This window comes from Paenibacillus sp. 2KB_22 (genome assembly GCF_052115745.1).
Taxonomy (GTDB): domain Bacteria; phylum Bacillota; class Bacilli; order Paenibacillales; family Paenibacillaceae; genus Paenibacillus.
In genome coordinates this window covers 57,672-115,342 of the sequence record NZ_JBFRHG010000002.1, presented here as the reverse complement: position 1 = coordinate 115,342, position 57,671 = coordinate 57,672, and the positions used below count along the sequence as shown (strand labels likewise).

General features: G+C 45.3%; 46 protein-coding genes and 4 pseudogenes (2 of these 50 cut by a window edge). 17 read left to right on the top strand and 33 right to left on the bottom strand.

Features of this window, described 5'->3' with window-relative positions:
- The 6 genes and pseudogenes from AB4111_RS11465 to AB4111_RS11440 form a co-directional block, all read right to left on the bottom strand.
- Positions 1-264: the beginning of a sensor histidine kinase gene (locus AB4111_RS11465; RefSeq protein WP_442031706.1), read on the bottom strand. The gene continues 1,527 nt to the left of window position 1, outside the view; 264 of the gene's 1,791 nt are visible here — the first part of the coding sequence; its start codon is at positions 262-264; the stop codon falls past the left edge of the window.
- A 321-nt stretch (positions 265-585) separates the two neighbouring features.
- A pseudogene (locus tag AB4111_RS11460) lies at positions 586-1,758 on the bottom strand (IS110 family transposase).
- Positions 1,759-2,545: 787 nt separating this feature from the next.
- On the bottom strand, positions 2,546-3,058 hold the full coding sequence (locus tag AB4111_RS11455) for a GNAT family N-acetyltransferase (RefSeq protein ID WP_442031705.1): 513 nt from the start codon (positions 3,056-3,058) through the stop codon (positions 2,546-2,548).
- Between the two features lie 15 nt (positions 3,059-3,073).
- Complete coding sequence (locus AB4111_RS11450) at positions 3,074-3,607, bottom strand: DUF1572 family protein (protein WP_442031704.1); 534 nt, start codon at positions 3,605-3,607, stop codon at positions 3,074-3,076.
- Between the two features lie 236 nt (positions 3,608-3,843).
- A pseudogene (locus AB4111_RS11445) lies at positions 3,844-3,963 on the bottom strand (DMT family transporter); the annotation flags it as partial.
- A 701-nt stretch (positions 3,964-4,664) separates the two neighbouring features.
- Positions 4,665-5,519, bottom strand: a complete 855-nt coding sequence (locus tag AB4111_RS11440; protein WP_442031703.1) for an SDR family oxidoreductase — start codon at positions 5,517-5,519, stop codon at positions 4,665-4,667.
- Positions 5,520-5,784: 265 nt separating this feature from the next.
- Here AB4111_RS11440 and AB4111_RS11435 point away from each other — a divergent pair, with 265 nt between their 5' ends.
- The gene (locus tag AB4111_RS11435) at positions 5,785-6,336 is read left to right on the top strand and encodes a TetR/AcrR family transcriptional regulator (protein WP_442031702.1); all 552 of its coding nucleotides are present in this window, start codon (positions 5,785-5,787) and stop codon (positions 6,334-6,336) included.
- Between the two features lie 365 nt (positions 6,337-6,701).
- Here AB4111_RS11435 and AB4111_RS11430 read toward each other — a convergent pair whose 3' ends face one another.
- Positions 6,702-7,583: a TetR/AcrR family transcriptional regulator gene (locus AB4111_RS11430; protein WP_442031701.1), complete on the bottom strand. Its 882-nt coding sequence runs from the start codon at positions 7,581-7,583 to the stop codon at positions 6,702-6,704.
- Between the two features lie 130 nt (positions 7,584-7,713).
- Between AB4111_RS11430 and AB4111_RS11425 the strand changes: the two genes are divergently transcribed.
- A complete protein-coding gene (locus AB4111_RS11425; RefSeq protein ID WP_442031700.1) occupies positions 7,714-8,292 on the top strand; it encodes an isochorismatase family protein in 579 nt (192 codons plus the stop codon).
- A gap of 344 nt (positions 8,293-8,636) precedes the next feature.
- Here the strand turns inward: AB4111_RS11425 and AB4111_RS11420 are convergent, their stop codons facing one another.
- Together AB4111_RS11420 and AB4111_RS11415 are read right to left on the bottom strand one after the other, a co-directional pair.
- Positions 8,637-8,771 carry a Spo0E family sporulation regulatory protein-aspartic acid phosphatase gene (locus AB4111_RS11420; protein ID WP_442032753.1) on the bottom strand — a complete coding sequence of 45 codons (135 nt, stop codon included), beginning with the start codon at positions 8,769-8,771 and terminating at the stop codon, positions 8,637-8,639.
- A gap of 141 nt (positions 8,772-8,912) precedes the next feature.
- On the bottom strand, positions 8,913-9,707 hold the full coding sequence (locus AB4111_RS11415; RefSeq protein ID WP_442032752.1) for an SDR family oxidoreductase: 795 nt from the start codon (positions 9,705-9,707) through the stop codon (positions 8,913-8,915).
- Between the two features lie 158 nt (positions 9,708-9,865).
- Here AB4111_RS11415 and AB4111_RS11410 point away from each other — a divergent pair, with 158 nt between their 5' ends.
- Positions 9,866-10,762 (top strand): LysR family transcriptional regulator, encoded by an 897-nt coding sequence (locus tag AB4111_RS11410; protein WP_442031699.1) that lies wholly within the window; start codon positions 9,866-9,868, stop codon positions 10,760-10,762.
- 106 nt (positions 10,763-10,868) lie between these two features.
- On the opposite strand, the pseudogene AB4111_RS11405 reads toward AB4111_RS11410, so the two are convergent.
- Both AB4111_RS11405 and AB4111_RS11400 read right to left on the bottom strand, forming a co-directional pair.
- Positions 10,869-11,344: pseudogene (locus AB4111_RS11405) on the bottom strand (ATP-binding cassette domain-containing protein); the annotation flags it as partial.
- A gap of 1,816 nt (positions 11,345-13,160) precedes the next feature.
- Entirely contained in the window at positions 13,161-14,057 is an 897-nt protein-coding gene (locus tag AB4111_RS11400; protein WP_442031698.1) for a helix-turn-helix transcriptional regulator, read from the bottom strand.
- Positions 14,058-14,199: 142 nt separating this feature from the next.
- On the opposite strand from AB4111_RS11400, the gene AB4111_RS11395 reads away from it, so the two are divergent.
- Complete coding sequence (locus AB4111_RS11395; RefSeq protein ID WP_442031697.1) at positions 14,200-14,928, top strand: SDR family oxidoreductase; 729 nt, start codon at positions 14,200-14,202, stop codon at positions 14,926-14,928.
- Between the two features lie 470 nt (positions 14,929-15,398).
- Here the strand turns inward: AB4111_RS11395 and AB4111_RS11390 are convergent, their stop codons facing one another.
- Both AB4111_RS11390 and AB4111_RS11385 read right to left on the bottom strand, forming a co-directional pair.
- Positions 15,399-17,348 carry a beta-glucoside-specific PTS transporter subunit IIABC gene (locus AB4111_RS11390; RefSeq protein ID WP_442031696.1) on the bottom strand — a complete coding sequence of 650 codons (1,950 nt, stop codon included), beginning with the start codon at positions 17,346-17,348 and terminating at the stop codon, positions 15,399-15,401.
- Between the two features lie 93 nt (positions 17,349-17,441).
- Positions 17,442-20,138 carry a glycosyl hydrolase gene (locus tag AB4111_RS11385; protein WP_442031695.1) on the bottom strand — a complete coding sequence of 899 codons (2,697 nt, stop codon included), beginning with the start codon at positions 20,136-20,138 and terminating at the stop codon, positions 17,442-17,444.
- Between the two features lie 282 nt (positions 20,139-20,420).
- On the opposite strand from AB4111_RS11385, the gene AB4111_RS11380 reads away from it, so the two are divergent.
- Positions 20,421-20,801, top strand: coding sequence for a cupin domain-containing protein (locus AB4111_RS11380; RefSeq protein ID WP_442031694.1), 381 nt, complete (start codon positions 20,421-20,423; stop codon positions 20,799-20,801).
- A complete protein-coding gene (locus AB4111_RS11375) occupies positions 20,729-21,418 on the top strand; it encodes a helix-turn-helix transcriptional regulator (RefSeq protein WP_442031693.1) in 690 nt (229 codons plus the stop codon). The genes AB4111_RS11380 and AB4111_RS11375 overlap by 73 nt, the downstream gene beginning before the upstream one ends.
- Positions 21,419-21,760: 342 nt before the next feature.
- On the opposite strand, the gene AB4111_RS11370 is transcribed toward AB4111_RS11375, so the two are convergent.
- Positions 21,761-22,648 (bottom strand): LysR family transcriptional regulator, encoded by an 888-nt coding sequence (locus AB4111_RS11370; protein ID WP_442031692.1) that lies wholly within the window; start codon positions 22,646-22,648, stop codon positions 21,761-21,763.
- A gap of 166 nt (positions 22,649-22,814) precedes the next feature.
- On the opposite strand from AB4111_RS11370, the gene AB4111_RS11365 reads away from it, so the two are divergent.
- From AB4111_RS11365 to AB4111_RS11340, 6 genes are all read left to right on the top strand, one after another.
- Entirely contained in the window at positions 22,815-23,423 is a 609-nt protein-coding gene (locus tag AB4111_RS11365) for a sugar O-acetyltransferase (RefSeq protein WP_442031691.1), read from the top strand.
- A gap of 4 nt (positions 23,424-23,427) precedes the next feature.
- Positions 23,428-23,739 (top strand): S-layer homology domain-containing protein, encoded by a 312-nt coding sequence (locus AB4111_RS11360; RefSeq protein WP_442031690.1) that lies wholly within the window; start codon positions 23,428-23,430, stop codon positions 23,737-23,739.
- A 23-nt stretch (positions 23,740-23,762) separates the two neighbouring features.
- A complete protein-coding gene (locus tag AB4111_RS11355; protein WP_442031689.1) occupies positions 23,763-24,521 on the top strand; it encodes a cyclophilin-like fold protein in 759 nt (252 codons plus the stop codon).
- Between the two features lie 108 nt (positions 24,522-24,629).
- The gene (locus tag AB4111_RS11350) at positions 24,630-25,193 is read left to right on the top strand and encodes a cyclophilin-like fold protein (protein WP_442031688.1); all 564 of its coding nucleotides are present in this window, start codon (positions 24,630-24,632) and stop codon (positions 25,191-25,193) included.
- Positions 25,194-25,296: 103 nt separating this feature from the next.
- Positions 25,297-25,944 carry a hypothetical protein gene (locus AB4111_RS11345; protein ID WP_442031687.1) on the top strand — a complete coding sequence of 216 codons (648 nt, stop codon included), beginning with the start codon at positions 25,297-25,299 and terminating at the stop codon, positions 25,942-25,944.
- A 3-nt stretch (positions 25,945-25,947) separates the two neighbouring features.
- Positions 25,948-26,442 (top strand): hypothetical protein, encoded by a 495-nt coding sequence (locus AB4111_RS11340; RefSeq protein WP_442031686.1) that lies wholly within the window; start codon positions 25,948-25,950, stop codon positions 26,440-26,442.
- Positions 26,443-26,734: 292 nt separating this feature from the next.
- Here the strand turns inward: AB4111_RS11340 and AB4111_RS11335 are convergent, their stop codons facing one another.
- Positions 26,735-27,292 (bottom strand): TetR/AcrR family transcriptional regulator, encoded by a 558-nt coding sequence (locus AB4111_RS11335; RefSeq protein WP_442031685.1) that lies wholly within the window; start codon positions 27,290-27,292, stop codon positions 26,735-26,737.
- Between the two features lie 255 nt (positions 27,293-27,547).
- Between AB4111_RS11335 and AB4111_RS11330 the strand changes: the two genes are divergently transcribed.
- Positions 27,548-28,339, top strand: a complete 792-nt coding sequence (locus AB4111_RS11330) for an SDR family NAD(P)-dependent oxidoreductase (RefSeq protein ID WP_442031684.1) — start codon at positions 27,548-27,550, stop codon at positions 28,337-28,339.
- A 937-nt stretch (positions 28,340-29,276) separates the two neighbouring features.
- Positions 29,277-30,428 (top strand): glycosyltransferase family 2 protein, encoded by a 1,152-nt coding sequence (locus AB4111_RS11325; protein ID WP_442031683.1) that lies wholly within the window; start codon positions 29,277-29,279, stop codon positions 30,426-30,428.
- A 362-nt stretch (positions 30,429-30,790) separates the two neighbouring features.
- On the opposite strand, the gene AB4111_RS11320 is transcribed toward AB4111_RS11325, so the two are convergent.
- From AB4111_RS11320 to AB4111_RS11285, 8 genes are all read right to left on the bottom strand, one after another.
- Entirely contained in the window at positions 30,791-31,354 is a 564-nt protein-coding gene (locus tag AB4111_RS11320; protein WP_442031682.1) for a GNAT family N-acetyltransferase, read from the bottom strand.
- Positions 31,355-31,593: 239 nt separating this feature from the next.
- Entirely contained in the window at positions 31,594-31,974 is a 381-nt protein-coding gene (locus AB4111_RS11315; RefSeq protein WP_442031681.1) for a galactokinase family protein, read from the bottom strand.
- A 199-nt stretch (positions 31,975-32,173) separates the two neighbouring features.
- Positions 32,174-32,992, bottom strand: coding sequence for an SDR family oxidoreductase (locus AB4111_RS11310; protein WP_442031680.1), 819 nt, complete (start codon positions 32,990-32,992; stop codon positions 32,174-32,176).
- 175 nt (positions 32,993-33,167) lie between these two features.
- On the bottom strand, positions 33,168-33,659 hold the full coding sequence (locus AB4111_RS11305; RefSeq protein WP_442031679.1) for a MarR family winged helix-turn-helix transcriptional regulator: 492 nt from the start codon (positions 33,657-33,659) through the stop codon (positions 33,168-33,170).
- A gap of 212 nt (positions 33,660-33,871) precedes the next feature.
- The gene (locus AB4111_RS11300; protein ID WP_442031678.1) at positions 33,872-34,075 is read right to left on the bottom strand and encodes a hypothetical protein; all 204 of its coding nucleotides are present in this window, start codon (positions 34,073-34,075) and stop codon (positions 33,872-33,874) included.
- Between the two features lie 409 nt (positions 34,076-34,484).
- Positions 34,485-35,018, bottom strand: a complete 534-nt coding sequence (locus tag AB4111_RS11295) for a DinB family protein (protein ID WP_442031677.1) — start codon at positions 35,016-35,018, stop codon at positions 34,485-34,487.
- A 29-nt stretch (positions 35,019-35,047) separates the two neighbouring features.
- Positions 35,048-35,443: a VOC family protein gene (locus AB4111_RS11290; RefSeq protein WP_442031676.1), complete on the bottom strand. Its 396-nt coding sequence runs from the start codon at positions 35,441-35,443 to the stop codon at positions 35,048-35,050.
- 925 nt (positions 35,444-36,368) lie between these two features.
- Positions 36,369-36,938: a TetR/AcrR family transcriptional regulator gene (locus tag AB4111_RS11285; protein ID WP_197997660.1), complete on the bottom strand. Its 570-nt coding sequence runs from the start codon at positions 36,936-36,938 to the stop codon at positions 36,369-36,371.
- 155 nt (positions 36,939-37,093) lie between these two features.
- Here AB4111_RS11285 and AB4111_RS11280 point away from each other — a divergent pair, with 155 nt between their 5' ends.
- Positions 37,094-38,053, top strand: a complete 960-nt coding sequence (locus AB4111_RS11280; protein ID WP_442031675.1) for a carotenoid biosynthesis protein — start codon at positions 37,094-37,096, stop codon at positions 38,051-38,053.
- A gap of 25 nt (positions 38,054-38,078) precedes the next feature.
- Positions 38,079-38,168: pseudogene (locus tag AB4111_RS11275) on the top strand (putative holin-like toxin); the annotation flags it as partial.
- A 365-nt stretch (positions 38,169-38,533) separates the two neighbouring features.
- Here the strand turns inward: AB4111_RS11275 and AB4111_RS11270 are convergent.
- The 9 genes from AB4111_RS11270 to AB4111_RS11230 all read right to left on the bottom strand — a co-directional run bounded on the left by AB4111_RS11270 (position 38,534) and on the right by AB4111_RS11230 (position 56,432).
- Positions 38,534-40,570 (bottom strand): GxGYxYP domain-containing protein, encoded by a 2,037-nt coding sequence (locus AB4111_RS11270; protein WP_442031674.1) that lies wholly within the window; start codon positions 40,568-40,570, stop codon positions 38,534-38,536.
- A gap of 283 nt (positions 40,571-40,853) precedes the next feature.
- Positions 40,854-43,988, bottom strand: a complete 3,135-nt coding sequence (locus AB4111_RS11265; protein ID WP_442031673.1) for a glycosyl hydrolase — start codon at positions 43,986-43,988, stop codon at positions 40,854-40,856.
- Positions 43,989-44,160: 172 nt separating this feature from the next.
- Positions 44,161-46,167, bottom strand: a complete 2,007-nt coding sequence (locus AB4111_RS11260) for a glutaminase domain-containing protein (protein ID WP_442031672.1) — start codon at positions 46,165-46,167, stop codon at positions 44,161-44,163.
- A 44-nt stretch (positions 46,168-46,211) separates the two neighbouring features.
- On the bottom strand, positions 46,212-47,867 hold the full coding sequence (locus tag AB4111_RS11255) for an extracellular solute-binding protein (RefSeq protein WP_253436652.1): 1,656 nt from the start codon (positions 47,865-47,867) through the stop codon (positions 46,212-46,214).
- Positions 47,868-47,947: 80 nt separating this feature from the next.
- On the bottom strand, positions 47,948-48,844 hold the full coding sequence (locus AB4111_RS11250) for a carbohydrate ABC transporter permease (protein WP_091020055.1): 897 nt from the start codon (positions 48,842-48,844) through the stop codon (positions 47,948-47,950).
- A gap of 12 nt (positions 48,845-48,856) precedes the next feature.
- Positions 48,857-49,771 carry an ABC transporter permease gene (locus tag AB4111_RS11245; protein WP_442031671.1) on the bottom strand — a complete coding sequence of 305 codons (915 nt, stop codon included), beginning with the start codon at positions 49,769-49,771 and terminating at the stop codon, positions 48,857-48,859.
- A 25-nt stretch (positions 49,772-49,796) separates the two neighbouring features.
- Positions 49,797-52,871, bottom strand: coding sequence for an alpha-mannosidase (locus AB4111_RS11240; protein ID WP_442031670.1), 3,075 nt, complete (start codon positions 52,869-52,871; stop codon positions 49,797-49,799).
- Between the two features lie 27 nt (positions 52,872-52,898).
- Positions 52,899-55,124, bottom strand: coding sequence for a hypothetical protein (locus AB4111_RS11235; RefSeq protein ID WP_442031669.1), 2,226 nt, complete (start codon positions 55,122-55,124; stop codon positions 52,899-52,901).
- Positions 55,125-55,295: 171 nt separating this feature from the next.
- Positions 55,296-56,432 carry a GntR family transcriptional regulator gene (locus AB4111_RS11230; RefSeq protein ID WP_442031668.1) on the bottom strand — a complete coding sequence of 379 codons (1,137 nt, stop codon included), beginning with the start codon at positions 56,430-56,432 and terminating at the stop codon, positions 55,296-55,298.
- 84 nt (positions 56,433-56,516) lie between these two features.
- Here AB4111_RS11230 and AB4111_RS11225 point away from each other — a divergent pair, with 84 nt between their 5' ends.
- Positions 56,517-56,927, top strand: coding sequence for a phosphatidylglycerol lysyltransferase domain-containing protein (locus tag AB4111_RS11225; RefSeq protein WP_442032751.1), 411 nt, complete (start codon positions 56,517-56,519; stop codon positions 56,925-56,927).
- Positions 56,928-57,317: 390 nt separating this feature from the next.
- Here AB4111_RS11225 and AB4111_RS11220 read toward each other — a convergent pair whose 3' ends face one another.
- Positions 57,318-57,671, bottom strand: the 3' portion of a protein-coding gene (locus AB4111_RS11220) for a helix-turn-helix domain-containing protein (protein ID WP_442031667.1). It continues 555 nt past the right edge of the window; only the last 354 of its 909 coding nucleotides appear in the window; the start codon falls outside the window, past its right edge — the gene reads right to left on this strand; the stop codon is at positions 57,318-57,320.

Genomic DNA, 57,671 nt, shown 5'->3' with positions numbered 1-57,671 from the left:
TCGGCTGACTATAGATTTCATCCGGTTATCATTGGAGAGTTGATAGGAAATATCTATGGATACATTGATTACCTCCTCTGTTCTTTTTTGGACACGTTCTACGTTATTCGTTGCTTGCTCAAAGGCGTTCAGGATCATGACTTCCCTCAACTTGCTTGTTAGATAGATACCACTTACTAAAAGCGGGAGTACAGCCACCGTTATAAATATCAAGGACAGCTTACTTTTAAGCCTGATGTCATTTAGTCTTCGCATAAAACGCATAGCACGATCCTCTTTCCTACATTTAGTTCTCCTTTTAGCATAAAACCAAATGTACTCTTCTCTTTTTAGATAGTCAATGAACATTTTCAAGAAGAGAACTCAAATAAAGTCCGAATTGATCAGATATCATTTTAAACAGCCAGCACGTGAATTTGATGAGAATCTCATCTAATCTTGTCCTCAGCATGGGACAAGGATTGGTTCCTTAAAACAAAAAACCAGCTAATACTTGTCAAGCATTTCAGGTCTTTTTTTGTGTTATACTTTTTCCAAGTAACACGAAAAAACTCCACGGCTATGGAGTTTTTGGTTAAATATAGGTTAAACTTGGTTGGGCTGGCCTTTCTGCAAGATGGCGAAAATGTGATGCAATAGCTTGTTTGCGCAGGCGATCAAGACCACCTTGTAGGGCTTACTTTCGTTTCTTTTTCTGGTAGTACGAACAAATTCTTGAATTCGTTTTTCTCCGTATACCGCATTGTACAGCCAAGTACAGCGAACGTCGAAGTCTTTTTGAACCGCGTTTTGTTATTCGTGTGCTTGTTGCTGTAAACTTTCCTGAACTAAAAATCCTAGGGTCAGGACCTGCAAACGCCACAAGTTGTTTCGAATCGCTAAACTGCTTGACATCACCCATTTCAGCTACAATAGCTGCCGCCAATTTTATGCTAATTCCCTGGATGCTTTTCACAAGTTCGACTTCGGGTAAGCTTGCCGCCATCTCCTCCATATGCTTTTCGAGCTCGTCCAGTTGCCCAATCATCGTCAGAAATAAAGTGACCATCCCGAGTAGCGCCTGGCTTTGAGATGGACTACGCCGAGTTTCTCTCCAGTCACACAGCACTTCCTCCAGTTTTCGACTTTTTCAATTGTCCACCGCTTGGAACCAGATTGTCGTGTGCCTTCTTGAATCACTTCAATCGAATTAGTTGTACCTCCCTCTAAACAACGGGTCGGCACCGTCAATGACGTGACCGAAAACACATTCGAAACTACCTCCTCATATCTTGGAAACACTTGCTAGAGTAGCGCTCTGCTGTTCAACTTCGCCTGAACCAAAATTCCTGTAACGAATTCATGCTGCCGGGTCAAATGCTGCAACTCCATATACGTCTCGTCCCAGGTTCGGTGTGGTTTCACTTCACCACGATAGTACATTTCAGTCAGGTGCCAGGCATCCAATGCATCCGTTTTCACTATGCGTAACTTTGCTCCTTTAGCTCGTTTGGATTAACGGATTTACCATGTAGTAGGTGTATCCACTTCCATCCAAAAAAGAAACCAATGCGCGGTGGTAATGCTCTGTCGATTCCAGAACCACTACCTGAGGAATACCGTTTCAGCTTGAAGGGTTTCCAGCCATTCTGTGAATTGTTCAAATCCCCTTGTTTCATGCACAATCTCTACTGCTTTACCATATGGCTCGTTTCGAGTCAAAAACGCTTGCGCCACAATTGAACATTTAGCAACATACACCCCAACAACAGGCTCCATCCCTTCACTCCTTGTTTTAGCTTTGCCGGCTCTTTCCACGATGGTTCCAAATCCATAGCTTCGCTTGTTATACGAGGTCTAGCGCTTCTACCAGCTCAAACATGGTTTTTTGGATGTCGTGGGAGAACAGTTTTTTGTACGAGGTTCTCTCCCCTAAAGCCGCAGCGTTCTCACGGCTCCCCCCATCGTAAAACGACCATAAAAAAAGGCCAACCAGAACTGGCTAACCTGATAATACGAAAGCAGCTAAAATAGCGAATTCAATGGGTATATGTTCTTGTCCCTCGACAGTTATGTACAAATAGAGGCTTTCTGTCCTCTATAATCAACTTTCGCTCGTCTGTTCTGGTGAACATGGTGAAATTCCAGAATCGTTGAGATCGGGCCGGGTGAGGCTTACTCACCCCATCCTTTTCAATTTCTATATTATCCATTACGCATATCTTAACTAATACAAAATGCTTCTATCTTGAAAGAAAATTTTGTTGAATCCACGATCCAAAATTTAAAGTATACTTCCTAGATCCAGATATATTTCACTTTTTTAATACCTAGCTGGTTGTGTTTAACCTCTCATCGTGTCAGTTGTTCCATAACAATGTGAACATTTTCATGTGTTACGGTACTTAATCAGGTTTTAAGTGATATGCTCAATGTTTAGATACACGCCTAATCGGCAATAGGAACAAGTTCTTGTCCTTGGCTCGGGACAAGAACTTGTACCGATAAAATAAAAAAGCCGCTAAAATAGCGACTTCAATGGGAGCATGTTCTTGTCCCTCGACAATTAATTCCTTTTATACAACCGTTCTTTTTCTAAAATGCTCATTTCCCACAAGTTCCAAAATTCGTTGTCAACTTTTCGTGCTTCTCGAAGTAGTCCTTCTTTTACAAACCCAGCCTTCTCGTAACAAGCAATCGCGGGAAGATTAAAATCAAATACTCCGAGGCTGACTCTGTGTAATTTCAATTGTTCGAAAGCGATATTTAAAACCTTCTGTACCATTAGTTGCCCAATGCCATGTCCTTTCAGGTTTCTTTCCCCAACTAAAACCTTACCTAATCTCCCCGAATTGTTTATTCGATCAATCGTTAAATTGATATGCCCAATAACCTCTTCATTTTCTTCAAGTACCACCCTATAAATTAGTGTATCGTTACTGATATAATTCTCTAATTGTTGTTCTGTTAAAGGGTAGCTAAACGTTCTTCCTCCCCATTGAAGCATAAATTTCGGCGAATCAATCCAATCGATTAGTTGCTTAAAGTCGATATGTCCGAAGCGTTCAAGTTTGATCACAACAATCTACCTTCCTCAATGGTAATGACCCGTAACATGTTCATTCGTATCTTGCAGCATCTTGGCAAGCACCACGATCTGCCCCGCATGATATCCATAGTGTGCCGACACCTGTATAAGCAGACGGCCGATTACTCTTGTATCATAGGTTTCATCGGCAGGGGCATCCACTCGGTGCATTCGGTTCCAATCATCGCGGTCATAGCGAATGATGACCTCCCGAAATAAATCATCGTTCGATAAAGCAGATAACACTTCTTCCGATTCAGAACGGGTTTTCCGTATTAGACTAATCAGCTCTTCTTTTGATGTTCCCTCGTCCATCGTAAATTCGCGAGTACGCTCCCGGATGAACGGCTTGTTTCCGATAGCGCTCACAAAATTCTGATATTCGTTGCCTGCCAAATGCAAGATGAGATTCCCGATGCTGTTCATGGAATCCTTCATTCTAGTCCAAATGAGTTCATCACTTAGCTGATTCAAGCTCTTCTCGATTCGGTCAAGCTGCTTGTTCATATCTTCCATGATGTATTTAGTCAGTTCAATCAAAGGAATCCCTCCAACTTTCATGTAGTCGCAGATTAGCTTCAAACGTTACATGCGCGAATTCTCCAACGCGGATGGCGATATCCGACTCTGTCGGTGCAAAATCCCGTGTATAGAGGTCAAACCCTGGCTTTGGGTCGAACGTAAATAGGTGTGTGTTGCTAATAGAATATTTTTTCGCAACGGCGTAAAGCTGACGAAGGCGGGTGAACAAATCTTGCGGCATGCTCGTGAGATCCAACAAAAAACCGGATCCCCGCAGAGAAGAAAGGCGGCACAGACGCATCGACGCCAATTCGGAACGCCAGGAAAGTCGTGCCGAAAAACAAACAAATCAGCAAATAATTCACGTTGATCATCGTTTTTCCCCTCCCATATGCTGTATTATAATCGCAAGCGAATAGAACAGTCGGCTCGAGACAGAACAGATCGACGGGATATCCGATAAACTATTCATAAGCAAAGGGAGGGGTTCGCGGTAAATACACGATCGGTTGATTGACTTCTTCGAGGAAGTTCTCTTGTTACATAAGCCATAAAAAAATTCGCCCTACTAATGATACGGCTCACCTCGCATGACCTTAAACTAACCTTCTCGGGTACCGCCAACTGAAAGGCCAATCGGTACAAGTTCTTGTCCCTCGACACTAACTGTATCAAAATAGCGACTTTCAATGTTCCTCAACTGACATCGGTAAATCCAATTGCATCGTTTACGTTCCCCTTTTCCTACTCATTTTACCGAGGAAGCGATTGCTTTAGCTAAATCGTTGAGCGATAAACTGGGGCTTGGCATTGCTTCCTTGGAGTTGATAATGCTGCATCCCCCGAATTTCCTTTCGGCGTGTTTTCAAGGTTTTATCATCATTTATCTGTATTTTTTTGTGCATGAAAAAGCATCTACAGTGACGGTGGCTGTAGATGCGACATTGGTATTGCTATTTGATTTCAGAGCGGCTAAGCGCAGTTGCAACAGATGGACGGAGCCGCTAAGATGAATACCCCCGTTTTAATTCAAATCGTTATGGGACACTATCCTGAGTTGTCCCATGCATTCGTTTTAATGAAATGCGGTTGACAGAATAGATTCAAGGCTTCGTGCTGGACGACCAGATAATTTTTCAATATCCCCTGTAACGATATCGAAATCTCCAGTAGAGAAGTTTTGCTGACTACTCACAACTAGATTGATAATTTCTGCTGGAAGTCCCCCTTGCTGAAGCTGATCTCGTAGCGTCTCAACTGGTACTGATATAAATGAAAGTGGTTTACCGCTAGCTTTCGCGATGAGTTCTGCACGCTGTGCACCTGTTAGGCTTTCTGGTCCAGTTGCGTTATAAATTGCTCCATCGTGATGATCGCCGACTAGCAAACCAGCTGCTGCAGCGGCGAGATCATCGCGCGAAACGAATGCGACTTTGTTTTCAGTGATACCTGGAAGAACGCCATGAGTTAACGACATTTGCGCATCCATGATGAGAAACTCTGCATAGTAGTTCATGCGCAAAATACTCCATTTGCTTGCTTTACGCATCAAATGCTGTTCACTGACAAAGTAGTCATATGCAATGTTCGATTTTTCAGTGTTGCGCACGCCTGTAGATGAAATAAGGACAATGTGTGGAACGCCGGCTTCTACAGCTGCATCAATAGCTGCAATAAACTGTTCTGAACGACGACCAGGTATTACTTCGGACGACGGAATAAGCAGTAAGCGATCCAAACCTTTGTAAGCCTCGATCAGCGAAGATGGTTGATCGTAATCACCGAAACGCCCTTCAACGCCATCAATAGCAATTTTCTTTGGAGTACGAGTGATTGCTACAACGCTATGTTGTCCAGCCGCACGCTCCAATAATTCTTTTACCATTACTCCACCCAACTGTCCACTAGCACCACTTACACCAATTTTCATGATTCAATTACCTCCTATTTATAATTATCTCTTTTAAATCATTTATGGAACATAAAGAATACATACAACAAGCGAAAGAATGGTTAAGAATCTAATCATCAAATTTGACCATTCTCTTACCTCCTCGATTAACACCTTTCGCTTAGGCAACACTTGTTGTAAAATCAATATAGCAAGTTGGATATCTATAAGCAATCAACATTATTACAGATTTATCGCTTATCCAACATAGTGATAAAAATGTCTAAGAAAAGGTGAGAGTTTTATGGAAAAACAAGTCGATCCCCGTACTCTTCGCACCCGAAAGCTCATTATGGATGCATTTTTAGAGTTATCGACGAAAAAGGATTTTAAAGACTTCACAATTGGGGATATTACATCTGCTGCAACGGTTAATCGCGCAACATTTTATAATCATTTCATTGACAAATATGACTTGCTTGAAAAAGTGTTACGTGAAAGCATGATGAGAGATGTCCTTCAAGAAGTAAGTACGCATGAGGTCATTAACGAAGAGACGATTAGGGCTATTTTTAACTCGATTATTAAGTTCCAAACAATGATTAGTAACCAATGTCATCGAAGTTATGAAGCATTTACACCCCAAATAGAAAGGATCTTTAAAAATGAACTCCAAGCCTTTTTTTCAGAGTGGACACGAAAACAATGGTCTAACCCAAACCGAATAGAAGTAGAGACTTTTGCGGTGATGTTAAGCTGGTCACTTTATGGGGCTGCAATGCATTGGATGCAAGATCACACGACAAAACCAGAAGATTACGTAAAGCAAATATTGCATTTCATAAAACTAGAATAACTCGGATGAAGAAAATTTATATGCATGAAAAAAGCATCTACAGCGGCGGTGGCTGTAGATGCAATTAAGTTAATGATAATATTGTCTGGTTACAACACAAAACACTTAACAAACTTGATACAAATTACTTATTCATGAGCAGTACTGTCACATCTTATTTCGTACCATCAATATTAGGCATTCCACATGCGTCGAAGTTGCCTAAGCACCAGCCTGAAATTGAGCATTATCGTTTCGACATTCATCACAATTCTCCGCTTTACCACTACTTGTGATACGGTTCTCCGTAATTAATTTTCAACTAAACTGCCCAGTAGTTTAATGAAATGAAGGAAAAGTTTCTTACCTACACCAATATTCCTAACCTACGACAGGAGGGTTTGCTTTAACTGAATAACTGTACTTCTTAGTTCTTTCTCTTGTTCCAAGTATGCACATAGCGCTTGAATAACCGACCTCTTTGACTCAGTCTGATCAATCTCGCTATTCAACAATTGAACAATCTCTTGCAATTCCTTACGGCGCTCTGCCCCACCCTTCCATGCCTCAATGATAGAAATCACTCTGCCGAGCAACTCTTCGGTAATCCGTTCTTTTTCACCATCCCAGTCGTTTGAGCCTGAATGAATAAATGTTTCATATGCGCTTTTCTCAAGCAGTCCGTTCGAACCTGACTTGGACATGTGGTTGACTAGCGCATCTATCTTATCAACGATAAACCAAGCTGTATCCTCAACGGACAATAGATTCTCTTCGGAGATGACGCGCTGCAGATAATCTTTTAGAATTGCTCGGTAAATAAAGATCAAATCCCAGAGATACGGTTTGATTCTATGACCATAGACTTCTACAAGCCATGATCTGTGCCACTCCATCATTCGCTCACGAACGTGGTTCCTCAATTTGCGAAAAGTTTCGTATTGCGTAATCGGTAGTTCAATGAAATCCACCATAATATGACGATATTCCATGAAATACTGAAAACGAAATACGATCTGATCCACAAGTCGCTCCTGAGGGCTTCCCGTTCCGATATCTTTCAAACGTTTAGCCTGATCAAAATAGGCCAATTGGCATTGGTCGAAAACCTCACACAATAAATCCTCTTTAGAAGGGAAATATTTGTACACGGAGCCCTTTGCTATGGAACAGTCCTGGGCAATTTCCTGAATGGATGTAGCCAGATAACCTTTTTCTTTAAACATCTTAGAAGCCGAATAAATGATATCTTGCTTCGTTACGCTCATGCTCATGCATCTCCTCTTGACAACGTTAAACCCATAGTACAATATTATGAACACAGAGTCAAAAACTTTGCGTTCATATATTTGAACTAACAGTCAATGATGAACAACCTGAAACTGGAGTGTGATTAACATGAAAGAGCAGTTATATCAATTTTCTAAAACGGCCTTAATCGTAATCGACTTACAGAAATGGATCGGAAACCAATACGCCCCTCATTCGGCAGAACAGGTTGTCGAACGTGCCTCTGCCATGGTTCAAACTTTCCGTGAGGCAGGTGCTTTCGTTGGACTCGTACGCGTTTCTTCGAAAGATTTCAAAGACATGCCTCGTCCCCTGCTGGATCAAGAACCTCCAGCGATCAAACTGGTGCCTGGTTGGGATGAAATTGTGCCTGAAATTGGAGTCACTGCTAACGACCATCTAATTACTAAACGTCAGTGGGGTGCATTTTACGGGACGGATCTGGATCAACAATTGCGCCGGAGAGGCATTACTACGATCGTACTCTGCGGAATTGCTTCAGGGATCGGAGTTGATACAACGGCGCGAGAAGCATTTGCTCATGGGTACCAGGTAATTTTTGCGATCGACGCCATGACCGGATTCAGCGAGGCAGAACATGAGCACGTAAGCAAAGTCATCTTCCCACGTATCGGCCGAATCCGCACGACCGACGAGATTCTCGCTTGTGCAGCACTTCAAACATAGATGCACATCAAAGGACTTAATCGGTGAGAGGTATTTTAACAATCACGCATCTGAAATGATACAAAGTTACTTTTCTACGACACTGGTCTTTTCAAGTTAAAGCAAGCGCACGCAACAAACAAAGTGACTTTGCTTTAACTTTTCTAAACTGTTGGCTCTTAAAGCACTACCTAATCTTAGTTGGTGCACTAGTTCATGCCACTTTACCTACTGGAGTTTGACATCTGTTACATGAACAGAGCTACCCTATGTCTGCTAAAAACACTGATTATTTGAGCCATTAAATAATTTAAACGTCCATCGATAATAAAACTGCGTACTATTTATCGGATTTTGTCCATGACTTATACACTGTTATACCTTTTAAGCTTAACAAAATCATCTAATCGTTCAGATTGTTTTATGACTAAAGGGTTTGCAAGCCCATATAAGTTTACTAATTTATTTAGGGACTGTCTCTCTTGTTCCAAAGTGCTCATATCTGAATTTTTAATCATAATGATTCACCTAAATATATCCTATCGGTTTCTGCTCAAATTATTGACTTAACCATATGAACAAAAATTCAATAAAAAAACAGTCCGGCGCAGCCATAATTGGCTTGCCGGACTGTTTGTAGCTTAAACCGTAGGTACCGTTCCCCCGTCAATCACGTACTCGGCACCCGTTATAGAAGCTGCGCGGTCGGAAGCGAGGAAGGCTACCAGCTCGCCCACCTCTTCAGGAAAGCCGGGGCGTCCGATGGGGATGCCGCCCAGCGCGTCCATTACCGATTGCAACGCACTTTCCACACTGCCTGTCACCTCCGCGATACTCTTCAAGAAGTCCTCGGTTGCTTCGGTTTGAATAAACCCCGGCGCGACCCGGTTCACCCGGATGCCCTTCGGAGAGAATTCCTTAGATAGGCTCTTGCTGTAACTGCTTAACGCCGCTTTGGCGGCTGCATAAGGGATGGTCGATTCGATCAGCGGCAGCACTCTTTGAATGGAAGAGATGTGGATGATGACTCCCTTGCCCTGCTCCAGCATGAGCGGGATCAGCCCTCGGTCCAGCCGCACAGCTGCCAGCAGGTTCAGATTCAGCGCATCCATCCAGTGTTCATCGGATGCTGCGAGAAATCCCCCGGCTGGCGTTGAGCTGCCGCCAGCGTTATTCACCAGAATGTCGATCCGCCCGAACCGGGCCTTGACTGCGGCAATGACTTGCTCCACGCCTTCGGGCGTGGACAGATCGGCCTGGACGAACAAATCCGATTGGGGCCCTTCCGTCGGAAGTGTCCGGGCAGTAGTCATAACTTCAGCTCCTGCCGCTGTGAACCGTGCAGCGATTGCCTGTCCCATTCCCTTCGTACCGCCTGTTACCAGGATTCTTTTACCTTCGTATTCTGTCAGCGGACTAGCATAAGTTATAGCCATCATTACAGCCTCATTTCATTAGAGATTCCTCAGGATAGGCGAGAAGTCCAGCCGTCTAAGGTCTATATGTATATCTTAGACTTGATTAATACGTGCGTCTAATTTATTATTTTCATTAAATTGATTAATAACATTCATATATAAAGGAGTCAGCGTTAATGGAGCTTACCCAATTGGAGTACTTTCTGACTGTCGCCCGGCTTGAGCATATGACCTCCGCCTCCAAGGCACTGCGCATTACCCAGCCGGCACTGAGCCATGCGATTTCTAAGCTGGAAAGTGAGCTGGGCGTTCCCTTATTCGAGCGTAAAGGCCGCAATGTCCAGTTGAACCGCTATGGTGTTATGTTCAGTTCGCGGGTCGAAGAAGCGCTGCGTAACATCGGGAATGGGGTGCGGGAGATTGAGGAGTCGTCCAATGCGGAGACTGGGATCGTCCATATATCCTATCTCAATATTCTCGGTGTTGACCTGATTCCTTCGCTGATCCGGGACTATCAGGCAGATCACCCGAAGGTGCAGTTTGATCTGTATCAGGGGAATCACGGGGATATCGATGAAGCGCTAGATAACGGGACCTCGGATATGCTGATTACGTCCAGAGAGACTACGACGGAGAATAAGGAATGGATGGTGATTCGCAGATTACCAATATATATCGTGGTCTCCAGTTCCCACCGGTTCGCCTCGCGTTCCTCACTGAGTCTGTTCGAGCTGTCGGGTGAGCCGTTCGTAGGCCTGAAGACGAATTGCGGGCTGAAACATACCATCACCTCACTGTTCAGCAATACCAACTTCGAGCTGGCCTCCACCTATTATGCTGAGGATCTGATTACTGTGGCCGGCTTCATCAAAGCGGGACTCGGCGTCTCCGTGCTTCCGCAGACGCTGGGCCTTGCGCTTGACGACCTGGTCTGGATTCCCATCCAGGAGCCGGGCTGGGAATGGGAGGTGGGCCTGCAATGGCGCAAGGACCGTTACTTGTCCCCTGCAGCCAGAAGATTCATTGAGTATATCCGCGAGACTGCCGACGTGTTGCCGAACCCCGGCAGCTAACCCCGGGATACTATACCCAGCGATTAATGCAAACAGAGCGCCCCCGTGTTCCAAAAAAGACGCTCTGTGCGGCCTTATTGACAGCCGGAATACCGGCTGCAGTTATTTAATCCAAGCTATAACGCTTCGTTGTAATATTCGTGCAGAATTCCCGGTCATGCTCTACAAACAGGATCGTCGGCGCATACTCCAGCAGCAACTCCTCAATCTGCATCCGAGAGATAACATCAATGAAGTTGAGCGGCTCATCCCAGATGTGCAGATGCACCTGCTCGCTGAGGCTGGCGGCGATCAGCACCTTCTTCTTCAGCACGCCGCTGAGGTGGACATATCTTTCTCGAATTGCAGCCGTGAGAAATCACTCTTCCGCAGGATGGCTTTGAACAGGCTCTCCTCGATTCCCCGTTCTCTGGCATAATCGTTCAGGCTGCCCTGGAGATGCGAGGTGTCCTGGGATACATACGAGATAGCCAGCTGGCTGTCTCTTGCGAAGCGGCCGGTATAGCTAATGTCCTCGCCGCAGATCAGCTTCAGAATGTTTGATTTGCCTGAGCCGTTACTGCCGGAGAGAACAACCCGGTCGTTAGGTGAATATATTGGTATGAAGAATAGACTAAAGTCTAAGCCATTAGCAAAATTGAAAAAGGATGTCTATGAGCAACTTGATAGATATCAACCTGAGAACTCATAAAAAAGCCGCTATAATAGCGACTTTAGAATCGCCGGCATTATCTTTTCTATTTCACCGCTTCAAAAAATTTGATTTATAACATGGTCAAGACTGTTTTTTGAATATCTTGGTTATTTGGTTCAGTTCAAAGTACAATTCATCAACAAATTATCACTTCACTCTTTCGGAATTGTTTTTACTTATTTCTTCAGGATTTTCAACACCAATGATCAACTTTGATATTTTGAACATACTAACTTTCAAGCTATTCAAATCTAAATGAAGAGTTTCAAGCTCATTTTCAAAAAAGTGGAGTTGATAAGCACCATTTGATCTAAATAACCCATTTCTCTTTTCTCCTAATAAAGCACCATATAGTTTAAAAGCATTGGGTATGGGTCTACCTGTTGTTATTCCCTCGATTGAAGAGTATGGAATTTGCAATCCTTTATCTAATTTTAAAAGGGTAAGTTTCCAAAGTCGATATTTACGTAGGTTTCCATTAGTTGAATTTTACGTTCCATATTTTGATTCCCCGATTTTCTTCTCAAATAATCCATTTATTTCATAACCCGTAATTACATATAATACCACAGACACCTCTTTTATTCATGAAAGTCTAAGCACTGCCCTCCGCGCCTTGGCGGGTTACGTCCTCCTTTATATATTCCAATTCCAGTCACCTATTAAAGAACCTACGCGTGTAGCATGTAGTGCTTAAACAGGGACTTATCTTGAACCTAAACACTAAGAAAATACTATATTTTCACTGTACAATTAGTTTATTTTTCCTACACATTTGTTAAATGAAATTGCATGAAACTTAGTTAGGTGTTTATCTAATCGGTAATCGGACCATGTTCTTGTCCACTCCGGCAATCGTGTCCTTGGCTTGGGAAAAGAACTTGTACCGATAAAATAAAAAAAGCCGCTAAAATAGCGACTTCAATAGGACCATGTTCTTGTCCCTCAACAAAACAAAAACAGCAGCCTATCACAGCCGGCTGCAGTCGTGTTGTTCTGAACTAACGTCTCCCGTTAGTTTAAAGCCTATGTCGACGAAGTTCCGCAATCAAATGATACGATTCTCCGTATCATAAATAGGGCGAAATTTTTTAAGAACCTAGCATGATATAACCTATCTCCTTTTGCTATATTAAATGAGTTCTGGCTATTCTTCAGCCACTTCTGATCCAATATGTCCATAAGGATTTTTTGGACGTTGCCTGCCGCATGGCTGGGGTCTCCAAAGGAGAATTTTTTTCCTTTTGACACGAGCTTGGGAACCAGGACAATGACAGCAGTCAAGGATTGGCTTAAGCCAAGATGGCCGCCTATTGATTGTTCGGAAGTTGATTCATGCCGGCATGATGGCCAGCAATTCAATGTTCGTCTTTGCAACAAAATGAACCTGGCTGCAGGAGCTGCTTTTGGCTCCAAATTGATACATATTCCGAATATTACCCTCTTAATCAACCCCAAGGAGATGTTATAAAAGGATATATTTTTAACGTCTTAGATACGTAATTGATATTACTTTTGTACCCACTCTTTCTTTGAGCCGTAAACGAATCTTGTACTTCCAATCAAAAATGGTTCAGAATAAATTCAGAGTGTAGCACTTTTTAAGTAGTGCCACCCTACAACCATCGCTTTAGTAACCTTTTTCGTCAGACATTTCATTCACCTATAATCCCAAATTCAGCAAGTAGTGCAACATCTCATCTGCTAAATAATAAGATCCTCGAAACCACTCTCCCTTACAAAACTCTTTTTACTCCGATCCTCCATCAGCGCTTGAATCTTCCCGGCTGTGCCATCCGGAAGCGGCACTTGGACCGATATTTCAAGCTCTGGGGATTCTAAAGGTTGCAGTGTGAGATGGTCAAAGTTCAATATGCCTGCCTCTGGATGATACATGATTTTATGTGCATCGTAAGCATCCAATACTTCATAGCTCTGCCAGTACTCTTTGAATTCGGGGCTTGCCTCACTTAACAATTCAACCTGTTCAGCCCACCAAGGATCATCCACATACTTTGCATATTCTGCCCGAAATCTGGCAGTAGTACGTCTGGCGTGAGCCTCCCACTGATCCCCTTTTAATGTGCGAAAATATTCCGATGTGAACGTAATCCAAAGAAAGTTCCGCTCTCTTTCCGAATTGCCCTCCAGGTTAACAAAATCGCCCTGAAGCGCAATGAATGCATCATTCCAGGAGAGTATGTTCATTCTGACATCCATAGCCGCAGCGGGAGATGTTCCCAGACTATCAAGATGCCGCTGAATCACCGGGCTAACCTGCACATCCAAAGAACGGAGGCGTTCGGGAGGATGCTGGCGGTGAGCCAGCAGAAACATATGCTTGCGTTCCGTTTCATCCAGATGCAGTACTCTCGCCAAGCTTTCAAGCACTTCAATGGATACATGAATTTCACGCCCCTGCTCCAGATAGGTATACCATTCAAGGCTGATGCCTGCTAGCGTCGCTACCTCAGCTCTGCGAAGACCCGGCGTACGCCGCCGCCCTTCAGGCAAGCCTAGCTGCTTTGGTGATATACGCGCCCTGCGGTTTCGCAGGAATTGAGCCAATTCACTGTAGCGATTCGGTTGTAATTGCGGCATGTTCATCCCCCTCCTTATGTTCATCCAAAGTAGCTTAGTAGTGACACTACTAGAATAAATGCACCTCTGCATATCCATTCAACTTGATTATACAATGGGTTTCGAGCAGATACAGTATAAGACAATAAAGGAGCGATACTCAATGAATATACAAAATAACACCATCCTGATCACTGGCGGTGCTACTGGTATCGGATTTGCGCTTGCCTCGAGATTCCTGAAAAACGACAACAAAGTAATCATCACCGGCAGAAGAGCCGATAAGCTGCAGGAGGCAAAAGACATCCATCCTGAACTGGTTACTTATGTTAGCGATGTGTCTAAAGAGGAGGAGCGCATTGCACTTTTTGAAAAAGTGACCCGTAATTTCCCCCAATTGAACGTTGTACTCAACAATGCCGGGATCATGCACTATCTGAATTATGATGGCGTGGAGCCATGGTCGCATATTGATTTGGAAGTAAAAACCAATTTAGGGGCGCCCATTCACTTAACCCGGTTGTTCACATCTCATCTGCTTAAGCAAAAGGATGCAGCGATTTTAAATGTGACTTCCGCCCTGGCTCATGTACCGCTGGCTGCAGCCCCCGTGTACAGCGCCACGAAAGCCGCCCTACATTCCTATACACAATCGATGAGACATCAGTTCAACGGTCAAATCAGAGTCATCGAGATTTCTCCGACGCTCACGAACACCGATTTGGGCATTCCCGGGGCAAATGCTACCGGCGTCCCTGTGGACCTCTTTGCGGACGAAGTTATGGCCGGATTGGCACGAGGCGAAGAAGAAATAACTTATGACTTTTCCAAAATTTCCGCGAATGCTTCCCGCCAGGAGCGGGACGAGCTTTTCAAACAGCTGAATGCCTAAAACTATGCCTAAGAAAAGTGATTATGCTGATATTGCTTTGAACATAGTTAGATACTTATCTAATCGGTAATCGGACTATGTTCTTGTCCATTCCGGCAATCGGTACAAGTTCTTGTCCTTGGCTCGGGACCAGAACTTGTACCGATAAAATGAAAAAGCCGCTAAATTAGCGACTTCAATGGGACCATGTTCTTGTCCCTCGACACTTATCGTTATGATACCCAAAAGTTTCGTTTCGCATACATATTACCAAGTATAAACGGTAGAAACGGCTATTTAGAGGTAGTGCAGAACCATGCATGGTCTGCTCTCCCTTACCACCTTTCTAACACATTATTTGATTAAATATACATCTACAAAAAACAGCCGAGATCCGCGCATTATTTATACATAGTAGCCAACGATGCAGCTCACACACCAAGGACGACGCAGGCTGTCCTTTTGTCCGGGCTTCTGTTTACCATTCATACTCACGCTTTAATGCTCATAAGTAACGAACCTGCTACAATTTTTCTGTTCATGAGTCCATCTGCTGAAACTACATCTGAGTAATTGAAGCTATTGGTCACAATGACTGGTGTGATCAGGGGAAATCCTCGCTCACGGATTTTGTCCAAATCCACTTTCATCAACACCTTGCCAGCTTTGACTACATCGCCTTCTTGCACTTTGGGGTCAAAACCGTCCCCCTTCATTTTAACGGTATCAAGTCCCACATGGATCAAAATTTCTTCGCCTTGTTCACCAATGATCGCAATGGCATGTTTCGATTTGGTCACCGTGGTAACTACCCCGTTTACTGGAGAAACCACTGTACCGTTCGAAGGGATGATAGCGAAGCCTTTCCCCATCGCTTCACTGGAAAACGCCTCATCTTCAACTTCGGACAGTTCCACAACTTCGCCAGTCAATGGGCTGTACACCGTAATCTCAGTTGCCCGCGATTGAACCTTTGAGACTACTTTCTGCCCATTCTCCTGCAAGCTTGCCGATGACTCGGTTGCACCTGTCGCCTTATCAGAACCTGCCGAATGCGAAGAATAGTCCTTTGTTTTTCTTTTGCTTCCCCAAAGATAAGTAAGGATAAAACCAACGATAAGGCCTACCCCCATCTGCAGCACATAACCGTAAAATCCGCCGTCGATGCCGTCAGGATTAATCGCACCCGGAATGCCAAATACGCCAGATGGCACGAAAGAATATACTTTGGAAAGGAAGATTCCGCCGAAGACTCCGCCCACGCTACCGCCGATAATAGCCATGATGAGCGGTTTTTTGTTGGGGAGCAGCACCGCATATAATGCAGGTTCGCTTACGCCGAGCAGCGTAGTGCCGCCCGTCGAGAAGCCCAAGGATTTTTGCTGTTTATCCAGCGCACGAAGTCCGTAAGCAAAGGCAGCTCCTGCCATCGCAAACTGGTTGGCTGCCAGCAATCCCATGAGCGAATCAAAGCCCGTTGTCGCCATGTTATTGATGAAAATCGGGATAAATGCCCAATGCAGGCCAAACATGACGATGAGAATCCAAGGCCCGCCAAGAACAAAGCCTGCCAGAGTTGGATTGAAGTTATAAATCGCTGTGGTGATGTCCGCAAGTCCGTTACTCAAATACGTAATGATCGGACCGATGACGAACAAGGTCAGTGGCACGGTGATCAGCACAACGATAAATGGTACCAGGAAATAACGGTACCCTTGCGGAATCCGCTTTTCGATCAACCTTTGAATCAACGAAGCGAACCATACAGCAACGATAACTGGAAAGACGGATGACGTATAATTCATCATATTGATCGGCATGCTCAAAAAGGTTAACTTCTCCTCTGCCCCCGCAAACGAGACCAAGGCTGGATAAACCATTGCCCCCCCGATCGTCATCCCTAAATACTGGTTCAATCCAAAGTATTTGGCCGCCGAGCTGCCAAGGAAAATCGGGAAGAAGTAGAACAACGCGTCGCCGATGGCGTTGAGGACAATATATGTGCCATCCGTGGCCGCCAAGACGCCAAACGCCGAAAGACAGGCGAGCAATCCCTTAATGACACCACTTGCTGCAAGCGCTCCCATGATTGGCGTAAAAACACCCGAGATCATCGAGGTAAACCGGTCAAGCAGTTTCTTTTTCTCTCCGCTGCTTTCATTTTCACCTGAAGCCGTAGAGTCCGACTGTGTATTTCCTCCCATTAAAGAAGACAACTCGTTAAACACGGGCACGACTTGATTGCCGATGACAACCTGATACTGCCCACCTTGTTGGATGACGGTCAACACTCCGTTCATTTTTTTGATCTCTTCCGTGTCGGAAAGTTTGCTGTCCTTCAACTCAAACCGCAACCGCGTGACGCAATGGGTTACTTTGTTGATGTTCGCTGTACCGCCGACGCTGCGCAGCACATCCTCTGCCAATTGACGATGATCCATCTGGGTTCACTCCTCTGCAAGCCGGCCATGAAGTGAGCAGCCTTGTCTTGCTTTGACACGATCTTGTGCCGCTGCTCACTTCCACAACCAATTTTAGTATTGTAAAAACACGCTGCCCACGATGCCCGTAGGCTCCTGAATCAGATACTGGGACAGGAAATCCTGCTGCTCTTTCACCAAGGTGTTGGTCACCTCGATCACCAGACGATTGGTACCTTCTTGCAAACATCCATGAACATCGTAAGCATACGGCGGGCAAATGCGGGTGCCGAGATCATGACCGTTAAGCCAGGCCTGGGCAATTTCGTAAGGCTCACCGATGACTAATCGTGCCTGCTTGGGAACATCGTTAATGTCAAATTCAATCTCGTACCGTACTGTGCCAGAGAAAGATGGCAGCTCGCCCGGCAATGCCAGTGATTGAAGCTCCGTGCATGTTCCGTGTTCCGAAAATTTCGGGTATTGCATCGCCGTAGCGACCGACACCTTCCACTCTCCCGTAATCTCGAACACGTCGTCGGCAGGATCCCGCAATCCTTCCGTTCTTTTCACAAGCCCGCCCGATAACTCGTGCCCCTGCACGATAATTGCAGACTCATACTTATCCAGCTTCAGCGAGAAGGAATGTTTCCCCTCATCGATCGATGTATCGAGCGAATTCAACGTATTCGTGAACGCGTTATAGATGAACAAATTCTGTACTCCCTCCACAGCCGGAACGCTAACTGTCGTATCCAACGCCTTGGCCGGGTCTTCATTGAAGAACATATATACATCCCCATCAGTATGACGGTAATGATAATATCTCAGGTACGGTTGCTGCTCCGACACCGAAATCTCATTCACACCCGCATCCATCAATGCTACGGCAAGCTTATCAAGCTCTAACACGGTTACGTTGTTGTGCGATTCCAAGTGCGCAAGGACGTCAGACAGTTCCTCCCCTTCGCTTCCCCGTTTTGGCAGGCTATCCACGAAATAAAGCGGGATACCCGCTTCAGCAAAAGCATGCAAGCGATCCATCAACTGATTCGGCAACGCCTCCGCGTACGGAATGACCAAAGCCGAGAACCGTTCGCCGTTGATGGCAAACCTCCCCATTTGTACCTCGGCCGAGAGAGCCAATTCTGCAGAAATTACGTCAAAATCGATCTGATGCTGCGTCAACGCTCTCGCCGGTTTCTGGAACAGCATGTAATCGCCGGACCATTCCGCTTCGGCATGATACAGAATTGCTGCCGGAGCGATGTGCTGCCCGTCGGACAAGAGATGGCTGACCCGGTTCATGTAATGCGTCAGCACAGGTAAATACCGATACTGTGGATCGTGACCGTCCGCATACAGATGCGGCGGGCAATCCGGGTCCGGATATTTCTTCGGCGAGAACGCATGCGGCACAAAGTGGTTCACTCCACGCACGAGCATGTGGTCCGTCAGCCACTTCATCAGCTTGAGCCCTTCACCGAAACCATAAGCTCCGTACACTTCGCACATGGTGCGTCCGTGCTTTTTCGGATCCAGGTGCCCCAGAGAAGCACCCATTTTAGCCAATCCATAATGGAAAAACTCGCCGTCCCAGCCAGTAGCCGTGAATGATTTGAAAAATCCGTCGTCCATGCCAGGCATGATTTGATGCAGCACGACGTCAATACCGGACATGTCTTGCCCCCATAAGCTGCGGTAAAAATGTCCTGGTCCGTACCCTAACCTGGCATGAGCATTGTTATCCTCGATGATGTGCCCGATGTACTCAACTTCATGATCCCGGCACCAGTCGCCAAGCTGTTTGGTGAAATGCTCCGCATATAACTTGGTAATCAGGTCCATGTACCGGTAGCGCATCCGATGTCCAGCCGTTCCGGCATCGACCCAAAGCAGCGGCAAATGGCGTATAACATCGCCAAGTAGATAATTTTTTTCCAACATCCCGGGCAGATCCTCGCGCCAAGGAAGTACCATTTCCAGTCGTCCAATTGAGGCCAATGGACCTTTCACGTTACCAAATCTCGGTTCATCCGAGAAAAATCCGGCAAACGTGTCACCAAAATCTTTTCGATAACGAGCATAATGAGCCTCGTATACAGTATCGATTAACACCCGCGTCGCTTCAGGCACAAGCGGGTTGAGATAACCTTCCGTTGCCTTTTCTCCGCCCTCGCTTGTCTGTACCAACGTGAAAAAGCGCCAGCGCCCCTCAGGCATATCCCAATATACAGTTCCCTCATGCAAATGTTCGGTAAGGTCAACCAGCGTTTCAGCATCAATTTCATCAGGTCCCGTTTTAAGTGCGGCAACAATGCCGATGATTCGATCTTTCGGAACAAACGCCTTTGCAAACTCAGCCTGACCGTTCTGTCCTGCTGCTTCCACCCCAACGCTGATGCCCCGCTCGCCTGGACGCTGGAGCGCCCATTTCACCATAATTCCAGCCTGCCGCTGCGGACCGACGAAATCCTGCTGGTGCACCTTCAGAAACAATTTCTGATATTGCGGAAAGTCGGATTTGATTTTCCCAGCCGCATATCCTGTAGGAAAATGAGAATCGTCCAAAATCCATACCTTCATGCCCCGTGCGCGGGCTTCGTCCATAATGATATCAAGATCATGCCACCACTGCGGACCGACGAAATCCGGATGCGGCCTAGATTCCACACAGACGGCCCGGATGCCGCTCTCATGGATGACTTGCATATGTTCACGCAGTACTGTCTCCTCTTCGCCATGCTGCCAGAAGAACGGCAAAATATAATTGTCCTCCCGTTGCTGCAGAACCTCGTTTATCTTTTTCATCAGGCAACCTTCCTTTCGGCAATCCAACATTCATGTTGTGTGAATCTGATCCAATGTTCTCCAATAACAAAATTACATATTGAAGATTACATGTAACCAGTATCTAGTAAAACAGATATAAACTGAGTTAAAATAATCATAATCGGATGGGTTTTGACATTCACACGTTTAATATAGCGCTTTCAGACTGAACGTGAAATATCAAAACCATGGATCTTGACTATCAAAAACTCACACAATATGTGTTATCCCTTACTTTGGATCACAATCGGAGGCAGGATCATGAATCATGAGCAATTAGACAAGCAACTCCACAAACTTACCGACCGTGAACTTTTTTACAGAGATAACCCTCATACACTGTCTTCCACGTATTCGCCATTGCAAAAAGCCGTTCTGGAGAACGGCGAGCACGTTTACGTTTTTGCGGATACGATCGAAGACAAAGAAAACATCACCATATCCAAACACACCCGCTTTGCGGAAGTGCCGCTGCACATCCATACGTATCTTGAGTTGAGCTTTATCTATTCGGGACAGTGTTCTCAGATCATCAACGGCAAACAAGTCACCTTGAAACAAGGACAAATATGTATCGTGGATACCGGCGTGCCCATGCGATACTGCCAACCAGCGAAACGGATGTCATTATCAATATCTTGATCCGTAAACCCTACTTCACCTCGTCGTTTCTGAGCAAGCTCGCGAACAACGGCATTTTGTCGCACTTTCTGGCTGGAGCTATCTCGGATCGGCATAACCATAACCGTTACATCATTTTCCATAGCGAAAATAACAACAACCTGCCCATTTTGATTAAACAATTGCTTTGTGAATATTACGACAAATCGCTCGGGTCCTCCGAAATCATTGACTCCTACATGCTACTGATTTTTTATGAGTTGCTGCGTGTGTTTCAATTCGACACAAATCGTCCGGAAGCGCTGGTGAATAACAAAGTCACCATCATTGAAATTTTGAAATACATTGAAAATCACTATATGGAATGCACCCTTGCCTCCACGGCAGAACATTTCAATTTCAACCCTAACTACCTCTCCAGCCTGATCAAAAAAGCTACCGGGCACACCTTCAAGGAACTGGTTCTCAGCGAAAAACTGAGTTACGCCTCCTTCCTGCTGGCGAATACCGATCGTCCGATCTACGAAATTGCAAGTGTTACAGGAAACAGTAACCTCAGTTTTTTCTACAAGAAATTTCAGGAGAGATTTGGTCAAACACCTCAACAATTTCGCAAAAAATATATATCGGATAGGTAGGGGAGATAATTACCTAATCTGAAATGACACAATGTCTTTGTCTATTTCGGCAATGGTACAATGTTTTTGTCCTCAGCTTGGGACAAGAACTTGGTTCCTTAAATACAAAAAGGACGCTAAAATAGCGACTTTGAATGGAACAATGTTCTTGTCCCGCGACACAAACGGGCCCCCAGATTAAGAGCCTTGACCCGATCGTCAACTTCTTCCCTCGCGGTTAGCATAATGATTCCCATTTCTATGAATTTTCATAGTAGTGCAACATGGCTGCTATGAATCTGTAATGCTCCGTGTTACCGAAGAAAATGCTGTAAGCATCTTCTTCGGTTTGTTCGCCAGTTTTCACAACTTTTCTTGAATTGCTTTTAGCAACTTATCGGCTGCTGCCGATAAGACATGATGTTTTTTCCAAACGATATTCAAGCCGGATTCAAGTCGTGGCTCCAGCGGTCTGAAACACAGCTTGCTCTCATTGGACGTATTCACTATTTTATCAATGGCTATGGCGTAACCAATGCCTCCCTCAACCATAGCCCCCGCATTATAGGCTAGATTGTAGGTTGTTACGACATTTAATTTATTGAAATCCTCACCAAACCAATCAGCAAAATCATTTTTGGAAAAAGTTTGTTTGATCGCTTGTCGAGAACAGATTAATGGAGCTTGAATCAAATCCGAGGCTTGAATTGAGTCTTTGACAGCAAGGGGACTATCCTTCCTCATCACAACGCCCCACACATCCTTGGCCGGGATATTGATGTAGTTGTATTTGGATATATTAGCCGGTTGAATTAAAACCCCGAAGTCCAACAATCCTTTGTCAAGCCGTTCTGTCACATCATCTTCGTTTCCGCTGTAAAGGTGATATCGTATATTGGGATAACGTGATTGGAGGTCTCTTGCGACTCGCGCGATCTGTTTCATAGCATCTGTTTCTCCACCACCCAAATAGATATCTCCGCCTACCGTTTCCTCCATTGATTTAAACTCGTCTTCCAGTTTGTCGACCATATCTAGGATTTCTTCTGCCCTGTTCCTTAAAAGCATGCCTTCATCGGTGAGAATGATGCTGTGGCTGCTGCGAATAAACAGTTTTTTTCCCAATTCTTGTTCAAGATCCTTCAATTGTCTGGAAAGCGTGGGTTGTGTCACATGTAAAAAATCTGCGGCACCGGTTATGCTTCCTTCCCTTGCGACCGTAACGAAATAACGCAAAACTCTAATTTCCATCTGCATCCCTCCCCTTCTATTGTACCCATTTGGAAATGCTCATCAAGCATATCATGTTATAAGATATGAGTATTTGTTATGTTGAAAGAAATGGGGATAGAATAAATAACAAGATAAAGTTCGTTTATAGGTGGTTTACAGATTAGCGGAAAAGGATGTGTACACAATGAACCTCAAAGAATTTTTAGATCATGTAAATAGCGGATTGCCGCTACCTGGTGGTTCAGAAATCCACACCTATATGGTTGGACTTAGTCATGAGGCGATGCGAATTACGAGTGAGTTAAACTGCTCCTATCACGAACCGGAAGAAATCCGCGCCTTGATCACCAAGCTGATCGGCAAACCGGTAGATGACTCCTTTAGTATGTTCCCGCCTTTTTACACGGACTGCGGTAAGAACATAACCATTGGCAAAAATGTGTTCATTAATTCCGGCTGTCATTTCCAAGATCAAGGCGGTATTAGCATTGGCGATGGCACATTCATTGGACATAACGTGGTGTTGGCGACGCTCAATCACGGTCTCATGCCGGAAGATCGAGGCACGACTTATCCTGCCCCAATTATGATTGGGAAAAATGTTTGGATCGGCGCGAATGCGACCGTCCTGCAAGGAGTAACCATTGGTGACAATGCCGTTATCGCAGCCGGAGCCGTCGTGACAAAGGATGTGTTGGAAAATACGATTGTAGGCGGCGTTCCTGCCAAAGTCATAAAAAAAATCGACGTGCCTCAAGAATCAAAAAGAATGCAAACGAATTTAGAGGGATGATTTTATGAGAAAAAAGCAAACATCGCGTTTCATTAGTCTGCTACTGGGAATTGTTCTGATTTTATCCATGATCCCTACTGCTTTCGCGTCAGACTACAACGATATAACAGAGAACGCATGGCATTGTGTTGCCGTGGACTATGTGACAGAGAATAACCTCATGGCCGGTACAGGCGGAGGTAACTTTGAACCGGACACACCTATGACCCGCGCAATGCTGGTTACCATTTTGCATCGTTTGGAAGGCACTCCGCCGGTATCTGGCGATGGCGGTTTTTCCGATGTACCTGATACCAGCTATATCCCGCTGCGGTAACATGGGCGGCTGACAATCATATTGTGACGGGTATCGGCAATGCCATATTTGCGCCAAACAACATGATTACCCGTGAGCAGTTTGCCACCATCCTGCATCGTTATGCCAACTTTAAGGGATATAATACTTCTGCATTTGCGGGATTTGATGGTTATTCCGATGCAACCCAAGTCAGCTCCTTTGCAATAAATGCGATGCATTGGGCATTAGGCAGCCAGATCATGCAGGGCAGCAGCGGTAAATTGACGCCTGGTGGTTATGCCACTCGTGCCCAAGCTGCAGTTATACTCATTCGATTTATGGAAACCGTAACGGAAGAAGAAGTGCCCGAACCTACTGTTCCTGTAGAACCCACAGAGCCAGAGTCCCCTTTGCAACCGGAACAGCCTATTTCGCCGATTCCTGAATCACCCAGGACGAATGACAGGATTAACGTGGATATCATAATCGGCAATACAACTTTCACTGCAACCCTTGAGAATAACGACACAGCGAGGGCATTTACTGCCAAACTTCCATTAACAATAGATATGTACGAACTCAATGGCGATGAAAAGTTTTATAATTTATCAGACAATTTGCGTGCAGACCGGTCTGTCAATCCAGGCACAATCCGTGAAGGCGATTTGATGCTCTATGGAGATAACGTTCTGGTTTTATTCTACAAGACATTTTCTACTTCATTAAGCTACGTAAAGCTCGGACGCATAAACGACACAACGGGTCTTGCAGAAGCCGTTGGTTCAGGCAGTGTACAAATTACATTTTCCGTGAGTGACTAGCCGCAAACCTGTCTGTGTTGACAAGTGGAATAGCTTAATAATAGAACGAAATTCAAGGAGAGTTAGTTGTATGTCAATAATTAAAGATAAAGTAGCAGGAAGATATTTATGACTAGAATACTTAAAACTGTATTGTTATCCACACTAGGACTTATATTATTTGTTGCTTGCAGCCGTGCACCGACACCTGAAGCTTCAGAAGAGCCGGATAACGAGCCAGAGGTTCAGATACCAATAGAAAATGAAGAAACTGAACTAGAAGAAGAATCGAACAATGAGGAGGAAGGTATTGTGTCAGATTTCACCATTAGAGTAAATAATCACACGTTCCAAGCAACAATAGAAGATAATCAAACAGCAAGAGAGTTTATTAGCTTATTGCCAATGACAGTGACACTGAAAGATCATTTGTCAAATGAAAAATTCTTTGATTTATCGAGTGGATTAACAACCAATCCAAGTAATCCCGGACGGATCAATACAGGAGATTTAATGTTGTATGGATCAAGAACTCTCGTCTTGTTCTATGATGGTTTTAATACCTCTTATAGTTATACAAGAATTGGTAGCATTGAAGATCCCGCAGGTTTGGCACAAGCTTTAGGGTCCGGAAATGTTGAAGTTACTTTTGATATTAGTAGAACCGAGGGTCATGTCGGCAGCGGAGGGTAAAGTGCACAGAGCGAATAGGAGGAATTTATCAATGAAAAACATGATATTGCATACTCGTGGTATTCACAATTTACGACTGCCTAGCATCTTTAGGATCATTGCTGTGGTAGCCCTAGGAAGCATTCTGATTCCAGCGTCACCCACTTTGGCGCATCACGGATGGGATGGCTTTGATACAAATAACCTTGTCTATGTTGCGGGCAAAGTTTCTTCAGATGGTACTTGGGGCAATCCGCACTCGCAGTTCGATATCACCGTAGACAGTAACCTATCTGCTAGTACACCAGAGCTGGAGATTCCAGAGCAATTGCAAGACCCCGAGGACAGCACCCGAGTCAAAGCTGCCCACGCATACAACGGCTCAAACAATGAGCTAGAAGTCATTATCGCACCGCCAACTTGGTCGGGTATGTGGGGGCTAGATCGCGCACTTGAGGTCGGCGAGCGCTTCCAAGGTGTCGGCTACATCAATCGAGAGGATAATGGATTGTTCCGCCCGGTCGTGTTCTGGTATGGAAACGATAGCACTCCAGTCAACCAAGTACTAGGCAATACGCTCCCAGTACGTGCTCCGCTGCCAGGCTCGTCAACGGATTCTGGAGATACACCAATTATGGGTACAGATGTTCTTGAGCTATCTGAGAATGAAGAGTCTGGGGATTGGTTAGTATGGACAGTATTCGGCGTTATTGCTGTAACAATAGGTGTCGGAGGTTCCTTCTACTTGCGTCGCAGCATTAGGAGGAATTAACACATGTATGATTTCCTTAACTCAATACTAGTGCTACTCCAAGACTCTGCTCTCGGCGAGGCGGCACGCAGCACACCGTATCTCTACCCGGTGCTTGAAAGTCTCCATATTCTTGGAATCGTCGTCCTTGTTGGTCCAGCGTTCGCTTTTGACCTGCGGCTTCTAGGAATTGGCCGCCGCCTCATATCGGTTACAAAAGTTGCGCGCTATCTACTGCCTATCTCTCATATTGGCCTGACAATCGTCATTCTTACTGGGATTCCACTACTAAGTGCGCAGGCAGCCATAATTGCCGGCTCTGGTGCTGCACCATGGAAGCTTGGGCTACTCATCTTGGCAGCAATCAACATCGCAGTATTTCATAATGGCGTTTACCGTCGGGTTAATGCGTGGAACGATGCCGCCGTAGCCCCGATCGCTGCCTGCGTTGCAGCGGTAGTTTCACTGATTGTATGGACAGGCGTCATCTTCGCTGGTCGTTTGCTCGCCTATACCTAAAGCCGGTAGCTGCTCTAGAATCGAATTTTCGTAATTAAACCATAAGTAATCCAAGTGGACCTTCCTTCGGAACAATCAGCACGGTTATCACTAACAACGCTATTTTCCAAATCAATCCGTATAAATTCATCATGCTAAACTGCCCGTTAGTTTAATGAATCGAAGAGCAAGATACCGATTAGATATACGCCTAATCGGCAATAGGAACTTGTACCGATAAAACAAAAAAGCCGCTATAATAGCGACTTTCAAGGGGACCAAGTTCTTGTCCCTCGACCTCTATGAGCTTCACCTACACCTTAATGGCTCTCCAACACGCATCCAATGTCTGCCGAATCTGCTCCTCACCAAATGGATATTTTCCTCCCAAATATCCCCTTATCGAAGTAGCCACCATGCCTTTGATAAGATGACAGCAAAACATTGGATCCATTTCGCTGATGATGCCCTGCTTCTGCCCTTCCTCGATAATGGCAAAAATCTCAATCATCGCAGGATTCATCATATTTCTCACTTCTTCGTTGATGTAAGGAGAATCGCTGTATCCTTCCAAAAACAGGATTTCTTTGGGGAAGTTCAGCCCGTAATCCACCATGTGTCTCAGAATGCCTTTAGTTCGTTCATAGATAGTAAGCTTAGGATCATAGTCGGTCATGATCACCTCTCCCATGTGGATGAGTACACTTTTATAAAGCTCATTAACCAGCTCTTCTTTGTTATTATAATAATTATAGAAGGTGCTGGAGCCGACATTGGCTCGTTTGAAGATTTTCGGAAAAGTAACGGACTGTATGCCCTCCTCAATAATTAAATCCAACGTTGCAATCCTAATATCCTCTCGCTTACCCATGTTTACCCCTCCCTTTATGGAAAATATTTTCCGTTTGATTATAGTCGTGAGAAATACCGATGTCAATATTGGAATTTCTATTCCGTTAAATCAGTAAAAAATTGAATATTTTTATTTTTTATAAGAAAAACTAAGTGAAAAAGAATGTTTAATCTATATTATTGACAACAAACACCCTTAATACTTATAGTAAGGTTAGAAAAAATATTCTAATATTTAATTCGTAAGACATATAAAAATCAGGAGGTCAAATCAATGGTTAACTATAAAGACAAAGTCGCACTGGTTACAGGTGCCTCATCCGGCATAGGAGAAGCATACGCAAGAGAACTTGCCGCAAGAGGGAGTCATGTCATTGTGGTTGCACGCTCGAAGGATAAACTTGAGGTTCTCGCAAAGGATTTGAAAGCTACCTATGGAGTAAATACCTATGTTCTAGTCAGTGATCTTTCTATGCGGGGGGCTGCTGGAGAACTAGCCGAACAAGTTAAGGCGCTTGGGCTGAAGGTGAACATTTTGATAAACAATGCTGGATTCGGAACGGAGGGTCGGTTTGAAGAAACCTCTATGGAACGTTATCAGGAAATGGTTGATCTGAATATCACCTCACTCATGGATATGACTGCTCAGTTTTTACCCTACATGCAGCAACAGAAGGGTGGAATTATCGTTAATGTTTCTTCTTTTTTAGCTTTTTATCCATTCCCTTATATGGGGGCTTACGCCGCTACCAAAGCCTTTGTGCTATCCTTCTCAGAATCGCTCTGGGCGGAGAACCGGCACTTGGGAATTCGTGTGCTGGCGTTGTGTCCGGGAGCAACCCAAACCGGTTTTTTCGATACGGTCGATTCTACGAATTTGCCGATAAGCGTTACGGGTACTCCTCAGTCTGTTGTAAAGACTGCCTTTCGTGGACTTGAGAAGAATCGCATTTATGTGATAGACGGTATCGGCAATTACTGGATCTCCAACAGCGCCCGCTTTTTCACGCGTAAATTTATGGCTGTCCTCTCAGAGCGTCTTGGACGACCTGCATCGAAGAACTAAAAGCCTTTAATTTTGGAGAATCGTTTTTGGAATATATTATTACTGATAGTTAAACGACCATCAAAGAACAGATTAATCTAGTGCTGCATAATACTTAATGAAGCTTTAAGTGTATGTGATCAATGTTTAGAAGTACATCTAATCGGTAATCGGACTATGTTCTTGTCCTTGGCTAGGGACAAGAACTTGTACCGATAAAATAAAAAAAGCCGCTAAATTAGCGACTTTAATGGGAACATGTTCTTGTCCCCCGACATATCCTGCGCTAAATATCGTGATTCAGTCCCTTATTAATACTTTAATTGAATTGCTTGTTAAGATACGATTTTATTGATTTTGTTGGGTAGTTTCCACTACAAAGCAGAATGTCCCCATTATGTATACTACCCCGCACATCTTCATATTTGGAAACGATCATTTGAATTAACCCCTCCTTGTAAGATTAATTGTATTATCTTCACATATATACTTTTCAATACATTAAACGAAAGTTTATTCACAATCAATAAAGAGCAGTAATGCCCATCATCAGGCAGATTCCAATTGTCAGTCGTCTTCTCCATGACCGTTTCATCGCCTCACGTCACCCCAGTTAATTCGTATCATTGAAAAGCAACTTTGTCCAACTTTGTCATCGCTCCTCATAAAGTTACCGCTTGCTCGCTAAAATGGCTATCCTTCATTATTACCCTATATATCCAAAATTTGATATTCCCTTGCGCAGCACAGGATTTGCACATCCATGCAATAGATCAGGATCACTTTTCCAGATTGAACGGTAAGCAAAATAAAGAGATCGATCAAGCCCATTTCCGAAATCATAGGGTGTTTGACCAGTCGCTACTACATATATGGAATAAACTAATATCACTTCTTACTTGAACGTGTTCGATCTTTTTTATAAGGAGCGTCCAACAACGTGAAGGAGGAAACAGGAATGGCAATTCGCTACAGCGTCATTATTCCAACCTATAATCGGGCCCATCAGTTATCGCTTACACTGGCAGCCCTTGAGAGACAAACATATCCGAAGCACCTTTTCGAAGTCATCGTAGCTGATGATGGTTCCACTGATGGAACGAAAGAACAGGTCCAGGCATTCCAGTCTTCATATTCTTTGACCTACGTATCCCAAACGGAGCAACGTGGCAGGTCAGCGATTCGGAATTTGGGGCTTCGGCATGCCAAAGGTCTGTATGTTATCTTCTGTGATGCTGACTTTCTGGCATTACCCGAATTTATCCGAACAGTGCGTCAATATCATCGTAAAAATCCCAGAGCCGTCGTTTCGGGTTTTCCGCATTCTTTTGCCGATGCTTATACCCACTACTATCCAGACTTCTCTCCATCAGAAAAAGAACATTGCTGTTCGATCCTTACCCCTTCAAACTTATGGCATCCTGATTTTGATGCAGCGAATGAAATTATTCCACTGGTCACAACGGAAGATATCATTCATCAGACAGATGTATTGTCCAAAGTGATTTTCCCAACCAAAATACCGCCTGGTGTCAGCAAGCAATTTGCCAGCACCGATGTTGCTCCCTGGATGGTGCTTGTTACTCGGTGTGTATCCATCCGGCGTAACCTATTGAATCGGGTCGGTGGTTTCAATGAACGGTTTGTACTCTATGGGCTTGAAGACTGGGATCTGGGTTACAGGCTGCATCGTTTGAAAGTGCCCTTCTACTGTATGAAAGAGGTCGTAGGTTATCATCAGGAACATCCCACTCATTTCCGAGGGGAAGTGCTCAATACAGAGAATCTAAAAATCATGCTCGAAACCTATGGATTCAATGATTCCGCACTCAATTTATTCTGCGTTGTACCACCATCAGCTGATCTCGAAACCTACAAAAAAACGCTGCGAATCTTGCGCAGAGGCTTCCGGTCCAGAACAACACGTTCTTCCGCACGATTGTTAAAAAAAACATTACGGATTGCCGCCAAACACTTCGTGCTTCAAACAGATGTGGAAGCATATAAAAAATCTCTCGCAAGAATACAGAGAAAAGCAAAAGGCAGAAAAAGTCGGGTGGCTCGCGTTTTACAGGATATGGCGCAGAGGTCTGAAAAACTGGTGGAGTAGTTAGCTGTATCAATAACTTCGCCCATACTACTCCTGCTCCAATTGCATTCACTTTTTTTATACAACAAAAAGCCCCTATCTACATCTTTGTGGTAATATCCCCTTTAAATAGACTCTAAAAAAAACTTTCATGTTATCATGGGGGTTCAAGTGACACTTCAAGGGGATATTTTTATGGCAAAAAAAGAGCAAACATTTCAGACGTATACCGAAGAATTCAAATTGAATGCAGTTAAATCATATGTCGGAGGTTCTTCAAGTTACATGCATTAAGTCGGAAAATCAACCCCCCTTCGCAGATTTGATTAACGCTACGTCAGCTAATCTCTACAGAAATTTCCTGCAGGTCCCTTGAATGCGGTCTAACTCTTCCGGTAAGCAACCTTGTGAAAAGCATTGATATAACGAAACAGTGCCTCACCATCATCAGGCACATGCGTGCTTCTATCCAGTGGCAGCATCATTGCCTGATACGGCTCTGGCACCATTCTATATTGATGGACATAGGAGGTCAGGATGAACCCATTGCGTTGCCAGAACTGAATGCGTTCCCGATGAGCCTCCGTTGTCCCGGACTCCGCCTCGATAATCATACCTTTGATCCCGTGTTCCCTTAACGCCCAGGCTCTGAGCTGCTCCAGCATCCAGGTCCCTATGCCCAACCCGCGCAGCTTCTGTTCAACCGCGAGGTAATCGATGATCAGGATGAGGTCCGCAGCCTTCCCCTCCAGTCCAGTAACAGCCATCGCAACCACTTCTCCATGATGCACGCCCGTGTGTAAATAACCAATCCCCCGGTCCAGCATACTGCGCAGAATCGCTTTTGTCTTAGCGCCGCTTTGAAAAGCCTCATGATAGATCCGCTCCAACCGCGCCCACAATGCTTCATCCCACTCCTCTATAGTAGTAAACTCTAATTCCAGCATCTCATTCGCCTCCAGATTTTTATCATAACAAATCCCGCCTCTGCTATATACTTGTAAACTGTGTCAGCATCACTGTTTTGAATATTAGGTTTTAAGTGCATGTGATCGACGTTTAAATATATATCTAATCGGAAATAGGATCATGTTCTTGTCCATTTCGGCAATCGGTACAAGTTCTTGTCCTCAGCACGGGACACGAACTTGTACCGATAAAATAAAAAGCCGCTAAAATAGCGACTTCAATGGGAGCATATTCTTGTCCCTCGACAGTTTTCCGTACTCCCCGAATATCTGCAGCCATACCCCGAATCAAAGCCATAGTCGTCTCCCGCCTTCGGTGCCAAATCCGTGAGATCGATTACATATTTCTGGTCATAACCTTCCGAATAAAAGGTAATTACCGAATCTGTCGTTGGCGCAGCCACCGCAATCGTATCCAGCGTAATACTGCCCGCGAGCACCTTACCATGGTTATGATCCATATGGTTGCCCCTGATTTCGCTGCGTCCAACCGCGCTGAATAACTTGCTGCCCTCTTGTACGCCAAAATACTGTTCGAATGATTCATTGAGCTGCGTGTAACGTGCTGTCTGTTCTTCCAGTTGTTGCTGACCATACATTTGGCCAAGCAACGCTTGGCCTAAAGTGGATTGGATACGTGAATGATGAACTGTTCAGGATTACTTCATGCCCGTTTGCTTTTCCATTATCTCAGCTTCGTTTCCGAAAAGGTAGGGTAGAGTTGAAAGTTTGTAAGCGTTTTTTGAAGTTGATGTCTTGACAATCATACGGGCTTAACGTCACTCCAATGTAAATTGATTAATTCAGAAAAGGTGCAATGCTCTCCTCCAACGAAGTTATTGGTTTGCCCATCAATTGCTCAAGGTCCTTAGACGTAGATCCGGTATCAATACTGCTTAAAAAAGGATAGATCCAATGCTGTACCGACACATCCTCGATGTGCATGACAGGTTTATCCGCCAATGCTGTGAGCACCTCAGCCAGATCAGCAAAGTTCCAAGTCTTTGGCGCGGCCAACTCATATATCCTCTGCTCATGCCCTTTCTCTGCAAGCACGTTCGCAATGGCCCATGCAAGATCACTGCGTGTAACCGCATTAAAACGCCAATCTCCGGCTGAAGTTGTTAGCACGCCACTTTGTATCGCTTCCTGTAGTCCAAGGACATTCACAAAATCAATATACAGCCCATTGCGCAAAATCGTATACTTCATCCCCGAATCAAATATGACCTGCTCGGTAAGTCTATGCACGTTACTCGAACCTTTAAGACTCGTCTGTGGGAAAGCAAAACTGGTATAAAGGATATGTTCAACTCCAGAGTTCTTCGCCGTATTGATTACACTTGTATGTTGAGTTAGCCGGACTGTATCATCGGTATGTGAGCTGGAAATTAGCAGCAATTTACTCACACCGGCAAAGGCATTCTGTAGCGTTTCCGGCCTGTCATAGTCAATACAGCGAACCTCCCCACCCTGATCCTTTAAAGCTTTTAAAGTTTCGGACATCCCCCCATTACGGACACCTGCGATAATTTCTGTAGCGGGGACCCGGACTAGAAGATGTGCAATAATCAGATTGCCTAATTGTCCTGTGGCTCCTGTAATCATGATCGTCATCCTGCTTTTCCCTCCTGTAAATGAATTGCATCAAGTAGTTAAGTTATTAACTAAATGAACAGAATGATTCACTGGACTACAACACATTCCTCGCAGAACCAATCCCATCCCTTTCCAACACATGTCCTGCCTCAAAATTCACTGGTCTTAGTATCATTTTAAAGTGTATTAAGGATCAAGACCTGTTCAGCTTCTGTAACAGAACAATCAACTGATGCTGCTCCTGTTCATCCAACTTGCCCATTTGTAAAGCCACAGCTTCACGATTACCCGGCAGATGCTCCCTCAATAATGTATGTCCTGCATCGGTAATGGAAATCACCGTCTTGCGACCATCTTGGGCATGTTCAGCCCTCGCAATGTATCCATCACGCTCCAGCGGAGTCAGCAGCAAGCTAATGTTGGCCTTGGTGACACCGATTTTTTCGGCAAGCACTGAAGGCAGCATCGTTCCCCCATCTTTTGCAATCTCTACAAGTATGCGAATTCTTGCTCCATTCAGCCCTTGGGATTGCCAGTATTTCTCCGACACGGCCACCAGATTGGCAGTCGCCTCAACCATCGTAAAAAAAGCTTCATTGGGCAGTGGCAGACTAAGCAAATATTCTTGTAGCGAATCTCGTTTAGGATCAATTGGCAGTAAGTTCTCTTCTTGCAGATTATCCATGTGTTCTGTCATCTCCATTTAGTTAATAGCTTAACTATATAGGTAAAATAACTTACCCCATAGAAAATGTCAAATCATTATTTCTTTTCTATGAAAATCAAAACGCTCGCATGCTGGACTTCGTCGATTAAAGGTAGCCGTTTCCTTAAAATGACCCATAGATGCACGGCCTTTCGCTTTTTAAACATATTCATAATCAGCCATCCACCTTCTTAGGTAAAGCGTGGAATACTGTCAAAAAGAGATTGGATCCTGGCTTCATCCAGATCTGCCTGTAAACGATCCACCTCAACCTGAAGCTCAAAAATATAGAATTCGAACTGAGTATTGTCTTCAATAATTTGACTCTTGATGCCGAATATAATCCCTTTGGCCACTTTATCCGTCATGTAGATATAACCAGGAGTCGTATCCACCCCAAGAACAAAGTCTTCTGGTGTATAGATGAGATCCGCTAAGCTCTCTCTAGTGTACTAGATGCATCAAGTGTATCTGGAGTAGATGCACCACTACACAACAATAAGGCAACGCTTGTCACTACAGCAATGCCTAAAAATCCTCCTGCAGTTAAAGTTGCTCTCTCTCTTTTTGTTCATTAAAACTCCTCCTAATTCTTTGTGTCTTTAGGACTGCTACCCTAAAAACAACAGGAAATTAGTTGATTGGGACTCCGGAACATGTTCGTCCAATACGGTAATCGGTACAAGTTCTTGTCCTTGGCTTGGGACAGGAACTTGTACCGATTAAATAAAAAAGCCGCTAAAATAGCGACTTAAATCGGACCATGTTCTAGTCCCTCGACAATTTATGAGCTATCGTTTCCCGTTAATTTAGTGAATTATTACATAAGCCTGCCTCCACAAGCTTCTCGTCCAGTCTTGCCTTTTGGCGCAAATGATGCCTGCTGTGCATGCCAATCATCTCAAACCAATCACGGGCGTTAAGCCAGCCAAACCAGCCATGACGCACCTTGCAAGCCTGATTCGTTCCGCGAACGTGTTCCTCCCAGTATCTCATTTTTTTTAACACCTGCTCTAGACCTGCTATGATCTCTTCCTTACTATTGGGGTTACGGGTCCTGTTGACTGGTTCCTCAAGTTTCACACGGACATCGGGCCACACTTTTTCGATAAACGCCTTCGTTCCGACTTCAGTCTTGCCTCCATGTTTTTCTTGAGTCTCCAACGTACAAGTTTGAATATGATCGATGTACTCTTCTGCCACATCGATCACGTGAATATACATTTGTCCAATCGACCAAACGTCTTCCTGGAATTTATATCGCAACTGGTCTATCGTATATCCAGCCAGGTTTCGCTTATATTGCTCGATAATAGCCACGGAATCATTTTTTAACATAAGGTTTTCACCCCATCACATAATAGTCGTTAAAGCACCTGCGCTATCTCCCAAATATGCCCGTCAGGGTCGGCAAAACAAGCCGTCCGCCGCCCCCAAGGACGCGTTATTGGCCCATTTAACAATGTAACCCCCCGTATTTCCAACTCGTTGCATACCCGGTCAACGTCGGGCACTTGGATTGTAAACAGGAACCTTGCACCATCCTCGACACGACCAAACTGAGCCGGATCAATCAATTCTCGTGCATTTGATTGATTTAAGAGGTTTATGCATGTGTTTCCGTAATCAAATACTGCACAGTTTTCGTCTTCGTATTGGATTGATAGTTGAAACGACTCTTGGTAAAACGTCTTCGACCGCTGCAGATCTTCCACAAATAATGTGATTTCGGTAATTTTATTCACCCAGCCAGTTATCCCCATCTACATCCGCTCCTATCATTTATTAGGAAACTCTCGAATCATTCCGGTCGTTTGCTTGTTCGTTCCTTCTACTCTACATCCAGTAACTCAATTTCGCTTGGTTGAGACTTTCTGTATGCAATATGTGTTTCGACGTTCTTATTCAACTAACCTGCCCATTAGTTTAATGAATCGAGGAGCAAGATGCCGATTAGATATACGCCTAATCGGCAATCGGACTATGTTCTTGTCCATTTCGGCAATCGGTACAAGTTCTTTTCCTTGGCTCGGGACACAAACTTGTACCGATAAAATAAAAAAGCCGCTCCTCCACTGCGCCTTCTATATCCGTCCGAACCATATCATGCGCTAACAACCTTCCCGGAACAGGTCCAGAGACGGTTTGTACATCATACAGATCTTCCATGTCATCTCTGTAATAATTGCCGCTATAGTCACACCAATGAATTTCATATTTAACCCTTGCAGGAATTATATTCGCACGTCACTTTGCGACCACTCCGAGATGAACCTGACCAATCTCGGTGAACGAGATCAAATCACTCGTTTTCCATAACAAATTGCAGCCTCTACTCTCATGATCAGCACTGCCATCAGCGTTGATACGAACGGCCACTACACCAAAAGTTCGATCAGCGGCGGCGTACCTTCATTTTTCAGTGTAACAATGGTCGGATATATTAATGCACCCGCGCTCGTAAGCGCAACGTTTTATAACGATCATGTATGTTGTCGATCCACTCATAGGATACCTCATCCGCTTGCAGGTATGTTTTAATGGCACCAACATCCAGATGCAAAGAGCGATTGTTGACATTCCTTTGATATGACCTACGAATACAATACCGCACACCTTGCCGGCGTGAGTTTCAACACTCATACTGCGTAGAAGCTGCCGGGCTTTTTGGTGAGAAGCGGGGAAATCCTACAATTCTTCAGAATAAAAAGCTTTAGATACGGATTCCGTAGCTTTATCAATAAAAGCTGCAATTTTACTGGGGCTTTCCTTCAGACCACTACTCACCCACTTTTTAATAATAGCTATACTGCCATGAGCGGTGAACGTATACCAGGACTCAAATAATTGTGGATCAAAATATTTTAATTCCGTCTTCCACCGTTCAATAGTTAAATCGTGACTGATATAAAGGATTCGTTCTAATAATTCTTTATCGCCATGCTCTGAGAACAGAACCTCACATATCGTTTTATTCGCTTTTATATACTTACATAATTCATAAGATAGCGTTTGAGGATTTGAAGAACTCATCCCAACTTGCTTAATGTCTTCGTAAAGATCATTTTCCATCGTTGAAAGAAGCTCAAACTGATTAGCATAGTGTGTATAAAAGGTGTTGCGATTAATCCCTGCTTCTCTGCAAATGTCGGTCACTGTAACTTTATTGATAGACCGTTCTGTCAAAAGCTTCAACAGGCTTTCTTTGATAACCATTTTTGTATATCTCACTCTGTGATCTGTTTTTTTGTCTGCCATAATATCCTCCCAATTTAAAATAATGAACAAATCTAAGGTGGTTTGTATGATAACTAACATATCTCAATCGAACAGCCTGTTGTTTAAGTAACACAGTGAAATTATAATTTATTTGAACGTTCAATTCTATTTTTAAACTTAAATGGAGGTAAAATATGGGTGATATAACTGTAGTACCTGTATGGATAATTCAAGATATTATAGTCTTAATTGCTGCTGTTCTAATGGTTTTCTATATCCTTGATAAGGAAACACATCCCAAAACGGTTCTACTGCAGTTTATAGGTTTTGTGTTTTTTTACGCAGCCGTTTTTGAAATTACTGCTTCATCGCTTGGGGAAGGTTTTTACGCCTATGGGCGGAGTATTTTAATGTTATTTAATATACCGATTACTGTCCCTATTATTGAGTTTCTGATCATTTATTCCACTTTGCGTGTTCTAAAGTCTGTAAATATACCGTCCTGGACTAAACCATTTATTACGGGATTGAGCGCTATGGTTTTTGACTTTTCACTGGACCCGGTGGCTGTCAAACAGATATTTCAGACTACAGATGGACTTATGGCAAGATGGACTTATTATCCGCTAGCCGGTGAGCCTCAAATCTATGGGGAACCTGTGATGAATTTTACAGGATGGATTTATATAGCGGGATATTGGACCGTCTTTATTCTAATTGGAGAATGGTGGCATAAAAAGAAAGGCTACAGTAAATCAATTGGTTATATCTATCCGTTTCTGGCGGCCATTCTGTCATTAGCCTGTATGTTCTCACCTTTATCTAACTTCCTTAATTATATGGGACCGTTCTTCGAAAGAACCTCTAATATGCAATGGGTGATGTTGATTACACTTTCTGTAATTACAATCGGAATTTTAGCATTAGCTTTTATAAAGTTTTGGGACCGGAAGGTTAATTATTCAATCACTCCCAAAAAAGATTTTCCTATCATGTTTACTTTCGTGGGGTTCCCCCTAGTCAATACTATATTTTGCATTATAGGTGGTTACACGGAAGTGTTGTGGCTGGTCGTTCTGGCTCAGATCTTATTATTGCTAGGCTGGATTGGAATTTACATTATGGGTAAAAAAGCAAGTCCAATCAAGAAATAACCATAAACCCAAGCATTGAGGCAAAGACACACTTTCATTAATATTCCTTTTCGGCATTTTTATTTTGGTGCTTCTTGCTTACATGAAAAGAAATAGACCGCCCACCCTAAGGTAACAGTCTATTCCGACCACCACCTAGCGGCCGACTGCTCTTTATGTAGTTAATGTACACTGGAGTCGTGTTACAGCACGGCTCCTTACTTATTCTTACCTCTGTATAACAGATACTATAACGGTTTATAGAATTATTTCTTTTCGATTATTTTAATTGGATTCATTGTTTACATAGGGATATGATACAGATTCAGATTCTTACCATAATAAACGTATTAACAAGCTAAAGACCCGCCTGATCCGCAAGGATCCGGCAGGTCTTTTATTGGCCGAATGATATTTGAATATCTATAAATCGCTTTGCGAGATTCGAGCTTCCGATTGCTTTGTAGACGACCCAAAGGTCCTTAAGCTCACTTTGCAATCTTACTTGGACAAGCCGTACGCTTTTCGGATCAGCGAGAAATATTCGTCCGCCTTAACCACCTGGAACTCGGCTCCAAGAGATTCCGTAATCGCCAGCACATCCGATGGGGTCATGCTCCATGCATTAATCCCAACCGAAATAAACGTTGGAGATTTGCCATCCCATTCGGTCTTGGTACGATTCAAAATATCGTTACCATCCTGCACCGTTGAGATGCCTCGCAGAATGGAGACCGGAAAGCTGTCATTCATGATTTGAACATTGGCTTTGTCCTCCCCTGCGAGGAACAGGCCTGGAAGTTTATAGTTCTTCTCATACGCAGCTGCAATCGAATCACTCAGCGGAACGTCTTTTCCAAGTTCACGATTGAGTACAAAAGGGTACGACATGTTTGTTTTCTTCAGATAAGAGAAGGTTTGTTTCAGATACTCCGGGAATGTGTCTGTTGGCCAGACATTTGGATTGAAGTAACCCACTCCGGATGGGCCTGCAACTAGCTGATCATTTGGTGTCGCCGTTGAACGGTAATAGTTTAGAATGGCAGGCGCTGCATCGTAGAGTAACGGACTGGAAGTCCAGTTGATAGGCACTTTACCCCGAGCGGGATCAGCCCACAGGTTGCGCATATGATTCTGATCGTATTGCAGGTTGTCACCTTCGCCAAAGGTATAGGTTACATAGATTTTGTTCTCCAGCTTGGATTTTACCGGTTTGGGAGCAGGCTGTTGTTTTACGTTTGTTCCTGAAAATACGGTCATGTTATGGAACCAGTCGGAAGGAACAACATAGACACCATGGCGAGATGTGAGTTCTATGCCAGCAACTTCGCCTTCAAAATCATTGTCGAACCAACCCAGATAAGGTGTCCCTGGTTTTACATCGGACAGAATCTTCTCAAATAGCGCCTTTTCCTCTGGCACACTGGTAGACAACCAGAACACCATGGCTTTGTTCGCTACAGCATAATCGCGGAGATATCCATAAGGTTCCTTTTCTTCAGACGAGAGTGGTTGAACATTGCTCGCAGATACCTTGTATTGGTTCCACATCTCGATCGATACGGTTAGTTGCTTTGTGTCCGCTGCAGGCTTAAATTCGTATACAAAGTAGTTTCCATTATCTGCGAAGCGGTGATCGCTTCCAGGCAAAAATTTGGAATTATGTCGGTCATAGAGAAACGCTTCTTCCTCAGAAGAACCCGTTTTGAAATCCGCAATAATCTGTCCATCTGCTTTCACCGTCACTTGATGAACGGCAGGCCCCCAGCCATCCTGAGGAAAGGCATCATTAAAGCGGAGGTAGACCGCTTCTTTTCCCAAATAGGATGACAAGTCATAGTCATAGGTCTTCCTGTTGCTTGCATCACGAATCTGTTCCTTCTCGACTCCAACCGTTTGGAATGAATCAAAATTTCCGGACGGAATCGGGATGGAGGTGTCTGGACTCAATCCGACCAACATTCGTTGAGTGGTCTGGCTCCAGAGATGCTCATACTGCCAGTTGTATGCATCAATACGATTCTTGAACTTGCCCTGCAAGTCTTCGATTACCGACAGATGATACGGTGCAGCAGTCAATTGTTGAGCCAGTTCAGGACTGGCAACAACAGCATTTTTGAGTCCGGCAAGTGTCGTTGCCACATTAATGGAGTCCGGCAGCTGCGGATCATATACGATAATGCCTTTGATCTCTTTCGCATATTTCTTGAGAACATCCATTACGTTGTCATGCTGCTTGTAAGGGACGTTCAAGTCCTGCAGCCAAGGGTCTACTTTATTCTGTTGAATGTAGATTCGCGGCTTTTCTCGATTGATTACCCCTTCAAGCGTCGTCAAAAGCAATTTGATATCGCCAGATTCCTCATATACATTCGCCACATCCAAACGTTCTACTTTGTTGAAAGTTGGAAGCGCTTGATTTTGCGGCCACTTCAAAGAGTTGGTATGCTTCAACTCATCTGTGGCAGCAATTGCACTAGCCGATAACACGGTTGTACAGACCAGGGCAACACACAAAACGGTTAATTTACGAATCATAAAGTTCATATCTCCTTTTAAGAGGTTGTTCAAAAAGTCAAATTTTGATCACGAGGTAACTCGAGAAGCGGATTCGACATCGAATCTTGAATTCAGCCGGGCCTTCCGTTGCTCACGTAGGTTCTCAAGCACATGCTTTCGAAGCCGTTTTCTCCAAAAACGTGTAGCTCCGCTACTCCGTCCCTAGCTTCATCCAACTCCAGCGTTTTGAAAAAACGCACTTCGGAAGCATAAGCTTCGGTGCTGAAAAACTGACTTTTTGAACACGCATTTTTAATGTTTTTTATGATTTGTTGTGATGTTGCGTCTGTGATGTTCTTCGCGTTCGTCGGATCAACCTCACCTGTCCATTAATTCCTGAGGTCAGCGCTGACTTTCCATACAAATTCTCCAGTGTATTTGCGGCATGTAAGTTCATTTCATTCAATCCTTCTTGAATATATAGCGTTATGTTCCATTGATAAGGCGGCCATAAACGAATACCTGCTTCAATATCATTCACATATAGGCTTGCTGTCTCCCTTATATCTTCGGCTACCAGCCATAGCTCCTCATTTGCAGCTAAGTTTACGTTAGACAGATCAACCTGCTGCGAGTAGACACCCGTACCTGAATAATAAGGATAGCCAGCAGTATTCCAACTTCCACCCCATTGTTTCACATCGGTATTTAACGTCGTATCGTTTTCTATCGCGAACGGACCAATCAGAAATGCTGGGAATGAAATAGCAGGCATCGGCTCCAATAACGAAACCGTCAGAATTTCCAGCTCATTCTCACCAGCCAACAAATGTGGAGTGATATCTACACTGTCATAATCACCATCCTGCCACGAAGAGCGTCTTAACGCTTCCTGACGTACCCCATTGACGAATATTTCCAGATTACGCCTACGCTGCAAAAATCCGATATGGGATGGAATGTTCTGATCTACATCATCCAGAAGCAATTCCATCCTGCCCCATGATTCTTCTCCCGCCTTACCAGAACGATCCAAACCACACCGGGATTGAAGCCGTTCAATCAATTTTGGCGTCATGCCAAACGTCGTGCGATACGTATTTACTTGCCCGGGCATGGTCGCGTTCATCCTGGAATGTCGGTCATTCAACGTGACATGCCATTGATCTAGCAGAAGAACGTTGGGGCCTGCGGTCCTGAACTCCCACTGCTCATCCAGAATGACCTCTACCACATTCATGGAAAAAGATTTATCTCCCAGGCACGCTTGCTCTGTATACTCCGCATGATCCGTACGTTCTTGCGGAAAAGAGGAGCTCTCTTGGGGGCTTACCGACAGCACACGCAGCTCTCCGGGTACGAATGAAAGGAACGATTCAGCGTCAATGCTGCATACGCTTCCACTCTCCAACTCCCACTCTTCCAAGCCACCTTTCTTTTCATCGCAAATGAGCTTAATGGTCACGGAGTGCTCCGACCAATTCATCAGCCATACATACACCAGATTTCCAATTCTGCGTTCGACGCTAATCAAATCGTCAGACTGACCTTCAATCCAATCCCATCGTATTACCGGTGGTTCTCTGATCAACTCCCCTAATTGAATACAAAACGCTTCGAGTTGATCCAGACGCTGACTCTGACCGCCTTGATGAACAGCGTCATCCATGGAATAAAAGAGGCTGTGACCCTTGCCAACAGCACGTAATTTTCCGTGCGGCGGATCGGAACCAAACAGCTGCTGGATATCCTTCAACAACACCGGATCATGCCGCAAAGATTCACTATGCTGCGGAATCGTACCTATCGCAATTAACGTGCCGCCCTGGTTAACAAAGGATACAAGCCTAGCTGCAACATCCCTTGACATCACCTCTATCTCCGGCATAACGAGGATCGAATATCCATGGCCATCAAATTGCAAACCCTCTCCTTCAACAAGGAGCGCTTCGCGAAGCTGGCATTCATCCACATAGTCGTAGTCGATAGATGATCGCAGCAAGCGATCTGACAAAAGCGAGAACAGCACATCTGATGAAGGCTGCATGTTTGCTTCGCCTGATGTGAACATGGTTTCATATACCGTATGGATAGGCGATAACAGCAGAACTTCCGGCGTTCGTTTTCCTTTTGCTCCAAGCAGACTCAATCGCCCTATATAATCGGCAAAAGCACGATAATGCAGCCAATGGGGTGCATGTTTGAATTCAGTCGGTGGAAAGTCGGTCTTCCGATACCCGGCAAACGAATAATAGAATGCATGCGGAATAAACAGATTAACTCCCAAGAAAGCCATAAAATTGGCATCAAGTCGCCGCTGGCGCATGGAATAACCATGACCACTTGCACCAAAGGCTTCACAGATCACCCGTTCCTTCCTGTTCAGCTGCGCGACAGAAGCCGCCGTCTTGACGGACACAATGCGATGCGGATTCGCCTTTGACCCGATGCCGGGAGTGAGATAATCCACGCCTGAATAGTGGAATTGCTGCAATACCCGGGTCTGATTGCCTTGAGATCGAGCCTGCCCCCAGACAGGCTCCTCCAGCGTATGACCGATGTAGAGCAGACCGGATTGTTCACACCATGTACGAATCGCTGCATGATATCCATCCACGTACCAGCGGGTGATCGTATCATAATATTGCTGTCTTGCGGATCGGCTGCCGTCTGCCATGGGATACAACAATGCCCCCAACCGCGGGATTAGATCATACCCGTTCTCTTGCTGATATCGTTCAGCCATTCCCTCGGTCCAAGCGAAGACGAGCCCAGGCAACGTAGCATCCACATCATGAACGGCGGTTCGGATGGCCTCCACCCCGACGAAGCCATCGTGAATCATAAGACCCGGCTCGTCAGTAAACACCCCTTGAATGGTTGATCCGTAATAGGGCTTTAATGCCAGAAACGGTTCATAAGACATCCGAATGAAAGACTGAACCGCTTCCGGATTCAATGTATCCAGATAATACCCTTTAGCGAAGGTGATTCCCTCAGCAATCTCACATGACCAGCAAGCGAGAACAATATAAGAATCATGGGCGTGACCCGGACTCCACTCCTCTCCCCAACAATGCGTGATATTTTCCGGTTCATCATGAAGCAACCACTCTCCATTGCGGTTAACCGCGCGATAGGCCAGGATGGCAATCAGCTCATTGTGATCATGGGAGGCAAAATCCAGCTTCAAGCTTTCCTGCGGCGCATCTCGCACATATCGCTTTTCCTCTATTCTCAAATAACGCATGCGATATTCCGGTTGTTCCCGTGTCAGTCTGCCGCCCAAGGTTCCGCTCGGCCAATTCTCCTCATCGTACAGCCAGACGACCATATTCCGTTTCTTGCATTCTGCTGTGCAAAACTCCAGCACATCCATAAATTCCGGCGAGAGATATGGGATTAGCATTCCGTGCCGGGCATGCAGAACCACACCGCCGACACCCGCTTCATACATGGATTGAATCTGACTCTCCAGTTCGGTCTTCTCCAGCGCATGATTCAGAAACCAGAAAGGCTGCGGACGATACGTTGCATCCGGATTCGCAAATTGCTGCTTGAGCTGCTGTAAATGATCACAGACTTCCTATGCGCCTGCCTTCATATTCACCACCTGCCTTCACACCCATTTAGTCTGTAGGCTGTTGCATGAGTAATTGGATAAAGAAGCCGCCGACCACAGAACGATTCTGAAAATTCATCTGTTTAGCGGTGATCGTGTCATACCAATCCGTTACGGGAACACGAGACGAAGTTTCATTCATGAAATCCCACAGCGGTGAAATGAAAGACTCAAACTGCGCTTTCGTTGAACTCATGGAGGCACACCATACCATCCAATCGGATTTGGTATACGTTTCACGGCTATCCAGCGGCAGGCCATAGCGGTTTTGTTTGTTCATGTAATATTCAAGTTCCTTGGCGGCGATCTCTTTCGGGAACAGGTGCAGGTCGAGCAGATGATCCCACACCAGATTGTACTTCATGCTCCATGACTCGGTTGGACTGTCAAACGTCAGCTTATAATGGTCCCCGGCATCTGCCATGGACACCCACTCCTGAGCCATGTTCCGAGCTTCCTCCAGGTACTTCGCCCCTTCCTGCAAACCGAGCTTTTCACACAGGTAGGAATACGCAGCAATACCCAATATGGCCTTGATCGATAAATTGGTATTGTGCGCCAGATGCCCGGCGAAGTCATCCGTGCACAGCTGGTTTACAGGATCGAGTCCATTGTGCAGCAAATAATCTGCCCATCGCGTAAGAGGTTCCCAATGCTGCCGAGCAAATTCGATATCTCCCTCATATTTGCTGACCGCCGCAGCCATCAGTAGCATATTGCCGCATTCCTCAATCGGCATCTGGTATTCCAGCTTATTCTCTCCATACACCTGACCGTTGGCCCTAGGGTAGGTTCCTACATCATGAGGAGCAAAATCAAACGTCCAATCCGGGCTCATCGCATACTTGTAAATTGGACGCATCATGCCCTTGATCAGTTCAGGGTTGTATCTCAGGAATAATGGGATCGAAGGGTAGCTGACATCCACCGTAGCGATACATCCATTGCTGAAATTCTCTTTGGAGAAAAATAGAACATTCCCCTCCTCATCGGCAACCAGCTTATGCGCTGCAATCGCCTGTCTGTAGGTTAGCGCCACAATATCCCGGTATTTCTCACCGCCTGCGGCCTGACTCTCTGCCATGAGTTCAAGATTAAAGCTGTCACAGCGCTGCTGAATCTCTTCGTATTGTTGAGCTGCCAGTAATAGCATTTCATGAAACGTTAATCCATTTCTTTTCCAATAGGCATGTAAAGGCTGTTGAAAATATTCAATCGCACGGATATCGTCATACGCAAGCATGAGAAATTCGGATATCGGTTCGTCCCGGACAGCCCCCAGATCGATCTCGGCGGCCATAACCGGCATGTTGTCCGATACAGCTCGCGGCTGAGGATGATCATCTTCGATCGGCAATTGTCCAGTGCGTGCATACTGCTCACGGCCTGTTACTGAATGAATCGCCGTCTGGATATCGGAAGATTGGGGAACAGCCAGAACCATATATCCCCAATCGATTCGTGTATCATCACCGGCAAGCTGTAATACGGGCTGATCCACAGTTCCCATGGACATGACATTCAATGGCCCCTCAATCACATGGCGTTCCCATGTAATGTGTTGGTCGGATGTGTTTACACACCATTCACCTGTCACGTCAAAATATATTTTGACTTGATGGGATGCCCCATCGATGGATTTGGCCTGAAAAGTCAAATACGTCACCGGCCTGGATAACAGGTCCAGATCATCCAGCAATAAAGGTGAATTGAACTGAACATGAAGTTCAATTCCTTCCCCTTGAAACGTATATCGAGTCGTTACGGGCTGGACAGTCAGGTTGGTCTGCACCAGCACTTCAGGTTCCTGGACAGCTGTACGCTCCTCCGATCCCACTTTCCCCATAAATCGTCGAAGCTTTCCATCGATCACCGCCAAGCCCACCATGCCATTCGTTTTGTTCGTCCAATGCCGGGTATGATCTTCATACAGATGGTCCGCGGCTGACCATACGCTAAAATAAGGGTCCACAGTAACCAGAGGTACGGAAGGCGGTCTGAACTCAGTCGTCATATGAATGCAACTCCTTTAATTTAAAATTAAGAATATGGGGGTGATCAGTTCGGCATCTGAACGGTAACTACGTCTTTCCCTTTCAAGTTTTCGTTCGTAAACTGCATGGCTTGATCATATCCGGTCTTTCGAAGCTGCTCGCGAAGCTCGTTGATAATGCCCAACGCCGCTTCATCCGATTTCGCAAAGATTGCTTCCTTCCAGGCATCACCCATCCGGTCCATGGAAGGCTTCAGCATCTCCCATTCCGGTGCTTTGGTCATCACATCGCCCGGGTTATAGGCTGTAATGACATGAATGCCATTAGGGCGCAGAATTTTTCTGGCTTGTTCCATGGCATCAAGCCGTTTCTGATCGGCCCAGATATCTCCGCCTGCGACCGAATTGATTCGATCAGGCCCCGTGATGGATTCCAGACCAATGGAAATGCCTTCGTTCTTGCGAACTTTACCCGATTGATCTGCCGTAAATTTATCGAACCACTCCTTATTGGCAACAGGTTTACCCTCCTTCATATCCCAATGAACGCCCTGCACTCCGTATCTTGCCAGCATAAATCCTTCATCGGAGGCCATGTAATCGAGGAACTTCAGCGCCGCATCTACACATGCGCCCTTGCAGTTTTTGGTGATCGCTGTTACGTTGTTGCCCTGAATGCCCAGATCCGCAGGGCGATTCGGTTCAACATCTGCACGCTCCAAAGGGCCGATCGGGATGTAATCGCTTCCAGGGTGTGAAGTAACATATTCTTTGGAGGCATCCAGAATGGCCGGATAGTGTGCGGCCAGAATGGCGATGCGGCCCTGATTGATTTTCTCCTTGGCGATCGGGTCAGTCTGGGTGAATGCTTCAGGGTCCATTAACCCTTCTTCAACCAGTTTCCGATAGAACAGGGTGTATTCTTCATAACCTTTGGTGAAAAAGTTATGCTCTACCGTTCCGTCACCTTTGTCAACATAACTGCCACCCGAATTGAACATGGTATTGCCGATGCCGACGGACCAGCCGTTGCTGAAACCACCTAATGGAAAGACCGGCTGCCCGTTCTCTTGCAGATTGGCATCCTTGATTGCTTTGAGGAAGTTATAGAATTCCTCCTTTGTCACGACCGATTGAGGGTCTATACCGACCTTATCCGCGATATCCTTGCGAACATAGAAGCCGTACAGCCAATCCATGCCATCTTCATTCTGGGCAGGCTGGTTTTGCAGGAGCAGATATTTTTTGCCGTCATAGGCATTAATCGCTTTTTCGTAGAGCGCTGGGGGTACATTTTCTTCAGCAATGGATTTCGCAAGATTAGGGTAGTCCCCCAATTTGTCGGAAATATCGACGAGCTGCCCTTCTTTGGCCGCCTTGATAATGCCATCCAGCTCACCTCCCCATGCGGGTCCGGTATAGATATCCGGCAGATCCTGCGTGGCAAATATCTGGTTTACCTTCTCCGTCTCACTGCCTTTGGTATACTCCCAATCCAGCGTGACGCCAGTCTTCTCCTTGATGACTTCTTCCACAGGCGTTATTCCGTTATCCGAACCACCCGAACCGTTCCAGTTGTGCAATATTTTGAGTTTGTATGAACCATCAGCTGCTTCTCCGCTATTCCCGTTTCCTGATGAATCCGTGCATCCGCTCAACGATCCTCCAACCAAGATGGACACGAGTAATACGGATACGCCTTTCGACCAAATTCGGTTCAAACCAATCGCCTCCTGAAATATGATGATGAATGATCTGGGTCAAGCCTGATAAAACTCAGCAAATTCCAGGTTAGGATCACCTAACCTTTCACCGAACCGATCATCACTCCTTTTACGAAATATCGTTGCAGGAACGGGTAGATACACAGGATCGGGAAGACCGTAATGACGAGCAAAGCCATACGCAGGGATTCGGGTGTCGCACCCGCTCCGCCTGAACTGCCAATCGTCTGCCCGCCCTGTTGTGCTGCGCGCTGCATCGAATTGGACAGCGACTCCGCTTCGGTCAGCATCTCCTGCAAGAGGGTTTGCACCGGAATCAGATCCTTGTTGGACACATAGTAGGCACCCGAGAACCAGTCATTCCAGTGGGCGACCCCAATGAAGAGGGAGATCGTTGCCAGTACGGGTCCCGAGAGAGGCAGAATGATGCGAATGAAGATTTGAAAATCCCCATACCCGTCAATGTGGGCTGATTCCTCCAGCTCTTCCGGAATTCCTTGCAGAAAGGTCCGGATAATGATGATATGCATGAAGTTGAATAACAGCGGCAAGACGTACACCCAGAACGTATTGATCAGATGCAGCTTCTGAAGCGTAATAAAGAACGGGATGAATCCGGCACTGAAAATCGTAGGCAAAAAGATGTAAAAGGTGAAAAATGAGCGGCCCGGCAATGATTTCTTCGAGAGCGCGTAAGCCATCAGTGTACACAGAATCACATGAAGGAACGTACCCAGCACGGTTCGCATGATGGTGATCTGATACGCCTTCCAGATGCGCGCGTTATCAAATACCTGGGCATAGTTCTCCAGTGTAAATTGTCGTGGAAGGAAATAGATCGCGCCCTGCATGGAATCCTTGCCGTCATTCAGCGAGTACGCCAGAATGTAAATAAACGGGTAGATCATGGAGAATCCGACCAAAGCGAGAATGGTATAGTTTATAACGGAAAATAAGGACCATTTACGTGTCATCACATCACCTCCTTAGAACAGGGATACATCACTGACTTTGCGGGCAATCCGGTTGACCGTTAGCACCAAAATCAGCCCAATTACACTCTGGAACAGCCCCACAGCTGCCGCGTAACTTAGACGCCCTTCCCGGATACCCGAGTTAATGGCGTGCACGTCGAGTACACTGCCCATGCCAGCGGTCGCAGGTCCATTCAGGAGAAGCAGCTGCTCATAACCCGCGCTCATCAAGTTACCCACGGCGAGAATAAATAATATAATGGCGACATTACGGATACCCGGCAGGGTCACATGCCACATCTGTTGGAAACGCCCTGCACCATCGATCTTGGCAGCTTCATATTGCTGCTGGTCAATTCCGGCAATCGCAGCCATGAATATGATGGAGTTCCAGCCGATGTTCTTCCAAATATCCGATCCAACAATCATCTGATAGAACCAGGTGGGATTGTTCAGGAATTGGATCGGCTCGGTTCCGAACGACCCCAGCAAATCATTCACTGGCCCGCCGTATGGCGTGAGCAATCTCTGCATCAGGGTGACAACCACAATCCAGGATACAAAGTAGGGTAAATAGGAAAGTGTCTGAACGGTTTTCTTGAACCTGATCATGCGTATTTCGTTTAAAAGAATGGCAAGAATGATTGGCATCGGAAAGCCGATTAACAGCTTCATAAGACTGATAATCACCGTGTTGCGGATGATATCACCGGATTGATAATAGTTAAAGAACTGTTGAAAATACTTGAAGCCTGCCCAGGGACTTCCGGTAAAACCGCCAACGAAGGTATAGTCCCTGAAGGCAACCTGAATTCCATATAAGGGAACATAAGAGAATAGGAAGAACCAGATGATGCCAGGTAACATGAACAAGTAAAAGAGCTTATGCTTCCAGATTCGCTTCATTAACACACTGTTCTTAATCACATTCCCAACGCTCCTTTCCCTTAACCTACCCTTTCAATCGCAGCGAGATGATCTCGAATGGTGTGAAGGATACAACTACGTCAGATTGATTGTGCAGCTCCAGCGATGAAATGTTATTCTCCATGAGATCCACTTCCCAGACTTCTTCAGCATTCCAACCGATTGACAGTTTCGTTTTGACCCGGGTTCCCGAGGTCTCATACAGACGGACGATAATGTCATTGCTGTCCTCGGCTTTTTTGATTGACTCCACCATGATGTGCGGATGATCCGGCTGCAGGAACGCTTTCGTGTAAGGTAGCTTTTCCTCTTCTACATCCATTGAAGGTGCAGACAAGGAACTCAGGCGCAGCGGAATATTGAGTTCATTGCCTCTTCGATAAATTTCAGCCTGAACATGGTTCCCCTGATGCGGATATAACGAATAGGTGAATTGGTGCTCTGCACGATCCGCCACCGGATCCGGGTAGGAACTGCTGCGCAGCAAATGAAGGTCAAGCACATTGTTAATGGCTCGATGCCCGTATTTGCAATCGTTGATTAAGGCGACTCCGTAATCCGGTTCTGATATATCCACCCATTGGTGAGCGCAAATCTCATCCTTGGCAAAGTCCCACATCGTATTGCGGTGAGTCGGTCTGCTCAGGCTGCCAAACTGGATTTCACAGTGAACCTGATCGGTACGAATCTGCACCGGGAACGAAGTGCGTAACATTTTACCGTTTTCCTGCCAATCCACGACCGTTTCAAAATCAATACGCCGACTGCCCTCAGTTAAAATAACGGTTTGGGTTAGAGACGATTCTCCGTAGATGTAATCAAAAACCAGCCCAACTTTCGGACCATCCCGAACCTCACGGATATCATTCAGAATTAATGGCATCCCCACTTGCGCTGAATAATCATGGCGGAAATCCCAGGCATCGCCTTCATCATGATATACGCGAAGGTCGTTCCCCCGCTGTCCTTGCAGGATGATTTCACGGGACTCCAGTTTATCGAGGATTGAGGTGATGCCGCCATTGGGGTCAAATTTCACGATGAGAATGTCATTCTCCATACTGTACTCCTTGGCTGTGTCACGGAAATCTGTTTCCAGCGCAGCAACATCCGTTTCAATACCAGTTGCGATCTCCCCCATGACCTCCTGATCTTCATGATCAGATACCACGGTGTAGCCCATGGATGGAACCTGCACCTTATGCCATCGTCCATGGATGTGCAGCCATTCCTGACGTTCCCACGGTAGTGAGTTGAATACCACAGTTGAATTGGAGCTTTCCTCTTGGGAAGAGATGTAATCTGTAATATAGCTGTAGGTTTCGGTGATCATGCCTTCCGTCTGCTGGAGCAATGCTTCATACCGTATTAACGACTCATCATATACTCGCTTAATCGAAGATCCGGGGAGGATATCATGGAACTGGTACAGAAGCACTTCCTTCCAGATCGTCTCCAATGCTTCCGCCGGATAAGACTTGCCCATGCGGGCCGCCAGTACAGCAGCAAATTCCAGCTCGCGCAGAGCTTTCTCCATCTTGCGGTTATACCACTTGCTCCGTGCCTGACTGGTCAGGGTTCCTTGGTGCTTTTCGAGATACAACTCCCCACGCCAGGTCTGGAATCGCTCTCTTTCTTCATTCAATCGTTCAAAAAATTTCCAGGAAGGTTCCTGCACAACAGGCGCCAGACCGAGCAGGTTCTTCTCCCGCTCCAACCGTTCCAAATGCTCTTCTCCCGGCCCGCCGCCGCCGTCTCCAATGCCGAAGAGCATCAATGCGTGGCTGGAAACATTTTTGTCCAGATACTCCCGCTCTGCTTTGGCAATGGAACGTGGAGCGGCCGGACTGTTGTACGTATCCTCAGGTGGCATATGTGTTAACACCGATGAACCGTCGATTCCTTCCCACAGAAAGGAATGGTGAGGATGGCGGTTGTACTCACTCCAGGAGAGCTTCTGGGTCATCATGTAATCTACACCGGATTTCTTCAACAACTGCGGCAAGCTTGCGGAGTAGCCAAACACATCTGGCATCCACAGCGACTTCATCTCCATTCCAAATTCCTGTTGGAAATAACGTTTGCCGTACAGAATCTGGCGTACAAGAGATTCACCGCCTGGCACATTGGTATCCGACTCGACCCACATGGCCCCTTGCGGTTCCCATCTGCCTTCCTGCACCCGTTCCTTGATCTGGTCATACAGCTTGGGATAGTGCTGCTTCATCCAATCGTATAGCTGAGGCTGACTCGCTCCGAACACATAATCGGGATAACGTTCCATCATGCGAAGCACCGTGGAGAATGTTCTTGCGCCCTTGCGGATCGTTTCGCGAATTGGCCATAACCAGGCCAAATCAATATGGGCATGCCCAACCGCACTTATGTTCAGCACAGGATCGCCGCCACGACGTGATAATTGTTCGTTCAATAATAGTTTGGCGCGATGTATGCGGTCAGGCGTTAATTCCGTCAATACTATGGAAGCGTCATACAGGGATTGAAGAATCCTTTCTCTGCGCGCCATGTTGACAGGAAGGTGTTCTGCCGTCTCCAGAAGCACTTCGGTGTCGTAATACAAGCTTCGTATATCTTCACGACAATGTGCCAAAATCGCTTCTTTTACCGTACCGCCCTGGTATTTGCCAAATAAGTCGTTATTGCCAGCATCAGCCCACAGTTCGAATGCTCCGTCCGTCACCGTTATCGACGAATGGTCCAGTTCAACAACTCTTTTCCCAGGGAGACCCAGTGTGAATTCAAATTCTGAATTAATTGTTGTCAAACCCTGTACAGGTGTTCCTTCCTGATCTACCAGACAGAGTTCGCCGTTCACGTCCAGCAGAAGAACAGCCTTGGCGTCACTACCGGACGGTGGGATGCTCCCTGTAAAACAAAACCAGGCACAATCCCATAACTTCCCCCAACGCTCGCCCTGTGAAAGAGTGATTTGCTGACCTGACATTCTTTCCTCGAATGGAACAGGCTCCGGGGTAACCCATGCCGTCACATTCAACTGGGCAATGGGCTCATATATGGCTTCACGGAGTTTGGACAGCATTTGATTCAAATGTCCGAGTCTAATCGGTTCATATGGCATAATTGTTGTGTTCTCTCCTCTCGTTCATCAAGATTTTGCTTTTGCATTCTCACGATCCCACCTTACTTGAATCTCCACCTTGTTCTTGCTGCCATGCTCATAGTTCAGCAGTACGGTTTTCGATTTTGAATCCCATTTCCATTCGGCAGGCACAGTCTGATGTTGATCTATACTGCAAACGGATATGGGTTCAAATGAGCAATAGAATCTGGCGGTGGCCTGCATGTTGGTCGGACCCTTGGCTACACATTGAAAACCTGTATTCGTTATCGTCAGATCTTCGATTCTGGAAGAGGCAGAGATCAGGCTCACCTTGTCTTGCTGTGGCCTTCCGGCCGTAATGTCGTATAACAGTGCTTGCTCACCAGGAGCCAACCTTACTTCTTGCCGAACATGCAGGTCAGGATCGAACAAGTCCACCACCGGACCTGGGATAACCAGTGGTTCTTCGGATATGGACTCTTCCAGGACAGAGGCTATGATGTAGGGCCCACGTTTAATTTTAAAATAATGCTTGGCTTCCCAACGAAAGTTGGAATCCTGTAGTCTCTCCCATGTTTCTTTCACAGTCTGGCGAAGTTGATCTGCACTCGCTTTACTTGACGTACATGCAGCCGGATGTACAGGAAGCCAATGCACCGCCCCTTTGCCCACAGGATGAATCCCTTCCTGTTCTACCTTAAGCCCTAGCTGTTCAAACAAGTGCTCGCGTGGTGAGGTATATATGGTATTCGTGCTTTCCCTGCGCTGGTCATCATTCCACCATGCCCGGATGTTGTGATAGGGGTCGCTGTCGTCTCCCACATAGATCAACGCACCACCGTCCTGTACCCATTGAGCCAGTGCATAATGGATATCGGAGTGCTCCGGCTTCATGTACTCATAACTCAACAGCAGGACACGATATGGAGCCAGGTAATGTGGATAGCGCCTCACATTATCAAGCTGGACGGGTCTTACAGGTATTCCGTGTTTAAGCAATGGCAGAGCAAGACCATAGAATGGAGAGAAATCCAGCAGCTCCGTGTCGCCATCCGCTTGGAATCCTTCCGGATCTGTACCGTCATATTTTCCAGCATTCGGTGCCTCCGGCTCAGGCTTCATGCGTTGAAACATGGCCGAGTCGGCGATCAATACACCAATGCGGGGAGATTCACCATCCATTTCAATCCGGTCCTGATCCATGTTGCCAAGCGTGTGCATGACATGCAGCAATGTCGTTGCATAGTCAGGTGGAATCCGCTCTTTATGCGTGCCTTCATCGGAAGGATAAGTTCCTTTGAAGATTCTTCGCGGCCAAGGCGCAACCTCGTAATGGGAAACTCCCGGATGGAGAAGTGAAGCAGCAACCGTCTTCAGGTAATTCTGTTTATAATCGGCCCATGTATAATTCGGATTGTCCTCGATAGGGTCATGCAGAAACCACATTCGTCTGTCTGTACCCCGCACAAGCTCTTGCATGACACCATATTCGAGGTAAGCGGTTTCAAATGTTCGTTCTTTCCGCACCCCTTCATACACGTTCGCTGTTCGTGAAGTCCCGGTCCAGATTTGCGCAATATATCCATCAACGGATGGAAGCTCAATCAATTGAGACTGCGGGCTGACAATTCGCCACTGCGTATAATTGATCAGGCTGTGGGTCGGAACGTAGAATCGCAAGATGCGATTGTAACGTTTCAGAGCGTAATCTTTCATCTCGGTACACAATCGGTCTATTACACGTGTGTATAAATACGCTTTCAACTTGGAAGCCCGAAACTGTGCATCGGGTGAGGAGTGAGGCGGACTCCAGGGTTCTTTGTAATACAACTGCCATTCTCTCTTAAACGATTCCGAGTACCCTCCGTTCACCCAGAATTCAGGCTCTTCCAGATGAATCGCCTCTACGCCCGCATCAACAGCTGCACGTATGCGTTCAGCGACATATTTACCAAAGGAAACCGTTGGGACCATGTAAGGAATAATAGGTTCCTTCCCATGGACAATCATCTCGCCATCGCGATCCATCTGGGCTTCATCCCAGTGGGTTTCCCCGTCTACTTCCCCGTCCAGATAGTCGTTATAGGTCCCCCATGCTACCCCTGTCATTAAATGGACCACGTACCCTTTATCCTTCCATTCCTGAATACGTTGCGGCATCGTATCGTCCATTCCATAGACCATGACAAAATCCGTTTGCAGATCATAATCAGGATGATAGGGTGCGGATTCCTGGAATCCGGTTCGTTCTTCTTTCCGATCTCTAACCACAGCTTTGACCTCCCTGCCCCTGTTGGATTGGTCTTCTGTTGTAAATATTCACCATTTCATAAAATATAATATACATTAAGAATATATTCAATATGTTTTTTTTGAGAAAAATAAAAAAGCCCTTTCCGTACATCTACGGAAAAGACTTGAATTTAAGCATTGAAATGATGATTAGGGACAGCTTCCAGTCGTTTGACGAACGACAAGTTCAGGTTCAATCAGAATTTTGCTGAAGCCCGTAATCTCGCGGCTATTCCGAATGACTTCGAGAAGCTGGTTGGCTGCGCGGATTCCCATCTCTCTCTCAAATTGTTTTACATGCGTAAAAATACTGAATTCCTCCACGATGGAAGTGGGGTCATCAAAGCTTACAATCGATACATCTTCGGGAATGCGAAGACCGGCTTGCTTAGCCATTTGATAGATCTGAACCCCCAGCCTTCCGTTAAGCGATATATAAGCAGTCACCATCTTGTTGCTGATATATCGGTACAATGGATGGGCTTCTGCATCCTTCAGAACAGACAGCGGTTTGAAATCTGTAATCATATGTGCAGGGTTAATCAATGCTTCTTTATCCTTCAGTGCTTCAATATAACCATCAATCCGCTCCTGGACCGTGACGGTTTGCAATGGAGAATCCGAGCAGATCGCTATATCACGATGTCCAAGCTCCCATAGATGTTCAACGGCCAGCCTCACGCCCAACCTTCCATCAGCCGCAATGTAATGGGTTTCGACGCCAGGCAAATATCGGTCAATCAGCAAAAAGGGGAAGCCGGATAACTTCATGCCGAGAATCTCCTCGTTATAGTTACCTTCATCCACAGGAAAGATTAACAGCCCCTCAGTTCCAAGTGCCTTTAACTCCCTGATCGCATCCTTTTCTTTCTCGATGTTGCCATGCGTCAGCATGATCATGCTGCGATAGCCTTCCTGATTGAGTGACTGCTCGATCCCTTCGATGAGTCGAATCGCAAAGTAGTCGTGAATCGTAGGCATGATCACCCCAATCATTCTTGTACTCGATCTGCCTCCCTTCACTGCCGGAGATTCAGAAAATACGGTGTCTACTGCATCTGTGCCTTCCGCGACAAAGCTTCCTTTCCCCGGGACGCGTGCAATCAATTTCTCGTTAGCCAAACCTGTCAGGGCGTTCACAACTGTAATTTTGCTAACGTTAAATTGATCCATGAGTTCCTTCTCTGTCGGTATTCGATCACCCGGCTTCATATTTTCGGAAGCAATGAATTTGCGGATGTAGTCTTGAATTTGTTGGTACAACGGTATTCGATCATTCGTACTCATGATAATCACATCACCAATTCATTCATTATATTTTTATATATAAAATATATTTTTACACATATAAGTACAATAAACAACCGTATAATGCCTGTCAATCCTTCATTCCTTGACTCACCTTCTTTTTTACAGCGATTCCCTATTGCTATGCTCCGGGATGCCGAAGGCAAAATTTTGGCTTTTGCAACACTAGCACCAGGTTATGACCACAACAGATTGATCTCTATTGATTTAATGAGACAATTAAACGAAACACCTAATGGTACGATGGATGTCTTATTTGTAAATCTAATAAAGTGGGCAAAAAAAAAAGGATACTCCTATTTCAATCTGGGAATGTCTCCATTATCCCGGGTAGGTGAAAATTCAAATGCTCATTGCGAAGAGAAATTCGTCCGTCTTGTATTTCAATATGTATCCTTTCATCACGGGGGTATTGATTGCTCTTGCATTCCGGAACAGAATGGTCTATTTTCAAACATTAATTGCATTATGTAGCGGATTGATAATCTCTTATATTTTCATCGCTCTATTCCAAACTTCTATTCAACGCCCGGAGATGCACAACCATACCGGATTAATTGCTCAATTGGTTCGATTCGTTTATACGACGGATCAACCTTATAACTGTTTTCGAAGCATTCGCGTTTTAACAAGCTACCTAATGTTAAGAGGTGGTCATGTCTTTAACCGTACTGGAAATGGGAACAAGTTCGTGTCCCTCGACTGCGGACTTGACGGAGGCAACCAGCCAGAGCTAAAACTAAAACAACCTGACGTCGGTGGAATACCGGCACCAGGTCGAAGCCTAAGGGCTTTCATAATGTCTACTGAATGGAGCCTTGACCAGTGTTCATAGGAGTCAATTTCAAACTTGTTCGGTCAGCTCTAATATTTTCTAAATTGATTGGGCGACATCCCCGTCTGTGATTTAAAAAATTTGGAAAAATTGGCCGGATATTCGAAACCAAGCTTATAAGCAATACTAAAGATCGGTTCTGAAGTACCGGATAGCAAGTTTTTGGCGTGATGGATGATCTGAAAATGAATGTGTTCTTGTGTATTTTTTCCTGTTTCTTTCTTTAACAAATCACTTAAGTAATTTGTGGAGTACCCCATTTCTTTTGCAAGCTCTTTAACGCTGGGTGTTCCGTTCTCCCCCAGTTGGTGCAAGGTAAAACTTTCTTTTAATAATTGTTCGAATCTGTCCACGACATCATGATGAATCGTTTTTCGGGTAAT

What these genes read in the sequence shown, in the direction of transcription:
- AB4111_RS11250 (WP_091020055.1), bottom strand. Translation starts at nt 48,844, where the DNA reads ATGACACGTAAATGGTCCTTATTTTCCGTTATAAACTATACCATTCTC.
- AB4111_RS11440 (WP_442031703.1), bottom strand. Translation starts at nt 5,519, where the DNA reads ATGAAAATTGGTGTAAGTGGTGCTAGTGGACAGTTGGGTGGAGTAATG.
- AB4111_RS11315 (WP_442031681.1), bottom strand. Translation starts at nt 31,974, where the DNA reads ATGTATGGTCAGCAACAACTGGAAGAACAGACAGCACGTTACACGCAG.
- AB4111_RS11285 (WP_197997660.1), bottom strand. Translation starts at nt 36,938, where the DNA reads ATGGCAGACAAAAAAACAGATCACAGAGTGAGATATACAAAAATGGTT.
- AB4111_RS11290 (WP_442031676.1), bottom strand. Translation starts at nt 35,443, where the DNA reads ATGGGGATAACTGGCTGGGTGAATAAAATTACCGAAATCACATTATTT.
- AB4111_RS11420 (WP_442032753.1), bottom strand. Translation starts at nt 8,771, where the DNA reads ATGAGCACTTTGGAACAAGAGAGACAGTCCCTAAATAAATTAGTAAAC.
- AB4111_RS11280 (WP_442031675.1), top strand. Translation starts at nt 37,094, where the DNA reads ATGGGTGATATAACTGTAGTACCTGTATGGATAATTCAAGATATTATA.
- AB4111_RS11415 (WP_442032752.1), bottom strand. Translation starts at nt 9,707, where the DNA reads ATGGCTATAACTTATGCTAGTCCGCTGACAGAATACGAAGGTAAAAGA.
- AB4111_RS11375 (WP_442031693.1), top strand. Translation starts at nt 20,729, where the DNA reads ATGTATCGTGGATACCGGCGTGCCCATGCGATACTGCCAACCAGCGAA.
- AB4111_RS11295 (WP_442031677.1), bottom strand. Translation starts at nt 35,018, where the DNA reads ATGTTAAAAAATGATTCCGTGGCTATTATCGAGCAATATAAGCGAAAC.
- AB4111_RS11340 (WP_442031686.1), top strand. Translation starts at nt 25,948, where the DNA reads ATGTATGATTTCCTTAACTCAATACTAGTGCTACTCCAAGACTCTGCT.
- AB4111_RS11410 (WP_442031699.1), top strand. Translation starts at nt 9,866, where the DNA reads ATGGAGCTTACCCAATTGGAGTACTTTCTGACTGTCGCCCGGCTTGAG.
- AB4111_RS11380 (WP_442031694.1), top strand. Translation starts at nt 20,421, where the DNA reads ATGAATCATGAGCAATTAGACAAGCAACTCCACAAACTTACCGACCGT.
- AB4111_RS11430 (WP_442031701.1), bottom strand. Translation starts at nt 7,583, where the DNA reads ATGAGCGTAACGAAGCAAGATATCATTTATTCGGCTTCTAAGATGTTT.
- AB4111_RS11335 (WP_442031685.1), bottom strand. Translation starts at nt 27,292, where the DNA reads ATGGGTAAGCGAGAGGATATTAGGATTGCAACGTTGGATTTAATTATT.
- AB4111_RS11385 (WP_442031695.1), bottom strand. Translation starts at nt 20,138, where the DNA reads ATGAAAAAGATAAACGAGGTTCTGCAGCAACGGGAGGACAATTATATT.
- AB4111_RS11365 (WP_442031691.1), top strand. Translation starts at nt 22,815, where the DNA reads ATGAACCTCAAAGAATTTTTAGATCATGTAAATAGCGGATTGCCGCTA.
- AB4111_RS11350 (WP_442031688.1), top strand. Translation starts at nt 24,630, where the DNA reads ATGACTAGAATACTTAAAACTGTATTGTTATCCACACTAGGACTTATA.
- AB4111_RS11400 (WP_442031698.1), bottom strand. Translation starts at nt 14,057, where the DNA reads ATGCCGCAATTACAACCGAATCGCTACAGTGAATTGGCTCAATTCCTG.
- AB4111_RS11325 (WP_442031683.1), top strand. Translation starts at nt 29,277, where the DNA reads ATGGCAATTCGCTACAGCGTCATTATTCCAACCTATAATCGGGCCCAT.
- AB4111_RS11435 (WP_442031702.1), top strand. Translation starts at nt 5,785, where the DNA reads ATGGAAAAACAAGTCGATCCCCGTACTCTTCGCACCCGAAAGCTCATT.
- AB4111_RS11360 (WP_442031690.1), top strand. Translation starts at nt 23,428, where the DNA reads ATGAGAAAAAAGCAAACATCGCGTTTCATTAGTCTGCTACTGGGAATT.
- AB4111_RS11425 (WP_442031700.1), top strand. Translation starts at nt 7,714, where the DNA reads ATGAAAGAGCAGTTATATCAATTTTCTAAAACGGCCTTAATCGTAATC.
- AB4111_RS11240 (WP_442031670.1), bottom strand. Translation starts at nt 52,871, where the DNA reads ATGCCATATGAACCGATTAGACTCGGACATTTGAATCAAATGCTGTCC.
- AB4111_RS11230 (WP_442031668.1), bottom strand. Translation starts at nt 56,432, where the DNA reads ATGAGTACGAATGATCGAATACCGTTGTACCAACAAATTCAAGACTAC.
- AB4111_RS11270 (WP_442031674.1), bottom strand. Translation starts at nt 40,570, where the DNA reads ATGATTCGTAAATTAACCGTTTTGTGTGTTGCCCTGGTCTGTACAACC.
- AB4111_RS11395 (WP_442031697.1), top strand. Translation starts at nt 14,200, where the DNA reads ATGAATATACAAAATAACACCATCCTGATCACTGGCGGTGCTACTGGT.
- AB4111_RS11265 (WP_442031673.1), bottom strand. Translation starts at nt 43,988, where the DNA reads ATGTATGAAGCGGGTGTCGGCGGTGTGGTTCTGCATGCCCGGCACGGA.
- AB4111_RS11330 (WP_442031684.1), top strand. Translation starts at nt 27,548, where the DNA reads ATGGTTAACTATAAAGACAAAGTCGCACTGGTTACAGGTGCCTCATCC.
- AB4111_RS11370 (WP_442031692.1), bottom strand. Translation starts at nt 22,648, where the DNA reads ATGGAAATTAGAGTTTTGCGTTATTTCGTTACGGTCGCAAGGGAAGGA.
- AB4111_RS11310 (WP_442031680.1), bottom strand. Translation starts at nt 32,992, where the DNA reads ATGACGATCATGATTACAGGAGCCACAGGACAATTAGGCAATCTGATT.
- AB4111_RS11390 (WP_442031696.1), bottom strand. Translation starts at nt 17,348, where the DNA reads ATGGATCATCGTCAATTGGCAGAGGATGTGCTGCGCAGCGTCGGCGGT.
- AB4111_RS11305 (WP_442031679.1), bottom strand. Translation starts at nt 33,659, where the DNA reads ATGGATAATCTGCAAGAAGAGAACTTACTGCCAATTGATCCTAAACGA.
- AB4111_RS11260 (WP_442031672.1), bottom strand. Translation starts at nt 46,167, where the DNA reads ATGACGACTGAGTTCAGACCGCCTTCCGTACCTCTGGTTACTGTGGAC.
- AB4111_RS11320 (WP_442031682.1), bottom strand. Translation starts at nt 31,354, where the DNA reads ATGCTGGAATTAGAGTTTACTACTATAGAGGAGTGGGATGAAGCATTG.
- AB4111_RS11225 (WP_442032751.1), top strand. Translation starts at nt 56,517, where the DNA reads ATGCCTGTCAATCCTTCATTCCTTGACTCACCTTCTTTTTTACAGCGA.